This window comes from Caecibacter sp. AF58-12pH5A, from assembly GCF_027681725.1.
In the GTDB taxonomy this organism is placed as follows: domain Bacteria; phylum Bacillota; class Negativicutes; order Veillonellales; family Megasphaeraceae; genus Megasphaera; species Megasphaera hominis.
Genome location: NZ_JAQDBC010000013.1, coordinates 1 through 57,671, shown reverse-complemented (window position 1 = coordinate 57,671; position 57,671 = coordinate 1). Strand labels below are relative to the sequence as shown.

Here is a 57,671-nt window from a genome sequence, read left to right as displayed (position 1 = left end):
GCGCAGGTAATCATACCCTTTAATGCCCGTAAAGGAGAAAAAGACCTTTAAATCTAACGGACCGGGAATCGTATAGACATCCTTTTCTTCGAGCTGCAGTTCTGTCATGAGGAGGCCCCGCACCATGCGGCTTGCTGATTCATGGAGCTCCAGACGGACAGCTGCGCCTTTTCTGCGCTTTTTCAAAGACTTGACTACTTCGGCCAGCAGATCTTCTGCGTCGTCATCGATGTCCAAATCTGCATCACGGGTTACGCGGAAAGGCGTCGTCTCCAGGATCTCGCAGCCCAGGAAAAACCGTTCGGCAAAGGTGCTGAGGATGTCTTCCAAAAAGAGGAAGCGCTTTTCCCGTGTGCCATCCTGCACAGGTACGGCGATGATGCGGTCCAGTACAGGCGACGGCACCGGCAGGATAGCCGTTTTTACGCTGTCATCCCCTTCGCGGCGGCGCAGGAGAACAGCCAGGTTAAGGCTCAGGCTGCTGAGGAAGGGAAAGGGATGACTCGGATCAACGGCCATAGGCGTGACGACAGGGTAAATTTCCCGTTCAAAGTAGCTTTCAAGCCACATAAGCTCTTCTTCATTCAGTTCTTCCGGCGTAACAAAGCGCAGGCCTTCACTGGCCAGACGCTGGCGCAGGCTCTGCAAATATGTATACTGCTGGTGTACCTGTTCATGTACCATCGTTTCGATTGCATCGAACTGTTCCTGCGGCGTCATACCGCCAATATCATGATGATCCAGTTCACTTTCGACGAGGTGTTTAACACCGGCTACGCGGATCATGAAAAATTCATCCAAATTGGAAGCACTGATGGCAATAAAATTCAGCTGTTCCAAAAGCGGATTCGACGGTACCGTCGATTCGCGCAATACGCGTTCGTTAAATTTCACCCACGTGCATTCGCGGTTAAGAAAATTCTGGGGATCTGTATATTCCACGGCTTACACCTGTCCTTTCACAAGCCTCGGTGTCACACCGAAGACTTCTTCAAAATTAACGCTGACCTTAGCAAACATCCATCGTTCCAGGGAAATGTCGAGACGCCGTTCATAATGAACGATCAGTTCTTCCCCCTGCAGTTCTGCCCGGATGGCTGTAATCTTACCTGTATGGCTTTTATCGAGGGCATCGGCCAAGGAGAAAATGGCCTGCAGCTTCGACACGAGAAGTTCGATTTCCGGCTCTAACCGCCGTTCGACAATATCTGCGGAAAGATCTGTCGTAGCACTCATATTGACGTATGCCGCTACACAGGCGACGACTTCCTTTTCTTCATCGGTCAGTCCGAAAAGATCTGTCCGGCGGATCAGTTCATATGAGCAAACGCGGTGCTTGCGCATGTTGATAAACTTTCCCGTTTCGTGCAGAATTGCCGCTAATCGCAGCAGGTATCCTGCCCGTTCGCTCATGCCACCGAGCTTTTGCATCGCTTTAAAAAGAGTGGTCGAATAGCTTTCTACACGGGCTGAATGGGCCGGATCGTAGAGATACCGGCTAGCAATGGTACGCGCCAGGCCGAGGAGCAGGGCGTGCTGGTGCTCTCTATAAGGTGCGTTGGTCTTTTCTGCAATATAGTGCATGGAGTAACCTTCCGTAAAGGTCGTGCGCATGAGGACAATCATATCCACATCGATAGTACGGAATAATTCATAATAAAGCATAATTGTCGGCATGATAACGTTGGCCAGCCCTTCGGACAGACCGCAATTCTGCACCAGCTTGATCGGCGTCAGGCCGTGGAAGGACTGGACGAACTGGATGAAATCGCGAGGTCTGATGAGGGTCACGCCGTTTTGTGGCTCCATATGCATAAGGCGCCCTAAGAGCACTGCCGATTTTCCCGAAAGAACGACGTACTGAATCTGGTGGGCCTGGACATTTGCCCATAACGGAGCCAGGTTGCCGTGAATAAATTCCCGTACAGCTGTAGGAAAGGATAGGTGCTGGCGCTGCTTTTTCGTAAAATTCTCCAAAATCCGCAAGGAGCCCAGGTACACATTTTCCTGAAACAGGAGTTCATCGTTTTGCCAGCACGTAAGCCCCATGCCACCGGACGTGATGTCAATGAGGAGTACGGCCTGGCCGGCAAAATTAAACTTCCCTTTGAGGACGTGATAATAGAGACCGAAGGACTTGTAATAAATTTCTTTGGCCATATGGACCACTTCCACAGTAAAGCCCGTGCGCACGTAGATCTGATCTAATGCGCTAAGCATGTTATCAGCCTCGCGGATCGCCGTTGTCGTAATCACGCGCACGTCGGTCACATCGTAGTCCTTTAGAAGCTGACGGAAACCCGTCAGGATGCGGCAGATTTCATTGAGCGACTGGAAACTGACGTGATGCGTCTTAAAGACCTCTTCGCCATATTCCACTTCCTGGGACACATTTTCTATGACCTCCATATCATCCAGGGACGTGAAGGAGATAATCTTCATGGCCATGTTTACGGTACCGATATGGATGATACCAAAGTAATGCCTGGTATTATTTTCCATAGTAAAACCTCTCTGTTCTCTCAATATTCTCACTTTACTTCATTTCATTATACATGATTTGCGGCGATTATACTTTCTTTTTTAGTATAAATTATGTAAAATTATAGACGAGCCTGGTATATTGCCAGTGTGATATATGTTAAAATCAAGACAGACGTACGACAGTCGTTGCTGTAATAAGCAATTACGAATTGTTTTCAGCACACTGTTTTTTTGTACCGTTTTTCGTTCCATAAGGATAAGCAAAGTGAGGTATACCAATGGAAAAAATAGCCATCATTGATATGGGGTCCAACTCCATCCGTTTCGTCGCCCTGCAAATCGCAGATAACGGCGCCTATTCCTTTCTCTATCAGGAAAAAGAAGCCATCCGTCTCGGCCATGGCCTGAGCGTTTCCGGTGAGCTAAGCGATGCAGGCATGGAACGGGCACTGACCTGTCTTAAGGTCTACAAGCACATGATGGACGTCGGCAACATACACAATTGTCTGGCTGTAGCTACAGCGGCAGTGCGTAACGCCAAAAACGGCGCCGCGTTTCTCCAGCGCATTAACGCTGAAACAGGCATTACCATGGAAGTCATTACCGGTGAACGGGAAGCCTACTTAGGCTACCTGGGCGTCATCAATACGATTAACGCCCAGGATTTCGTCCTCTTCGACTTGGGCGGTGCCAGCGTGGAACTGTCCCTCGTACGGGGCGGTAAGGTCGAAAAAGCAGTCTCCGTTCCCATCGGGGCCGTTACCCTGACGGAACGCTTCAACACCAGCACGGACCCGGGCGAAACAGCCCTGACAGCGTGCCGCGAATACATTCTGGAAGAGCTGGAGGACGTCGCCTACATTGCCGGCACGGGCCTGCCTCTCATTGGGGTTGGTGGTACAGCCCGTACCTTTGCCAAAATGGACCAGCGCGCTACGGGCTATGAGCTGCAAAAGATTCATAACTACATCTTGTCGTACGACAACTTTATGGAGCTGGCCCGTACGCTTGCCAATACGCCGGCAACCGAACGGAAAAAGATCCCCGGCCTTTCTGCCGACCGGGCTGACCTCATTTTAGCCGGCACGGCCGTCATTGAAGCCCTCTTTGAAATGACCGGCAGCAGTGAAATGATTATCAGCGGCTGCGGCCTCCGCGAAGGCCTCTTCTTTGAATATTACGCTGCCCTCAACCAGGCAGACAGCCCGTGCTTTGACGACATTCTCGACGCGAGCATTACGAACTACTTAAAGACCGTACCGGGGATGAATCCGGCCCACATCCGCCAGGTCACGCGTATTTCGGAGCTTCTCTTCGATCTCTTGCAGCCTCTGCACGGGTACGGGCCGAAGGAAAAACGCCTCCTCGTCACAGCTGCCAAAATGCACGACGTAGGCAAGGTCATCAACTATTACGACCACGCCCGCCATTCAGCCTTCATCATCGGCCATGCGCCTCTCTATGGCCTGACCCAGATGGAGCAGATTAATGCTTCTTTCATAGCGGGTTTCCATCACGGCATTAGCCGCCGGACTATGCGGGCGTACCGCTATGGCACTATGCCGTCAGAAGACGATTGGACTATGATCCGGCGCCTGTCAACACTCCTGGCTCTGGCCGAAGCATCGGACCTGACGTACGAACAGCTCGTAGAAAATATAGAAATGACGTACGCCGAAAACGTCGTCGTTCTGGTTATTACGGTTACGCCGGGTGCTACGTACAACGCAGCGGAATACGAAATGAGCCAGCTCCTCAAGCAGTTCAAAAAGGAATTCGGCGCTACGCTTCTCCTCGTCTGGAAATAACATAATAGAAGCTATAAACAGATCCATACATACAAAAAAGACTCCCCATGAGGAGTCTTTTTTGTATGTGCCTTTTCAGAGCGCTTAGCAGTCTTCCAGGAGCGATACGTCCTCGCCGGCGAGGATTTTTTTCATTGTCCGGGCCGGACACATACGACCGCACATGGAGCATGTGCCTTCACATTCCGGCTTGCTCGATTCATAGTAGCGGCGTGCTTTTTCCGGGTCGATTGCCAAAGAAATCATCTTGTCGAAATCTACGTCTACACGGGCCTTACTCATGGCGTCATCCCAGGCCTGGGCGCCGGGGACTCCCTTGGCCAAATCCGCAGCGTGAGCGGCGATGCGGGCGGCAATAATCCCTTCTTTCACATCTTCTACGGTGGGCAGACGGAGGTGTTCCGCCGGCGTAACGTAGCAGAGGAAGTCGGCACCACAGGAACCGGCAATGGCACCGCCTATGGCACTGGTAATGTGGTCATAGCCAGGTGCGATGTCCGTAACGAGTGGTCCGAGAACGTAGAACGGCGCATTGTGGCAGAGCCGTTTTTCCAGCTTCATGTTGGCAGCGATTTCCGTCAGTACCATGTGGCCCGGGCCTTCGATCATGACCTGAATATTGTGTTCCCATGCACGTTTTGTCAGTTCGCCCAAGGTGATCAGCTCTTCGATCTGCGCGGCATCCGTCGCGTCATGCGTACAGCCCGGACGGCAGGCATCACCGAGGCTCAGGGTCACATCGTACTTTTCGCAAATATCCAGCAGACGATCGTAGTATTCGTAGAACGGATTTTCCTGCTTGTTCATTTCCATCCAGGCAAACAAGAGGGAACCGCCACGGGATACGACGTTCGTCAGACGGGGATTGCGTTTAATCCGTTCCGCTGTCTTCTGGTTCATACCACAGTGTATAGTCATGAAGTCTACACCATCTTCTGCATGCTGCTCGACAACGGAGAAGAATTCTTCTACAGAAATGTCCTTCAAGTCCTTATCGAGCATGCCTACGGCGTCGTACATCGGTACGGTGCCGATCATGGCTGTCGACATGCCGACGAGCTTGCGGCGGAATTCCCGTGTCTTGCCAAAGTTCGACAAGTCCATAATGGCTTCTGCCTTCATGTCGATAGCATTCTGGACCTTTTGCAATTCTTCTTCGTGGTTATTGTGTTCCGGTGACACGCCAAGATTGACGTTGATTTTCGTGCGGCAGTTGAGGCCGACCCCTTCCGGGCTCAGCGCCGTGTGCAGCTTGTTTGCCGGAATGGCAACCTTGCCTTCGGCGACGAGAGCCATGAGGGCTTCCACACTCATCTTTTCCTTTTCCGCAACTGTTTTCAGCTGCGGCGTCACAATACCCTTGCGGGCAGCATCCATTTGCGTTGTGTACTCCATGCTAATATCCTCCTAAACATATCCAAAAAAATATACAAAAAAAAGCTCACCCTCATAGGGTAAGCTATTATATCCGGTAACAGCTTCCCTACGTCGGTATTATCCGAATCAGGTTCAAGGGTCAAATAAGAATTTTCTCAGCCTTACGGCTCCCCTAGCTTTTTATCCTTCCCAAAGTATAATACAAGTCGTCCTAAATTACAACCGTTTTTTTTACAAAGTGTATACGCCCATAGGACAGGCAGCGGTCAAAAAAAATTCTCTGATCGTTTTTCTTATATTTCACGGAAATGGAAAGTTCCTCTTTGAAAATCAGAAGTTTACTCAGTCAACTTTTTAAAAATCTACTTTTTAAACTTAATACGACCGCGCCTTGGCCGCACCAGCAGCACACGGACAAGGTGCACGTTTCCCCTGTCCGTGTTATAATAAGGCCAGAAAATACCACTATAAGCTCAATAAGGAGGTCATTTCATGAAAAAGAAATCCTTGAAAACACTGGCTCTGGCAGCCCTTCTGGCTGCATCTGTTTCTGTCGGCATGTCGGCTCCGGCCTTAGCTGCTGAAGCCCCGGCCCCGTCTGTCGTCAACGTGACAGGCTATGCCGAACAGGAAGTTGCCCCGGATACGGCCTACATTACTGTCGGTATGGAAAGTACAGATGCCAACGCCCAGAAAGCCCGGACCGATAACAATACAGTCATGAACAATGTGACTAACGCCGTTAAACTCATGGGCGTCAGCAAAGACGACATGAAGACTACCGGCTTTTCTATGCAGCCGAACTACAATGACAAAGGTAAAATCATTTCCTACACGGTGACGAACAACTTGTCTATCCGCGTTACGGACTTCGATCTTATTCCGCGGATCATCGAAAAAGCCGGTGACGCCGGTGCGAACCGCGTGACGAATATGCGCTTTACAAACGAACACGCTGATACCGTAAAGACGAATCTCATCAAAGAAGCTGTCCACAATGGTCGTCAGGCAGCAGAAGCCGCAGCGATGGCAGCTGGCGGACAGCTCGGCAAAGTAAAGGAAATCAACATTTCCGGCAGTTCCTCGGCATACAGCCACAACTACGCACCGATGGCTCTGCGCGCTGTAAAAATGGCTGATTCCGAAGCGACACCGGTCGAAGCCGGTACGAATACGCTCAGTGAATCCGTGAGCATGACGTTCTACATTTTATAAGTACTCCAGACAAGACCTGTCCTCTTCGGGCAGGTCTTTTTTCTTACCCTGTTATTCTTATTTAGTATTAGTTATTATTCATTGCGTAAAATGATAGAAATGATAGATATATAAATTTTACTATGGTATAATACCCTCATCTGACTCGCATTTCCCTATGACAAGGAGGTCCATTATGACTCACACACACATCACCCCGGCCCTTTTGGCCTGCCTGATCTGCCTGAGCCTGGCCGCCGCGCCTGTTCGAGCGGAAGAAGGCGCCCACGTGTACACGCGGGAACAGCACACGTATACGGCTACGTCAGCGTCTTCATCCCATGAAGTGACGAAAGAAACGACCCACGAGAGAGGCACACATACGAGCACGTCCTTCCATAAAGACCGGGCGGCCATTGCTGCCGGCACAGTTCTTTTCCCGCAGATGGGCGATTACGATGTAAAGAAGCAAAAGGAATCTGCCCATGATAAAGCGCTGCGCCACGCCGGCATTCCCGGTGTCCTGGCTACGGTCCAGGCGGAAAACGGCAAATGGGGCCTGATGGGGCCGTCGGGTAATTTGACCGTAGCACCGCAATATAAGTCCATATCCCCTACGGACCGAGGTATTTTTTCGGTTTCCGGCATAAGCGGGATCACCGCCATTACGCCGACAGGCGATGCCGTTGCACCAAACGATGCACGGCGCCAGCCTGTACCACTCTCGCCGTGGCATGCCTACAAGGATGGCGGTACGTACGGCTTTGCCGATGCTTCAGGCCACACGGTCCTGCCGCCGGTCTATAAAGACGTCTTAGCGGCCTTTAGCGAAGGCATTGCCTTCGTCAAGCTAGAGAACGGCAAGAAGGTCGCCATCGACGAAAAAGGACATATTCTCTTCGATGCGCCGTCTGATGAAATATATCCCTATGAAAACGGCCTGGCTGAATATCGCCGCCACGTGAGCAATCTCAACTGGGGCACTGTTGCCGGTATCTTCATTGGCACGCAGTTTGGCGCTGACTACGATGGCACGGTCCTGGGTGGTTTTGTCCGCGACGGCGTAAAACGAGGCTACATCGATCGTACCGGTCACATCGTCGCCGATAGCAAGAATAGTTTCGTCTATCCTATGAGCGACTGGGGTACATTCATTGAAAACCACGGCCAGACGACCTTCGTCAACCGCCGTGGTGAAACCCTCTTCGGTCCGGGAAATTACGATGCTAGTGCCGGTACCTTCTCAGAAACCTTAGCCATGGCAACACTGAAAAATAAAGATAATGGCAAGTTTGGCGCTCTAGACCTGACTAACAGTACGCTTGTCATTCCCTTTGCTTACGATGGTATCGAATTTTTGGGCAGTGACTGCCTCGTTGTCCGGCAAGGGAAAGAACAGACCTTAGTCAATACGACGGGCCAAATCATAGGGACGGTCCCGAAGGATACAACACTCGTCCCCTATGGTAACGAAAAGGTAACATGGGCCAAAACAGGCAAAACCTACGCCATCGTCGATGATCACTGCCAAGTCCTCACAGCCTTTCCTGCTGGCAGCATCCAAGACGTGACGTCTTTTAGAAATGGACTTTCCGTCGTGAAACAAGAAGGAAAATACGGCATCATGCGTACAGATGGAACGTGGCTTGTCATGCCGCAGTATAAAAAGATAACTCTCGTCTGACCTCAAGATGCGAAACAGCCCTGGCATACGTGAATACGCGTACCAGGGCTGTTCTGTTATCAAACATTACTCCTATTAACCGTTATTAACTCTAATTCACTCTTAATAACTCTTTATCGCTCTTTTTATTTTCTTCTCTATCAACCTCGTCATGCCCGTAAATTACAGCTAACAGAGGTGTCAGTTCTTTCGTATCTGTCGTATACTGCTCTGCCCTAAGGAGACGACCATCGATATGCCGCCAGACCTGGCTTACGCTGACAGCATACGTTTCTTCTTCCTGTTTCAGCTTGTGGACGCTGATTACTTCGGTCAGCAGTTCCGTCTTGCCGGCACGCTTAGCAGCTATAGCCAAGTCGGCAAAGGATAGATTTTCTTCTGTATTTTCAGAAAAGACAGCTCCCCCATGTGTGTGGGACAGACGGTCCGCTACTGCCGCTTTTATGTAATCCGCACTGGATGCCAAATCCGGGTCGATCAGGACGGTAACAGGTGCAATATAGACTGGCGACGTCCCCTTTGACTGTGCCGGTTCATAGAAAGAGTCTCCATTTTGGCCCCACAAAGCGTCGTAATAGTGTCGCACGGCTAAGTCAGCGTAGACGATCATAGAGTGCGGGAAATAGGGCGTATAGCCCGTTTCTTGCCAAACGGTTTCCTCTGGGAACTGGACATAGCCCATGTGGAAAGTCTGCAGGAGTCCCGGCACGGGATCCCCTTTAAGAACGATGCGGTCCAAATGAAACTGGCCGTCATAATCACGGACGAAGTACTTGTTGCCTACGGCCGGAGCGCCGAAGGTGATGGTGCGGATTTGTTCCGGCCCCACGCCTTGGCCGGCCAGCCAGACTGCTGTCAGCGTTGCTGCTGCACCGCCTAAGCTGTGACCGGTCAGGAGCACGCCAGCCGACGCTTTTTCATCAGCGTGGATAAGAGCGGAAGCCAGGGCCGGTGCCTTTGCACTGTCCTCTAAGGGCGTGTTGAGGATGGCCTGTGTATAATCCCAAAAGCCCTGGTGTACACGTGGTGCTTCAGGACCCGTTACAGCCTGGCCTTTAAAAGGCACACCATGCGTACGCAGGTCACTGCGTACGTCAGCCAGGTTCGTCGTGCCGGTCATAGCTAAAATAGCCGGTGCTGCCTGGTCCTGGGGCTTACGCAGGAGTACGTACTGGACGTCTGATTTCTTATCGCGACGATCATAATAGGTATATTGCCAGCCGTCGTTTGTAAATTCCCGTCGTGCCATTTGACCCGCTTTATCGCCATACGATGCCAAAGAGGCCCAGGCCGCTGTATATCGCAACGCAGCCTGGGTCTCTTCCGGCGTCGCCGGCGCTGCCAGGGCAGTGCCAAACGACAAGGCGGCAAGACAAAGGGTTACGCAGGTTGCCGCTAATTTCATGATAGATTCTCCTTGGTATTAAATGGTACTTAAATGTCTCCCCCAGCGTCATCGGTCCCATAGGGCCGGCGACACTACCTCAGCTTGCCGGAAGGTTATGCCTTAGACAGGATAGAGTATACTTCCCGGTTGGGGTGGGTGCTTTCTTCAAAGTATAAGGTACGGGCCAGCTCCCGTTCCAGTCCTTCCCGGCGTTTCTTTTCTTTCAGGATGGCCAGGACGTCGGCGTGCGCACAGATTTCCAGGTCTCCTTTGATGTGTTTGACCTGAACCAAGTGACGCAGACGGCGGATAATCTGAATGGCCACTGTTTCCGGGGCAAAGAGATAGCCTGAGCCGCCGCAAATGTTGCAGGGGCTGAACTGGACCTGATGCAGACTTTGACGGGACTTGCGGCGCGTAATTTCTACCAGATTGAGAGCTGTCATACCTAAGACATGGGTTTTAGAACAATCGGACGCTGTTTCCCTGGCCAGGATGTCGAGGATTTCCTTACGCCGTGCAGGCTGAGCCATATCGATGAAATCGATGAGGATAATGCCGCCAATATCGCGGAGCCGTAACTGCCTGGCAATTTCTACAGCGGCTTCCTTGTTGACATGGAAAATCGTGTCCTGAAGGGTGCTGCTGCCCGTGTACCGGGCACTATTGACGTCGACCACAGTCAGGGCTTCCGTACGGTCGATGATCAGGTTGCCACCCGATGGCAGTGGTACTTCCCTGGCCATGAGGGATTGGACCTGTTCTTCCAGGTGGTACGCATCGAAGATAGGGTCCTGACCCTGATAGAGTTCGATACGGTTGCGCCATTCGTCACCCGGGAAAACCTGGCACATGCGTTCATAGGCGTCCTTGTCGTCAACGATGACCTTCTTGACGTCGCTCGTGCAATGGTCCCGGACAGTGCGCATGACGAGATCGGCTTCCCTGTATAAGAGCTTCGGTTTCTTAGCTAGCTTGTAGCGTCGCTCGACGCTTTCCCACGTATGCAGGAGGTACTGGATGTCCGCCGTCAAATCAGCTTCCTTTACGCCCTTAGCGACAGTACGGATAATGATGCCCATCCCCTTGGGCTTAAGGTCGCCGGCGACCTGGCGCAGACGGTTCCGTTCTTCTTCATCACGAATCTTCTTTGATACGCCGATATAGTCTACCGTTGGCATGAGAACGGCATAACGGCCGGCAATACTGACGTTGGCCGTGACCTTGGCGCCCTTGCTGCCCTGTTCTTCCTTAATGACCTGGACGAGGACGCTCTGCCCGACGGAAATGCGGGTCTGCTGAATTTGTTCCTTCGTTGCTGCCCGTGGGAAGATATCGCTCATGGCGAGAAAGGCATTCTTGCGGCGGCCGATATTCACGAAGGCTGCCTGCATAGCAGGCAGGATGTTCTGGATAGTACCGCGGTAAATATGATTGACAATGTGGTTTTCATCGTCCCGCTCAACGGAAAAGTCCTTGAGGCTGCCGTCTTCGACGACAGCCATGCGCGTTTCTTCAGGCATGATGTTGCCGATAATCAGTTTCATGAAATCACCTCCTGTCGTACAAGCCATGTAGGCCGAATCGTATTATTCAATGGCAAAAAGGGAACGGTTTTCACCGTCTTTCCGTGTATAAATGGCGCGGCGCCGGGCCAACATCAGGTCGGCTACGGCAGGAAGCTCAAAGGAGTTGACCAAAATATCCCAGACCTCTTGGGGCTTAATAGCGCCGTCTGCCGTCTGGTAGATACCGGCACGGATGATAATGCGGTCGTCTTCGATGGTGCCCGTAAGAGGTTCGATGACATGGTCCTTGACGTGGATTTCCCGGGCCTTATGCTTGCCTTTTATAGATACCTTTTCAAAGGTAATATCCGCGTCGTCATTAAAGCGGCGCAAAATAGCATCGAGTCCGGCCTGGTCGAGCGGGGCTGTAGCCGGTCCAAAGAGATCGTATACGGCATAATTGGCCATAGCCATGAGCTTCGGAGCCTTGGCGTCAATATAGTGACCGTCGAGAACGGCAAAGCCATCGGGCGACTGGGCATTCATGCGTTCCATGACCTCCGCCACGGGTATCTTTTCAGAAAGCTCCATGTCGAGATATTCCACATCGGCACAAACGCCAACGCCGAGAGCCGAAGCAAAGCTCAGCTTCATATGGGGATTAAAGCCTTCGGAGTAATTGATAGGTAAATGAGCGCGGACGATAACGTAGCGCACAGCCCGGGCAAAATCGAGATGGGACAGGAATTGAAGGGCCCCGTCTTTTTTAACAGCTAAACGTAGTCTTTCCATGGCTATCCCCTTCCTTGTGATCAACAATAGAAACGCCTAATTCATTGCATACGCCGCAGCCTGTACAGCTCAGGTGGCGGCAGTCGTGGGTCAGTTCACCCTTCAGGGCGCGCTGCCATTCCCGCTGAAGGAAGGCCTTGGAGGCGCCATCGGCGAGGTGATCCCACGGCAAGGGTTCGTTCACGTCGCGGTTGCGGGCGGCGTAGTAATCGGGATCGACACCGGCATTTTTAAAGGCTGTGAGCCACTTGTCGTAGTCGAAGAGCTCCGTCCAGCCGTCAAATTTGCAGCCCAGCTTCCAGGCTTCGTAAAGGACGGCACCGAGACGGCGGTCACCGCGGGCAAAGGCGGCTTCCATATGGCCCGTACGGGCATCGTGATAGTGATAGGAAATGTGCTTATCCCGGATGAGGCTCTTCAGGTACTGCTGCTTCCGTTCAATTTCTGCCACGGGCAGCTGGCCAAACCACTGGAAGAACGTATGCGTCTTCGGCACAAAGCTCGACACGGAGACGGTCACCTTGCCATTGTTTTTATGCGTAATCTGACGGTACAGGTTGAGCACCTTGTAGGCCAAATCAGCAATACCGGCCAAATCTTCGTCCGTTTCCGTAGGCAGGCCCATCATGAAATAGAGCTTTACTGTAGACCAGCCGTTGCGGAAGGCGTTTTCACAGGCCTGCATGAGGTTTTCTTCCGTAACGCCCTTGTTGATGACGTCGCGAAGACGCTGGGTTCCTGCTTCCGGTGCCAGTGTCAGGCCGCTCTTACGGACCTGCTGGACCTTCTTGGCAATATCGATGGAAAAGCTGTCAATACGCAGGGACGGCAGGCTGACGCTGACCTTCTGGTCTTTAAATTCTTCCAGGAGCTGATCGACCAGTTCCGGCAAACACGAATAGTCTGCCGAGCTGAGGCTCATGAGGGAAATTTCATTGTAGCCGGAATTATCGATAATCTGACGGGCGAGCTGCACCAGGTGTTCCGGCGTCTTTTCCCGGACCGGACGATAGAGCATGCCGGCCTGACAGAAACGGCAGCCCCGGCTGCAGCCCCGGAAGAGCTCCAGGACGGCGCGGTTGTGCACGATATCGATATTGGGCACGATGGGCTTCGTTGGGAAAAAGACGTGTTCTTCATCGGCGACGACGCATTTTTCGATCGTTGCCGGTACGCCCGGTTCATTGACTTCCAAGGACTCAAAGTCACCGTCTGCCGTATAATGCGGCGTATAGAATGCCGGTACGTAGTTGCCCTGCTGAGTCGAGAGGGTTTTCAGGAGGCCCTTCTTGCCGCCCGGTTTTCCCTGTTCTTTCCATTCAATGATCGTATCGGCCAGAAGCTGGACAGACTCTTCCGATTCGCCCAGACAAAAGAGGTCGATGTAATCGGCCAGAGGTTCAGCGTTATAGGCACAAGGACCACCGGCGACGACGAGAGGCATATCTTCCCCACGGTCTTTGGAAAACATGGGAATTCCTGCCAGATCGAGCATATTGAGGATATTGCTGAAGCTCATTTCATACTGCAGCGTAAAACCGACGAAATCGAAATCGACGACAGGCGTCTTCGTTTCCAGGGAATACAAGGGATAGCCCTTTTGGCGCATGAGCGCTTCCATATCGGGCCAGGGAGCGTAGACGCGTTCTGCGGCTACGTCGTCCCGTTCGTTGAGGAGTGCATAAAGGATGCGCAGGCCCAAATGACTCATGGCTACTTCATAGACATCGGGGAAACAGTAGGCTACAGTAAGCTTCACATCAGCGTGATTCTTGACGACGCTGTTCCATTCGCCGCCTACATAGCGGGCAGGTTTGCTGACCTTACTCAAAAGGACAGGATCTATAACAACAGTTCGTGACAAAGGAAAACCTCCTATCAGAAATTAAGTATGCATAAGACAGCCCGCAGGGCGGCATGAGGCTGCACTGCGGGACAATTCAGAAAATCATGGTTTGCTGACGCATATAAATACTCATGAGTATCCCCATGGCCATCATATTCGTCGTCAAGGCGCTGACACCGTAGCTCATAAAAGGCAGCGGAATGCCTGTAACCGGCATGATGCCGCAGGTCATACCAACGTTGACCAGGATCTGGAAGGCCCACATGGAGACGATGCCTGTTGCCAGGAGCATACCGAAGGGGTCCTTACATTCCTTAGCCGTAATGAGGCCGCGGTAAATGAGGATAAAATACAGGAACAGGATGAAGAGACAGCCTAAGAAGCCGAGTTCTTCACCGATGACGGAAAAGATAAAGTCCGTATGGTTTTCCGGCAGAAAGTTGAGCTGGCTCTGCGTGCCCTGGAACAGGCCTTTGCCAAACAGCTCCCCTGAGCCGATGGCAATCTTGGACTGGATAATATGATAGCCAGCGCCAAAAGGATCGGCGTTCGGATCGAGGAATACGAGGATACGGGACTTCTGATAGTCCTTCAGGAAGTGCCAGCCAATAGGCGCCAGGATGATACCCACGATAGATGCATTGCGCAAGAGGGACATCTTAATATTGGAAATGAAGAGCATGCCCAAGGCAATGGCCAGGAAGACCAGACTCGTGCCCAAGTCAGGCTGCTTCAAAACGAGCAGGAAGGGAATGCCGACGAACAAGGCAATCGGGAGGAGACTGCGCCACGTATTGAGCTTACCAATACGGTCTGATAAAAGGGCGGCCATACAGATAATCATAATCAGCTTGGAAAATTCTGACGGCTGAATCGTAATCGGCCCAAGTTGAATCCAGCGCTGAGCCCCTAACGCAGACGTGCCGACAAACATAACTGCCAAGAGGACGATGAGGTTAATCCCGTACAGCGGCTTGGCAAACCGTTTCAGCTTCGTATAATCGTAGCGGCTGAAAAACAGGACGATAAGCAAGTTAAAGACAAACGCCACGCCCTGCTTGACGACGAAATCATAATTGATGACGCCTTGGTTAATATGGGTCGCACTGCCAATAATACATAAGCTGCAGCAGACGATCAAGATGGTCACGGCCAGCATGACCTTATCCAAATTTCTCCATTCTCTTTTAAACATTCGCTATAACTCCTAACGGCGGTATGAACGCCAGGCCCGGCTTTGGTCACGGCGCTGCCGCACAGATAAACGCGGTACCAGAGGCAATGCAGCCTGGGGCTCAGCCTGGGCGTTTGCCACTTCTATTTCTGCTGTTGTCTTACTTTCCGGCGACAGAATAGCTGCGGCCTGACGCAGTTCTTCTATAGCTGCAGCAGGCAGCGTCAGAGCCGGTTCGTCTGTTTTTGATACAGATTCGTCTGCATCCATAGCTGCTGTACCGGCAGACGGCAGCAGCGTCATCGCTTCGTCCCAGGCAAACGGTTTTCCTTCTATCAATGCGTCACACATGAGGGACAAGGCCTGGAAGAAGGGATTCACCCCGGAAACGTGCATGATTTCTCCGTCCTGGCCAGCTGCATGGATGAGATCATCGTGGGGCAAGAGGCCAGCCACATGCTCTGCATTTAGCGTAGCTGCTGCATCATCAGGGCTGACGTAGCCCGGCCGGGAGGCGTAGAAATTATTAAAGACCACAGCATAATTAAACTGTTTGTGTTTATTGCAAAACTGCATGACCCGCCCTGTATCGCGTAAGGACGACCACGTCGGTTCTACGACGAAGAATACCATGTCCGCAATGGCTACGGCATCCTTGTAGGCGTTACCCCGGCCAGGCGGGCAGTCGATGAGGATGTAGTCGTACGTACGGCTCAATGTATCGAGCGTATATTGGAAGCCCGGTGCGTCTACTTTTTCCCACGTATGTTTCTGGCTTGCCGCCAGAAAATCGAGATGGGGCGACAAGGGAATGACCGCTTCAGCAGCACTACAACGTCGTTTCATAATATCGACGGCATCATAGAGGACCTCATCCTGGACACCAAAGAGCAAATCCAGGTTGCGCAGGCCCATATCGGCGTCGGCAGCCAGGACCGTGTAGCCGCGGCGGGCCAAGGTAACTGCCAGGGAAGCCGTGACCAGCGTCTTGCCAACGCCGCCCTTACCGGAGGCTATAGCTATGATTTGGGACATGGAACTTCTCCTTTCCTTTTCGTTTATTTTACTTACTGCTGTTTATTTGATGTACTTCCATTTTTGCTGTTGTCTTTCGTATCAGCGTAGGCGCCGACGTGGAAATATTCTTCCAGCATGGTCTTGGCAATAGGACCGGATGCAGTAGCACCGTAGCCGCCCTGTTCCGTCAAAACGGCAATGACGATGCGCGGGTGCTCATACGGCGCATAGGCCACAAACCACGCATGGTCCGCACCGCCATAGTTTTCGGCAGTCCCTGTCTTGCCGGCTACCTGAATGGGGAACCCGGCAAAGAGAGACCCGGCTGTACCGGATTCTTCCGCAACGTTACGCATGCCTTCGCGAACCAGGTCGAGTGTCGACTTGGAAACCGACAGGGTACCTACCTGTTCCGGCGCAAAAATCTTGTACGGTGTGCCATCCAGGTTGTCAATACGGCTGACGAGGAAGGGTTTGTACTGGATACCGCCGTTGGCTACTTCACTGACAATCATGGCAGCCTGCAGCGGCGTTACGAGCTGGAAGCCCTGGCCAATAGCCGAGTTGAACGTATCGCCCAGGTACCAGTCCTGATTAAAGACCTTTTTCTTATACTCTTCACTGGCAACGAGGCCTGCAGCTTCACCGCGCAGGGCGATGCCCGTCTTCTTGCCCATGCCAAACATGCGCGCATATTCGGCCAGTTTATCAATACCTACACGACGGCCCATTTCATAGAAATAGACATTATCGGACTTAGCCAACGCTTCTGTAAAGTTCAGCCAGCCCAACGCTTCGCCACCGGCGTTACGCATATCGACGAGCCAGTGACGGCCACTATCGAAGATCATTTCATCGGCTGTAACCTTTTTGAGTTCCAACGCCGCCGTACCTGTAATCAGCTTAAAGGTCGAGCCTGGCGGATACTCACCTGCAATGACGCGGTTTTCCATAGGATGATTGGGGTTATCGTTGATTTGGGCCCATTCTTTTTCTGTAATGCCCCGCGTAAACCAGTTCGGGTTGTACGCCGGACGGCTGGCCATAGCGAGAACGGCCCCTGTATTCGGATCGATGGCCACGGCAGCAATACCGTGTGTACCGATACCATTGGCGATCTGTTGGTCCATGGCAGCTTCTGTTGCCTTTTGCAGATTGAGATCAATGGTCAAGTGGAAATTATGGCCCGGCACAGGATTTTTCCGTTCCATTTCCTTTACAGGCGTACCGGCTGCGTCGACTTCTACCTGGCGGCCACCATCTTTGCCGCGCAAGAGATCATCGTAATACGCTTCGAGACCGGCCCGGCCGATCTGGGTGATGCTGGAAATACCATCTTGTCCTTCAAGCCGTTTCATATCTTCTTCATCGATCTGGCCGACGTAGCCGAAGACCTGAGCGGCCATGTTATTGTACGGATAGTAGCGGACTGGCTGCACGTCGACAGAAATGCCAGGCAGGTCATTGTGACGTTCTTCTACTTGCGTCACAATATCCTGTGTCAAATCCTGGGCAAGAATCGTCGGTTCGAAGGAATTCTTGCCTTTTTCCATTTTTTCCTTGAGTTTTGCTTCGGGCACCTTGAGGATCTGCGCCAACGTATGCAGCTCATCGTCAGTCAATTTTTTCTTTGTCGGCACGTACGTAACCATAAAGCTGGGTCGTGAGCCAACGAGGATCTGGCCGTTCCGGTCGTACATGACACCGCGCATGGCCGCAATAGGAATAGCCCGCAAGCGGTTGCCATCGGCCAGGCCGTGATAGTAATTGCCTTCAAAGAGCTGCAAATACACGAGCCGGCAAATCAGCGCGGCAAAGATGAATATGACGATCCAATAGAGGTAGCGAAAACGCCCGTCTTGGTTCTTTTTTTTCATTAAAGCTTCAAGCATGTATGATTCTCCTTGTACGCCTTGTCCACAAGCTTAATGGCGAAAATCCATAAAGGTGTAGTACAAATCATGGCGGCTCATTTTCCAAACAAAATGGTTGACCGGCAAGGCCAGGACGCCGTGATAAATGAGCATGGGCAGGCTGAACTCGACGAGGTACGCCACGAGATGGACATACTGGCCGGCCAGGAAGAGGACGCCACAGGTGACGACGAGATAAAAGAGCGTCGCCCCGAGGACCAGGAGCAGCGTCAAGAGCCACTGCTCTTCTTCAATATACCGGCCAATATAGCTGCAAATCGTGGCAATGATCAAATACGGCAAGAGGTGGACGCCAAAGAAATTGCCCAGGACCACGTCTTGCGTAAAGCCGCCTAAGAGGGCCGTAATGATGGCCACCTTTTTGCCATAGTGCAATGACATGAGAACGACAAAAAGGAAAATCAGGTTCGGCTGGGTACTGCCATTAAAGATAAAAGGCAAGACCGTAGCCTGCAAGATGAAGACCACGAAGGCCGTGATCAGACAGACTGATTTCCTCATAATGCAGCAGCTCCTTTGACACCTTCTACCTTATCGCGCTGTGTTTGTGGTACCAGCTTCGGTGCTACGTCAGGTTTGGCGTACGAGCCAGTATCGGCAGACGAAAGAATGACAAAGACTTCTTCCAGCTTCGAGAAATCTACACCGGGACGAATGACAGCGTACTTGACGAAATCATCGTCGTTCTGATGAATCGATACGATTGTGCCGATGAAAAGGCCCTTCGGATAGATAGAGCCAAAGCCCGACGTCACAAGCGTATCTCCTTCGAGAATATCTGCATCCTTGGCAATATTGACAAACTGCGGTTCCGTCGGTACGTTGCCGTTACCGCGGACGACAGAAGCAACACGCGATTCCGGACGCTGCACGATAGCGCCAATACTCGTTCGCGGATCGGTCATGAGCTGAACCCGCGACGAATGGGGATAGGCGTTGCTGATAAAGCCGACTACACCTTTCGGCGTAACGACAGCCATATTTTCCTTAATGCCTTCTTCACTGCCTACGTCGATGACCAGCGTATTAGTCCACGTGCCATAGTCACGGGAAATTACCGATGCAGCACGAACGTTATATTGGCGGTGCGCCGCCTTGAAATCGAGCATTTCCCGATAGCGTTTATTTTCTGCAGCAATTTCATCATAGTCGACACTCTTTTCCTTGAGGGCCGCATTTTCCTTTTCCAGGGATTCCCATTCAATACGGTTCTTGAGGCTTACATCGACGATATGGAAATTGGACGACAGCGTATCAAGGATGCCACTGGCAGCATATTCAAAGGGAGAAACAATCATCTGTAAGGGCCGTGAAATAAACGGCATGGAATCGCGCTGGCGCCAAGCCCAGCCAAAAATGGCTATGAGGATGAATAAGACGAGTACGATTATGAGACTCTTTTTACCGAACGAATACACTGTTAAAATCTCCTTCTGTAAATGCGTTCTACGCCTTCAACTAAGGCGCCCAATTTTTCCCGGTCTTGTAAAGCCCGGCCCGTACCAAGAGCGACGGCCATTTCCGGCTCTGGCGACAAGGCTACAGGAACACCGAGTTCCTGGGAAAAAAGCTGATCCATACCATGGAGCTTCGCGCCACCACCGGTGAGGACAATGCCGTGTTCCATAATATCGGCCGACAATTCCGGCGGTGTCTCACGCAGTACAGCCTGGACGAGGTCGAGGATTTTTACGAGAGGTTTGCCCATGACGCGATAAATTTCACTAGCTTTGACACCTACCTCGCGCTGCAATCCATCGTCAATGCCGCGGCCTGTAAAATAATAGCCCCGGTCTTCTAATGGTAAAACGGCAGACCCGTTGTGAATTTTCATTTCTTCAATCGTTTCATCGTCAGTGACGACAGCATATTCCTGGCGGATATAATCGCGGATAGCCTGGTCAAAATCCTGGCTGCCCAAATGGATCGACCGGGAAATGACGATACCGCCCAAAGAAAGGACAGCGATATTTGTCGTACCGCCACCGATGTCAATGACCATACTGCCAATAGGGTCGTATACGGGCAGACCGGCGCCTAAAGCAGCGGCAGCAGCCGTTTCAATGAGGTAGGCTTCTTTAGCACCTGCCTGGAAAATAGCTTCTACGACAGCCCGCTTTTCGACATTTGAAGCCGCGGCCGGTACACCGACCATAATGCGCAGGCGCTGGACACTGCGCACAGCCTTACTCAAAAGATAACCCAGCATAGTGCGGGTTACATTGTAGTCAGCAATAATCCCGTTTTGCAAGGGCTTATGAATCTTTACCGTTTCCGGTGACTTGGCCAGCATTGTTTCTGCAGCATGGCCGACTGCGACGATCTTACGGTTCCGTTCATCCGTTGCCAAAATGGACGGTTCCGACATTACGATTCCCCGTCCTTCTACATATACTTGGATTGTACTGGTGCCCAGGTCAATCCCGATATTCTTCGTTAATGGTGAAAACATCGAACCCATGTCATATCCTTTCAAGGCAGGTCAGACAAGCCTGCACGTCTAAATTTCAATTCTACAGTCATCCATATATTTTAGCACAAACATACGTCACTAACTAGGGGAAAATGAGTTAAATTCATAGGAGACTGTCATTCCATTACTCACGCTTCTTTTCTCCCTATGGTATACTATGTATATATGTGTGTGCGTACGCCATATATCCTACAGTGCCTATACTCTTTATTTTATACAGAAAGGATGTGTCCCCTATGTGGAAAAAATCTCTCAGCCTGACCTTAGCCGCCCTCTTTGGCTGTGCCGCCCTGGGCCTGGCTGCTACACCGGCGGTTATGCCAGCAACGGCAATAAAGCCCTTGCCGGTGCAAACGAGCCAGACCGTAGATGCCGTGGCCAGTGCCTCTATTCCTGACGAAGAGGTAACGCCTGAAACACCAAAAGACACGCAGAAAACAAAAGAAAAAGACACGACGCTGCCTGCGTCGATCAAACAGTTGGATCTCGTTCTCATTCTCGATAAAAGCGGCTCTATGTACGGCCTTGAAAAGGATACGATCGGCGGCTACAACAGCATGCTGAAAAAAGAACGGGCCCTGGATGTAGATACGCGCGTGACGACGGTCCTCTTCAATAATGAATCGACGGTGCTTACGAACCGCCGTGATATCGATGCTGTCGAAGATATGACGAGCAAGCAATACACGGTCGGTGGCTCTACGGCTCTTCTCGACGCCTTGGGCAATACGATCAACCGTATCAGCCGCATTGACGGCATTGACAACAAAAACCACAAGGTCATTGTCGTCGTCATTACAGATGGTCTGGAAAATGCCAGTCACGAATACAGCCGGGCAACCATCAAAAAGATGATTACAGACAAACAGGAACAAGGCTGGGATTCCCTCTTCCTCGGCGCTAATATGGACGCCGTCACAGAAGCAGGTAAGTTGGGCATTGACAGAGACCATGCCGTCAATTATCAAAACAACGCCCGCGGCGTCCGGGCCAACTTCAACGCCATCGCTGCATACACGCAGAGTACGATGCAGCAAAACGGGGACGACTCGTGGAAGGATGAAGTTAAACAATAGGCCTGTCTTACAGGAAATAAATCAAAACGGTGCTTCGCCACATGAGCGATGCACCGTTTTTTCTCAGTCTTTCTGTACGTCGTCCTTCGTTTCCGCAGGCACTGCTTGTGAAGCTATGTCATCCAGGTAGGTCCAGCCTTCTTCCTGATGGACTTTGCCTTCCTTCATGAGGTGGCCTAAAGCCCGTTTAAAGGCTGCCTTGCTGAGGCCGAACTTGGCCTTAATGACAGCCGGCATAGTCTTATCGCCATAGGGCATCTTGCCGTTGCGGCTCTGGAGGAATGTGAGAAGCTGCTGGCAGTCTGCATCCATAGCCTGCTCCTTCACCGGGCGCAGAGAAATATTGATGCGGCCGTCTTCACGCAGGAACGTCACACGGCCTTTTACCATCTGGCCGATGAGTACCGGTCCATTGAACTCACTGCGATGCAAGAAGGCGATCCACCGTTCCCGCGTCATGAGATAAGCGCCTTGGTCGGTCATGTTGTAAATGGCCCCTTCGACCCAGTCGCCTACCTTGGCTTCTGTCGCCGGTTTCGATGCGCGGCGCATTTCATCTTCTACTTCCATAGAAACGGCCAGGCGGTGGGATTTATCTTCATAGAGCTTGACCCACACGTATTCCCCTTCTTTAGGACGGCCCTTCATTTCCGCAAAGGGCAGGAAAATCCCCCGTTCCGTACCGACGTCGACGAAGGCGCCAAAGCGCGTCGTATTGATAATGGGTACGTAGCCGATCTGGCCGATTTTAATTTTTGGCAAGTGCATGCTCGCCGTCAGACGGCCCTGGGGATCGTGGTATAAGAAGACCGTCACCTTATCGCCTACGGCTACAGGATTGGTCTGCTGATTATGGTGCAGTAAAATATCGTCGTTCGTGTTGCCTGTACCGCCATTAAGGAACGCACCCATTTCGCCGAGACGCAGCACTTCCAGCGTAACGATACTGTTTTCTTGTAAAACCTGATTCATATTATTCCCCTTCGAACGGAATCCGTTCGGCGTCGCTCCATAAGTTTTCCAGTTCGTAGTGGCTCCGGTCCTGTTCGACAAAGACGTGAGCAATCACTTCGCCGGCATCGATGAGAATCCAGCGGCCCGAACGGTAGCCTTCTACGTGGCGTACAGTATAGCCGGCTTTTTCCAATTGTTCTTCAATATTGTCCGCTACGCTCTGGGCCATGCGGTTATTGCGTACGCTGCAGATGACGAAGTAATCGGCCATGATCGAGGCCGGTTCCATGTTGAGGATAACAATATCCCAGGCTTTTTTGTCGTACGCTGCCTGTGCGGCAATTTCGTAGGACGTGCGTTCTTTTGTTTCTTCCGTTTGTTGCTTCATGACTAATGGCATGCTTTTATTTCTCCTTTTGTACAGGCGCCTGTGGCGGCCCGTTAATTACTGTGTGGCAATGGCGTTATTTGTCGTGCCAATGATTTTCTGCACTTCTACAGGATCGTATGTCCAGAGCGTAGTTCCGTTCTTCCCCTTTGCTGCATCAGGCGTCTTTAAGGCTTCGCCAGGCAGCATATAGAAATGGATGTTATCGACAGGCACGTTGCGGAAGGACCAGGCCAAACGGGCCATATCCTTCGCAGAAATATTAGAATCTACCGTATTCCATACGCGGTATACATTAATGGCATTGGTAATGCCGAAGTGATTTTCCAGATTTTCGTAAAAGACCTTGACGAACCGTTCCTGCCGCATAGCCCGGCCTAAGGAACCGTCGCTATCGGTATAGCGCAGATAGCCTGCGGCTTCATTGCCGTCGAGAACCTGATAGCCCTGGGCCAAGGCAATATCGGCCTTACCGTCAGCATCTTCATGATACATATCCTTTTCCACGTACAAGGGCATACCGCCCATCGTATCGATAAAGTGGGCAAAAGACGACGACGTAAAGGAAACATAGTAGGGCACGGGGATCTTAAAAATATCTTCGACAACAGCCCGTGTCAGGCTCAGACCGCCTTCACTATAAATTTCACTCAAGGCCTGGGCGCCCTTTTCCTTACGCCCTTCAATTCTCGTATTATCTGGCAGCATGATGAAATCAATGGTCTTCTTGTCCTTGTTAACAGCTGCCAGACCGACGAAATTCGTCTGTGTCGGGTTTTCCTCGTCTGTACCAATGACCAGTACATACAAGGGCACATCGGGACTCTGCTGGGTGAAATCTTCACTGCTTACCGGTGCCGGATGAAAATGATTCCACGCCAAAACGGCTGTAATAAAGGCCAGTATTACCAAAACGATGACGCCCAGACGGTGCAGGCCACGGCGACGCCGTTCTTCCGGCGTCAGGACGCGGCGCTTTTTCTTCTTCTGCCGTTTGACCTGGTTCTCTGACGGTCCTTGGGGCTTTTCCTGTGTTTCTGCCGTTCTTTTTTCTTCCTCGCCTGGCGTATTAACCGTCACGTGCGTAGGTGGCTTGCGTGTGTCCTTATCCATGCCGGGCCTCCCCCATGCTGAGGATTTGCGCATTCCGGTTTACTACAGTTCCGACAAAAATGGTCTTGTCCTGCTCTAACAGATGTGTAATAGTCGAATCGTAACCGGCCAGGACGGTCTTGTCCAAATCTTCTTTGGACAGAGCCCGCAAGCGGTCTACACCGTCGAAATCACGGCCGGCCTCAATGTAGTCGGCAACAAAAATGATTTTTTCCAGCTGGCTCATGTGCGGTGCCCCCGTCGTATGGTGGGCAATGGCAGCCAGTACGTCAGCATCGTCAATACCGTACTGCTCCTTGGCTACCGTCACAGCGGCATAACCATGGAGGAGGCTGCCGGTCTGCATGATGACTGGGTCAAGGCTGTCGCCAAAGGCCCGTATCGCCAAAGCCTGCATCTCTTCCAGGCGTTTTTGTTTAGCTGCATCGTGGAGGAGCCCTGCCATTTCGGCTTTATCGGCATCACTGCCATAGCGTACAGCCAGCTGCCGCGCCGCTGCGGCTACGCCTAAGACGTGTGTATAGCGGTGACCTGTCAGGCTCTGCTGCAAATCCCCTTTAATTTTTTCTTTCAATTCTGTACTGTACATTGATATATCCCATTCTTCCTGATGTAATCTAAGACAGGCGGCGGTATCATATACCGTACGGAACGGCCCGTCTGCAGACGGCGCCGCAGTTCCGTTGAAGAAATGTCCATCGTCGGTACAGGTAAACGCAGGATATGCTTGCCCAGATCGCCAAAGCTTTCGATGACCGGGTCAATGCCTGCCGTACCGTCCGGCCGGGTAGCACCAATGACGTGGCACAGACGCAGGATTTCTTCCGGCTGATTCCAGTTGTGTAAGTCCTGAATCGTATCCGTACCGGAAATAAAATAGAAGCTGTAACGGTCGCCGTAATGATCCCGCAAATAATGAATCGTATCGACTGTATACGACGGACCCTGGCGATGCATTTCCAAGTCGCTGACAGTAAAATACGGGTTATCTGCCGTGGCCAGGCGCGTCATTTCCAAACGCTGCTGCGCCGTTGCTCCATGGACCTCCTTGTTCGGTGTCATGTAGGAAGGAATAAAGAGAACCTGCTCCAGATCAAAGACCTGGCGTGCTTCTTCTGCAATCATCAAATGGCCCAGGTGAATAGGGTTAAACGTACCGCCCATGATTCCCAGTCTAACGCGTTCCATGATAGAGATAGATCCCTCCCCAAATTACCGCTGCTGTCAGTATATATAATACCAGAAAAACAGCATAATGTTTATACTCATAACGGGTTTTAGGCGACCGGGCGTACTGCCCAAAGGTCCGCAGGTACCCGCGTACTACACGTGACACCTGTTTCATTCGCGAATCTGCCCCTGGCCGTGAATGATGTATTTATAGCTTACGAGCTCTGCCAGGCCCATAGGACCACGGGCGTGCAGCTTTTGCGTGCTGATGCCGATTTCAGCGCCGAAGCCAAACTGGAACCCATCTGTAAAGCGCGTCGATGCATTGACATAAACGGCAGCCGAATCGACTTCTTTCAGGAAGCGTTCAGCCGTTGCTTTATTTTCCGTGATGATCGTTTCTGAATGGTGCGTGCTGTAGCGGCGAATGTGATTCATAGCTTCGTCTACAGAGGCTACCGTTTTAATCGACATGATCAGTGCGTTGTATTCCGTCTTCCAGTCCTCTTCCGTAGCGGCAATGGCGTCGCTGCCGGCAGCCGCCTGGGCCTTCGCATCAGCCCGCAATTCTACCCGGTCCGTTTTCATGACCGGCACGAGGCGGTCTAAAAGAGGCTGCAAAACGGCTTCATGAACAAGAAGCGTTTCCATGGAGTTACACGTCGAAGGACGCTGAACCTTCGAATTTTCAATAATCGGCACGGCTTTATCGAGGTCTGCGTCCTTATCGACGTAGACGTGGCAAACGCCGCTGCCCGTTTCGATGACTGGCACGCGGGCCGTATCGACGACCATGCGGATCAGGCCGGCACCGCCGCGGGGAATGGCCAGGTCGATAAACTCGCGCAGCGTCAGAAGTTCCCGTACGAGGGCACGGTCCGTATTTTCCAGGAGGCCTACGACGTCCGGATTGATACCGGCTTTTGCCAGGCCGGCATGAATCACCTTGGCCAGAGCCAGATTGGAAGAAATAGATTCACTGCCACCGCGCAAGACTGTCGCGTTGCCTGATTTCAGGCACAGTGCCGCTGCGTCGACTGTAACGTTAGGCCGCGATTCGTAAATAATGGCGATGACGCCTAAGGGCACGCTGACCTTGCTGATAGCCAGCCCGTTAGGACGCGTCCACGATGCCAGCGTTTTTCCCACAGGGTCAGGCAATTCGCTGACCTGGCGTACGCCTTCGGCCATGGAAACAATCCGTTCCGGCGTCAGCTTCAGGCGGTCCAGCATGGCCGGCGCCATGCCCTTTTCCCGGGCCCGCGCCAAGTCTTCTGCGTTGGCTGCGAGAATAGCATCTGTCTGGTTGATGAGTTCTTCAGCAATATATAAAAGAGCCTTGTTCTTGACGTCCGTTGCCGTCGTGGCTAAGACGTAGGCAGCATCATGGGCTGCCTTTGCTTTGCTGTATACTTCTGATTCCATAGGATTTCCCTCCCTGCTAGTACAGAGCCACCAGGTTATCACGGTGAATGACTTCTTCATAGATGCCGTCCGGGCCGAGGACGCCGGGAATTGCCGACGACTGCAGTCCCTTAATGGCATTGATGTGAACACTACCGTAGTTGGTAATGCCTTTGGCAATAATCAGGCCATCGTATTCCACATTGACGATGTCCCCTTCATGGAACATACCGGACACACTCTTAATGCCTACGGCCAAGAGGCTCGAGCCATGGGCTAAGATGGCATTACGGCAGCCTTCATCGACGTGTAGTGTACCCGTAGCCTTACTGCCTGACACAAGCCAGCGTTTCTTCGAATGAAGTGGCGCTTCTTTGGCCTTAAAGAGCGTGCCTACAGGCTCGCCGGCAACGATGCGGCTGATAATACCGTCTTCACTGCCTGAGGCAATGACCATATCCACATCGGCTGCCGTAGCAATGGAAGCCGCCTGGATTTTCGTATGCATACCACCCGTCCCCATGGCACTGCCAGCATCACCGGCAATTTCGTAAATGTGTTTGTCGATTGTTTCTACGACGGGAATAATCGTCGCTTCCGGATGGGTCTTCGGGTTATCCGTGTAGAGACCGTCAATATCCGACAAGAGGATCAGGAGATCTGCGTCGACGAGGCCGCTTACCATAGCCGATAAGGTATCGTTGTCGCCTATCTTGTATTCGTCGACGGCGACGACGTCGTTTTCGTTAATAATAGGAATAATGCCCATGTCCAGCATCGTGAGGAGCGTATTACGAGAGTTCATGAACTTACTGCGGTCCTGCGAATCCATGCGCGTCAGGAGTACCTGGCCGACGATCTGGCCGTATTCGCTGAAGAAGCGTTCGTACGTATGCATGAGGACGCCCTGGCCGACAGCAGCAATAGCTTGCTTTTCCCGGATATTGCGCGGCCGGTGATCCAGGTGTAACGGCGCCAGGCCGGCGTTCGTCGCACCAGAGGTGACAAGGAGCATTTCCTTGCCCATGTTTTGCAGATTCGCCAATTCGCGAACGAGATGTTCAATGCGCTGGTAATTCAACTTGCCCGTGCTATGGGAAATCGTACTGGAACCGACCTTGACGACGATTCGTTTCTTATCCCCAAAGCCCTTGCGTATGCTGTCCATGAGATCACTTCCTAGGCTTTAATAAATTCGTAATGGGATTTTTCTTTCTTCTTCTTGAAAAGTACACCGTAATGGCCAATAACCTGCACCAGTTCGGCACCGAGCATATCGGCCAGGTCTTCCATGGTTTCCTGTGTATCCAGGTTAGCATTGTTGAGGACGTGGGCCTTCACCAGTTCCCGTGCCGTAATGGCTGCACGGGCGCTGTCGATGACGGGATTGCTCAGGCCTTCCTTGCCGATCTGGATGACCGACGGCATTTGCGAAGCCAAGGCTTTAAGTGTACGTTTATCTTTGCTTGTCACAATAGGTAATTCCTTTCTATAAAAGCAATGCTTTACTGATGATATTCAAATTCCATGCCGTAAATACGGACCGTATTGCCTTCTTCAATGCCGTTCTTGCGCAGGAGCTTATCCAGTTCCATATAGCGCCAAATACGCTGGAAACGACGCAAGGACATGTCGTCGTTAAAGTTGGTCATGGCTACGAGGCGTTCAATACGCGGGCCGGTAATGACGAAGGCGCCGTCGTCATCGCGGGACACTTCGAAGTCCGGTTTTTCTTCCATCTTGTAGACTACCTCTTCCGTATTCTGTTCCGGTTCCTCTACGTACGTATCAAGGACCTGCCAAACGTATTCCATGAGCTCCGGCAACCCTTCGCCTGTAGCGGCACAAACCGGGTAGACTTCAATATGGCGTTCATCCATATATTTCTGGAGACGCTGCATAGGTTCATCCGATTCGAGGAGGTCGATCTTGTTAGCAGCTACGATCTGAAGCTTCTTCGACAGCTTTTCGCTGTACTGGGACAGTTCCTTGTTGATTTTTTCAAAATCTTCGATAGGATCGCGTTCTTCACTCCCCGAAACGTCGAGAACGTGAATGAGGATCTTCGTCCGTTCAATATGACGGAGGAAGTCGTGACCCAGGCCAACACCATCTGCAGCTCCTTCGATGAGGCCCGGAATATCGGCCATGACGAAGCTGCGCATTTCCGAAAGGGTAACGACGCCCAGAATCGGATTTAAGGTCGTGAAATGATACGCCGCTACTTCCGGTTCGGCTGCCGAAACGGAGCGCAAAATGCTCGACTTGCCGACGCTTGGATAACCGATGAGGCCGACATCAGCGAGAACCTTCAATTCCAGCTTCAGCCAGCGTTCTTCCCCAGGTTCGCCTTTTTCAGCAAAGGTCGGAGCCCGGTTGGCACTGGTACGGAAGTGGTAGTTGCCGCGGCCGCCACGGCCGCCTTTGGCAACGATAGCCGTCTGTCCATCTTCGTGGAGGTCCGCCATGAGGGCGCCCGTCGTTTCTTCGCGTACGAGCGTACCTACCGGTACGGGAATGATCAAATCATCGGCATCGCGGCCGAATTTATTGCTCCCCTGGCCTTTGCCACCGGGCTTAGCCTTGAAGAGCCGGCGGTAGCGGAAGTCGACGAGGGTATTGACGTTGCGGTCGGCTACGAGGACGACATTGCCGCCCTGGCCGCCGTCACCGCCGTTCGGTCCCCCCTTGGGTACGAACTTTTCGTGGCGGAAGCTGCTCATGCCGTCGCCACCGCTGCCGGATTGTACAAATATTCTTGCTCTGTCTATAAACATGGTTCACCTCATGATAAAAAACGAAACCAACGATCCCTGGGACGTTCTTTCAAAAAAAGAAACACAAAAAAGGGACGCGGTAATATAAGTATACCACGTCCCTCGTCTATCTGTCCCGATATGATCTAGTATACTTTTTCAGTATCCTAATTATTTTACCTGTTTTCCCTGACTTTGGCAAGGGCATTTATTTATTTTCCAAGATTTCCAAGGCTTTTTGATACTGCAAATCTGTCGTATCGTTCGGTTCCAAATTGACTTCTACGTCGGGCACGATGCCTACACCGTCAATTTCCCTGCCGTTGGTCGTCTTGTATTTGGCCACGGTCAGTTTCAAGGCACCGGCCTTATCGAGGGGATACACACCCTGAACAGTGCCCTTGCCGTAGCTCTTTGTGCCAACAATGGTACCGAGCTTCAAGTCCTGAATACAGCCGGCCACGATTTCCGAGGCACTGGCCGAGTTGCCATTGATGAGGACAACCATAGGAATCCGTTCGTCTGTCCCGTCAGCTTTATATTCCGATTCTTCGCCAGAACGGGACGTAAAGGAAACGATGACGCTGTCAGGCGGTACGAAATTGTTGCACACGGCAACGGCCTGATCGACGAGTCCCCCTGGGTTATTGCGCAGGTCCAGGATCATCTTTTGCATGCCTTCGCCCTTGAGGCGCTGAAATTCCTTCGTAAATTCTTCGCCAGTATTTTCGCTAAAGACAGCGACGCGGATATAGCCAATGTTCGTGCCTTCTACCATATGACCGGCTACGGTCTGAATTTTTATCTTCTTCCGTTCGATTGTATAGTCCTGCGTCGTACCATCGCGGCCAATCGTCAAGGTGACGCTCGTTCCTTCAGGGCCGCGGACGGCCTTCGATACATCTTCTAAGGGCATGCCTTGTGTCGGCTTGCCATCGACGGCAAGGATCAAATCGCCGCGCTGCAAGCCTGCTGCCTGGGCGGGACTATCGTCCATGACGCCGGCTACGAGGACACCGTCATCACTAGTGCCAATATAGACACCGCCGCCGGCATAGGAACCTGACGTTTCGTCAGAAAAGGCCTGGAAATCATCGCCGTCGAGATAAATGCTGTGCTTGTCGCCGAGCTTACTGACGATGCCTTCAAGAGCACCGTTAAGAAGTTCCTGTTTATCCACTGCACCGGGATAATTCGTTTCTACCAGGTGGAGCGTACGGAAAAATTTGATAAACCCCGTCGGCGAACCTGTGTAGTAGGCAAAGAGGCCTGCGAGCAGGAGAAAACTGCACGCCACCGTGAGCAACGCCCAGGAAATGGCTTCAGTCAGTTTTTTTATCCAGCTCTTTCGTTTTTCATTTAGTGTACTCATAAAGGCCTCCTTCTGGTCTTATAAATAGCCCATGGGGTCAACCGGTTCGCCATTGGAGCGCACTTCAAAGTGAACGTGCGGCCCTGTCGAGTTCCCCGTAGAACCGGCGTAGGCAATAACCTGGCCTTTGGAAATACTCTGCCCTGCCGATACAGCCAAGGATTCATTATGACCGTAGAGTGTCGACAGGCCGTTGCCATGGTCAATGACGACGGCATAGCCATAGCCACTGATCCAGTCGGCTTCAACGACGACACCAGAATCGGCCGCGTGGACCGGCGTGCCATAGTCGACACCGATATCGATGCCCGAATGAAGAATCTGGCGGCCAAAGATCGGATGGTTCCGATAACCAAAGGGGGACGTAATAACGCCGTTTACAGGCCACATAAGAGCCCCTGTGCCGCTGACGGGCTGGTAAGCATCACTACTGCTGTCGACGCTGCCACCGCCACCGGAGCTGGAGCTATCAGCCTGGGCCTGAGCCGCCGCAGCAGCTGCTGCCGCGGCTGCTGCCTGACGGGCTGCAGCACGGTCACGCAAGGTCTGGGCAATCTGGTTAGACGATGCTTCCAATTCCTTGTACGCTTCTTCAGCCGTAGCCTTATCGCTTTCAGCCTTTGCCAGGATGGCCTGCTGTTCAGCCTTATGCTTTTCAATTTCTGCCTGTTTGGCCGCCGCTTCATCCTTCAGCTTCGCCTGTTGGGCCCGCTGGTCTTCCAGCGCTGCTTTGGCTGAAGCAATCTGAGCCTGTTCTTCCCGGATGGAAGTAATGAGCTCTAAATCGGAATTGACAATGCGCCGCAAGAGTTCGATGCGATTGGCAAAATCGTCAAAATCCTTAGCGCCTACGACGACATCGAGGTAATTCAGCTGACCGTGCATATAAATATCACGAATACGCCGGCTCAGAACCTGTTCGCGGCTGGCCAAATGGGTCTGGGCTTTTTCCAGTTCCCCCTGGGTCTTGACAATCTGCTTATCTGTTTCTGCCAGCTGATCAGAAATATTCTTATATTCTGCCCGGGCTGCATCCAGGCTTTCCTGGATAACCCGCAGCTTTTCAAAGACGTTGCCAATAACGGCTTCGGCTTCGTTCTTCTTTTGTGCCTGTTCGTTCATCTGGCTCTGCACCGTCGAGAGCTGATTCTGCAGATCTTCATCTTCTGCGAGAACCGCCCAGGCCGGATTCATCAGGCAAAGTGCTGCCACGATGGCCAACAGGGATCTCTTGTAGCTTACAGTCTGCATGACATCACACCTTCATATAACGTTTCAAAGAAATGGTACTGCCAATAGCCCCGATGATCATGCTGATAACGAGGATAATGGCGCTGGCCTGATACATGAATGGGTACGGACTGACCAAAGGTAAAAAGGCCAGGGTCCGGTGAATCGTTGCCACCGTAAATTCATAGAACTGGACCAGGGCTAAATCGGCAATGAGGCCGCCAATAAAACCAAGGAGCAAGCCTTCCAAGAGGAACGGCCAGCGGATAAACCAGTTCGTCGCACCGACGTATTTCATAATACCGATTTCCCGACGCCGGGCAAATACAGTCAGGCGGATCGTATTAGAAATAATAAATAAGGTTGCAAAGGTGAGGAAAATAATGAGCGCAATGCCGCCCCAGCGGATGATCGTAGCCACCTGGAAGAGCTGCTCAATGATTTCCTGACCGTAGTGGGTACTTTCTACTTCTTTGTACTCGCCTACGACTTCTGCTGTCTTACGTACCTGTTCCGGATTATTCAGGGTCAGCGTATACGATGTAGGCAAGGGGTTTTTGCCATCGAGAGCATCCAGGATCCCCGGCTGATCTTTCATCCGTTCCTTCAGCTTGTCCATGGCCTGATCCTTATTGGTAAATTCGATGGACTTCACGTCCGGCAGTTCTTTCAACCGCTTGCCAACGCTCATGACCTGATCTGTCGTCAGGCCGTCCTTCAAATAAACGCTGATCTGTACCTGGTTTTCCAGATTATCAGCGAAATAGTCCAAATTCGCTACCATAATCAGAAAAAGTCCCAGGACGAAGAAAGAAACAGCCACCGTCGCAATAGACGCAATAGACATGAAACTGTTACGCCAAAAGGACGTGAACGCTTCAGAGAGGTAGTAGCGCATAGTTCTAATCTTCATAGTCGTAACCTCCCTGCTGTACATCGCGGACAATCTTACCATCGACAATTTCAATAACGCGCTTATTCATCATGTCGACCAGTGTCTGATCGTGCGTTACCATGACAACCGTTGTGCCCATGTGGTTGATTTTAGTGAAAATTTCCATAATCCCCTTGGATGTTTCCGGATCAAGGTTCCCCGTCGGTTCATCTGCAATGAGAAGGAGCGGCCGGTTGACGATAGCCCGGGCAATAGCGACACGTTGCTGTTCGCCGCCGCTCAGGTTCTTCGGCAGGGCATCGGCTTTGCCTACGAGGCCGACCAGATCAAGTACGTTGCGCACCCGTTCTTTAATGAGCCGCCGTGGCGCTTCAATAACTTCCATGGCAAAGGCTACGTTTTCTTCAGCCGTCTTATTGGGCAGGAGACGGAAATCCTGGAAGACAATTCCCATACGGCGCCGCAAATAGGGCACGCGTCCCTTGCGCAGCTTGGTCACATCAATGCCATCGACGATAACCGTGCCTTCCGTCGGCAGCTCTTCATGGTCCAGGAGCTTGATAAACGTCGATTTGCCGGCACCACTGGCACCGACGACGAAGACGAACTCGCCTTTTTTAATATGCACATTGGCGTGATCCAAGGCAACGGAACCGTTGTCATAGACCTTCGATACATTCTTGAAATAAATCATGGTTTCTGTGATTCCTCTTTTCCTCGACCCAGCCAACTACAGGGTCCGAGATTTTTTCAGACATCTACTATTATATACGAAAAACAGCGGCCTGCAAATCGCTGTTTCTCAAACTCGCCCAGCGCTTCAGGACCGCTTGTTTTCTTTTTCTATTACTTGTAAGGCCAGCGTAGCATTGCGCATAGACTGACGGCGCAAATGATTGAGCTGCCCTTTTACGGCAGCCGAGATGCCGTGCTGATTCAGTTTTTGCAAAACATCGTCTACAAGTCCTTGAGCCGTCACCGTTTCCATCGTACCACAGATGTGCTCCCCAATGGCATCAATAAAGCTGTCGATTTTCGGATCGTAAGAAATCGACGTGACCGGCACGCCCATAATGGACGCAAAAACCAGGGCGTGAAGACGGTTAGCAATGACCGCGTCCATACAGCCCATGAGAGCCATGAACTCGACTGTATTGTAGCTCGCCTTAAGGACCGTTGCCGGCTCGTGCATGCGCGCCGCAATATCGGCACCGGCTTCAACGTCAGCCGGATACTGCATAGGGATAAAAATGATACGGACTCCCGTTTCTTGTACGAGCACATCAGCTGCCTTGGCAATTTCATCCTTAAACCTGGTCAGGTTTTGCCAGTTGCGGACAGCAATACCGATACGGCCGCCGACGCCATCGATGCCGGCCTGTTTCAAGAGGTAATAGCCTACCTTCGTATCGGCCGGGTGAATGGAAAGCACTGCATCGGCCGTTACATGGATCGGCGGTTTTGTAACACCCATGCGTTCGAGCTCACCTTTTGAATCCTTATCACGGACGCTGATCATCTGTACACGCTGCAACACCTTGCGCACAGCTGCCCGCGCCTTAGGCTGCCGCACAGGACCAATACCCTGGGCATACAGCATGACCGGTACGTGAAAAAAGAGGGCCATACGCATAATAAAAAGATAATAATAGAGGCTGCGCGTACTGGTTACATCCTGCAGCAGGCTGCCGCCACCACTGATGAGCAGGTCCGACCGGCTCAGGGCGGCAGCAATCCCCGGTACATTCAGACGATGAACAGTCCGCACATGATGGTTTTCCCGGGTCAGCTGGGAATTGCCCGTAATGACTGTGATTTCTGCCTGCGGCATGAGGTCTTTCAGGGAGCCGATTAAGGCTGCCAGCATAGCTTCGTCACCAGCGTTGGCAAACCCGTAATAACCGGAAATGACAATCTTAGTCACGCGTGTCCACCCGCTTTCCGAGCCAGGTCGTTACATACTGGAAAATGGCAATGGCACAAATGAGGAGTATCCCCAAGACCGTGCCTACTGCCCAGCCGTCGAGGCCGCGGATAAAGGACATGAGGAAAGGCGTACGTATATGGGCAAAGGTTTCTACCATAGAGCCGACGCCGATAACCGAGGCAATGACTAAGAAGAAATGCAACAGCTGCGGCCATTTACGGTAAATGGCTGCGACGAGGAGGAAAAAGGCCGGATGACCGACAAGGAATTCCTTTTCCCGTGGCCGGGCATACATAGCATTTTCCAGGAAACGGCGCATAACCACTTCAAAGCCCGGTACAGGCACGCCCGACGTGTGGCCACTGCGGCCGACGAAAATAATCGCCACCAGTCCCAGGAAGCCCACGAGGATGAGTGTTCCCATACGGATAGGAATATTGAGGAATTTCCGTACAAAATCCGTAAAATCTGCCGGCGTTGCCAACTGCCGTCCCATAACAGGAAAGCGGCGTACATAGCCAATGGCTACGATAATGAGCGGCAAGAGGAAGGTCAGCTTCACACCACGGTAGTAATCGAATTCCATGAAGAAGCGGATGTTGCCCAGCATGGCTGCAATGAAAAGACCGCCAATCATGGACATACCCACAGCTGCGGCGAGGCCCAGCGTGCCATCGCGGATAACCCGGCCGTAGCCGAGCTTCTGCGTAATGTGCTGGCTCTTCCAATAGTCAAGGAGAATGAGGATTGCCGCCGACGGTGCCGTAACAGCACAGCCTACAGCCATCATCTGCAGGAAGAGGGCGCCCTTGGCAATCATGGTGCCACCGGCACCAAAGAGGACGGCCAAGACGAGAAGGCCATAGTTGATGCGGTTCGAAAGAGGCAGTAAAAGGTTCAGGAGCAAGACGAAGCCACAGGCTGCAGCCGCTGCCGTAATAGCCAGGAGCAGCTTATTCGGGTAATACAGAGGCATCACCGATGCCTTGCCCAGGTGATAGCCCCGTTCGCTCAGCTTCGTCGACACGTTGTGAATGTAGTTGAGGTTCGTATCGGTCAAAGACTGGCCATGAAGCGGCTTCTTATAAAGTGGATAGAGATTAGCCCGCACGTTACGTTCCAAATCGCTGATATAGAAACGCATCGTCGCTTCTTCCGGCGTAATCTTATCCAGTTCTTCTTTCGACATAGCATAGACGCGGACCGTATCATAATGCATGAGACCGGCCAGGTCATACATGCCATCCTGCTTGTCATACTGCAGCTGGTCGGCTGCTTCGATCATGTAGAAAGGCATCTGACGGGCCAGCATGCGGTCTGCTGTAAGCTGTAAGAGGCCTTTCCGTTCGCCTGCGTCCGGGCTGTAGCCCAAGACTTCCTTACCGACAAACATGACGCCCGAGACGTGCTTAATCTTGTCGGCACGACGGAAGAAGGCTTCCACTTTATCTGGCGTAGGATCGCTGTAGTTCGTCGGTCGCAAAATGACGTGGAAACCGGCTTTGGCGATCTTGTTGGCATCAGCCGACATAATGCCCAGGTTCAATTCGCCCAGGGCCGGCATGACACCGTGAATACCCAAGATGCGGTACTGGGGATTGTCGATGACTACGGCGTTTTTGGCGCCCAAACGGGTCTGTAAATCTTCCGTCAGTTCATCAAAATAGGGATCATTCTGATTCTTCGGCTTACCGATGAGGTAATATTCGTAGTTTTCATTGCGCAGGCCAAACTGGGGATAATAGACCTCGCTGGCCATTTTCGTAATGAGTGAGCATTCACCGCGCTGGGTCATCTTGTTCAGCGTCGTGTCATAAATGGTGAAACTCGTAATACCGGCATCGCGGCATTTTTGCAGAATCGTATCCAGATCATAGCCATCATTCAACCCCATGACGACGACAGCATCGTAATCGAGGGCTTGCTCAATAGACATGGTGTCTGTTTCCACCTGATTCCGTTCCATACAGAGATATATACTGCACAGGAGGCCAATAAAAATGGCAACTACCATGAGCCAGATACTCCGTTTGTTCTTTTTGTTCATCTAATCACCTTATCTGCGGCTAACTAACCTGCCCGTGCAGCGTCAGGGAATCTCCCTGCATGGTTATGCTGTCCGGTACGATACCAAGCGGAAAATCCGCAAAGTCATACACTTCCAGGCGGGCCAGCTGGAAACCGCTGTATTTCGCGCCCAGCGCCGACACCGTCACATTAGACGGTAAGAACATGAGCTTGGTTCCTTCCATGCCAAAATGCCCGCTAATATCGGCATCAGCATTGACCAGGCCGCCTACGCGGATCTTGCCCTGCAAATGCACCTGGTCGCCACTAAAGGTAACCTTCAGGTCATTCGCACCTTTTACGGCCTGTTTCAAATAGGCCTGCAAATCTTCACTCGTAATGCGCGCATTTAGCTCACCACTCTGGGCCGACGTGACGACGAGCTTGTGCTGCGTCACGCTGTCAATGGGGTTGAACTGTACGCCGTGAAGGTTGCAATCCATATGCTGGACGCGCAGCTTGCCAATGCGTATTTCATCACCGCTGGCCTGAACATCATCGATGTGCCCGGTCAGTATTTCAATACCTGGCGAGCTGGTGATGCTCACATCCTGCGGCTGAATTTCCATGTGCTCTGCCAGACCCTGGTAAATACCAGCCTGGGCCAGCTTCGGTGCGCCCAGATCGAGCCCTGCAAGCAAGGCTGCGACGACCACACCTGTAATGATCCATTTCTTATTCATCATTTATATGCTCTGCTTTGCCAGCCGCTTTTCTTTCTGCTGCTGCAAGAAGCCTTCAATAAACATATCCAGATTTCCATCCATGACGGCCTGAATATTCCCTGTTTCCACATTCGTACGGTGATCCTTGACCAGCGTGTACGGGTGGAATACGTACGAGCGGATCTGACTGCCCCATTCGATGGCTTGGTGTTCGCCGCCGATTTCGGCTTTCAGCTGGGCTTGCTTTTCCTGTTCCAGTTCAAACAAACGGGCGCGCAAGTACTTCATACACATTTCCCGGTTTTGTACCTGAGACCGTTCATTCTGGCACTGCACAACGATGCCCGTCGGGATATGGGTCATACGTACAGCGGAGCTCGTCTTATTGACGTGCTGGCCGCCGGCACCGGACGCACGGAAATAGTCAACGCGGACATCATCCATATTGATTTCAATATCCACATCGTCCGGCAGTTCCGGCATGACATCGACAGCCGTAAAGGATGTATGACGACGTGCTGCAGCATCGAAGGGTGAAATACGGACCAAACGGTGCACGCCCTTTTCTGACTTCAAGTAGCCGTAAGCATATTCCCCTTCAATGGTAAAGGCAGCACTCTTAATGCCGGCTTCATCACCAGGCTGCATATCCATAACATTGATCTTAAAGCCGTGCTGTTCAGCCCAGCGTGTATACATGCGCACGAGCATTTGCGTCCAGTCCTGGGCTTCCGTTCCGCCGGCACCGGCGTGGAAGGTCAGGATGGCGTTACACGTATCGTATTCACCGGAAAGGAGCAGCAATACTTCGCGCCGTTCGATTTCCTTCAAGAGAGCGTTGTACTGTTCTTCAATTTCACCGGCCAGATCCGATTCCTTTTCTTCCATGGCAATTTCCAGGTAGTCCAGGAGGTCTGCTGCTTTCGTTGCCAGTTCTTCGTGGCCTTCGACTTCCGTCTTCAGGAGTGTCGCTTCCTGCGAAATCTTACGGGCCTTGTCCGGGTCGTTCCAAAAATCAGGATCGCTCATTTGCATATCCAGATCCATAATGCGGTCTTTCTTTTTAGCGAGGTTAAAGTGAATCCCCGATTTCCTGTATTCTCTTCTTTAAATCTTCCAAAGGCTTACGCATTTCTTCCAATAACACAAGAATCACCATCTTTCAAATGATAAAAATACAATAGGACAGGCGCCGCCCCTGATGAGAGAGGCAAACGCCTGTATAAGTTCCCGCTAGCTTACTTCGAATTACTCTTTCTTACCGTTTTCCAAATCTTCCTCTTCGCCTAATTCAGGGATTTCGTCGTGTACTTCCTTGGCGCCCTGCAGGTGATCTTCTACCTTAGGTACGTCCGGCTGCTTACTGTACGTAATCTGAATGTGATAGAGGAAGGTAACAGTCGTCTTCTTGATGGAGTCGACCATTTCTTCAAACATTTCATAGGCTTCAAATTTATATTCGACAAGGGGGTTCTTCTGGCCATAGGCACGCAGGTTGATGCCTTCCTTGAGGGCATCCATAGCGTCCAAATGGTCCATCCACTTGCTGTCGACAACGCGGAGCATAATGGCCCGTTCCAATTCACGCATCGTTTCGGAGCCCACTTCTTCTTCGCGGGCAGCGTAGAGATCGCTGGCGATCTGATAGAGCTTTTCTTTGACTTCCACACGGCTCATGTTTTCCAGCTCTTCGCTCGTAACGGCATCCTTCGGAATGAAGTACTGCTGCATTTGCGTCAAGAGGCCGGCGAAATCCCATTCTTCCGGATAGAGCTTTTCATCAGCGTATTTAGCCAGACCATCATCGATGATGTCGCTGACCATACCGAGAATGGTATCCTTCAGGGAATCGGCTGTAAGTACCTGGCGGCGCTGGCCATAGAGGACTTCACGCTGCTGGTTCATGACATCGTCATATTCAAGGACGTATTTACGAATTTCGAAGTTATGGCCTTCGACCTTCTTCTGCGCCTTTTCAATGGACTTGGTAATCATGCTGGCCGTAATCGGTTCATCTTCGTCGAGACCGAGCTTATCCATAAACTTGGAAATATTATCAGAGCCGAAAATACGCATGAGGTCATCTTCAAGGGACAGATAGAACTGTGTCGTACCGGGGTCGCCCTGACGGCCTGCACGACCGCGGAGCTGGTTATCAATACGACGGCTTTCGTGCCGTTCTGTACCGATAATCATGAGGCCACCCAATTCAGGCACACCTTTGCCCAGTTTAATATCTGTACCACGGCCAGCCATGTTGGTTGCAATGGTAACCATATCCTTCTGGCCGGCATCTTTGATAATTTCAGCTTCCTTTTCATGGAACTTGGCGTTCAGCACGTTGTGAACGATGTGTTCCTGATCAAGGAGACGGCTCAGGATTTCCGACTGGCTGATGCTCGTCGTACCGACCAGGATCGGCTGGCCGGTCTGATGACGTTTGACAACTTCCCGTACGACGGCACGGTACTTCGCGTTCTTCGTCTTATAAATGACATCCGGTAAATCCTTACGGATAGCCGGGCGGTTCGTCGGAATGACGTACACGTCGAGTTTATAAATCTTATTAAATTCATCTTCTTCCGTCTTGGCCGTACCGGTCATGCCGGCAAGCTTTTCGTACATACGGAAGTAGTTCTGGAAGGTGATTGTAGCCAAGGTCTTGCTTTCGCCCTGAACCTTGACATTTTCCTTCGCTTCAATGGACTGATGGAGACCATCGCTGTAACGGCGGCCAAACATGAGACGGCCCGTAAATTCATCGACAATGACGATTTCGCCATTCTTGACGACGTAATCCTTATCGCGGTGCATCATGAATTTGGCGCGCAGTGCCTGAATGACGAGATGGTTCAACTCCAGGTGTTCGCTATCGAACATGTTGCTAATGCCGAGCATCTTTTCGACTTTAGCTACGCCGGAATCGGTCGGCGCAATGGTCTTCTGCTTTTCATCCATGATGTAATCGTCAGCCGTAAAATGCTTAACGATCCCTGCCAGAGTATAGTACAGATCGGTAGACTTTTCGCCAGGACCGGAAATGATCAGTGGTGTACGGGCTTCATCGATGAGGATACTGTCCACTTCATCGACGATACAGTAATTCAGAGGCCGTTGTACCATCTGGTCCTTACTGATAACCATATTATCACGCAGGTAGTCGAAGCCAAATTCATTGTTCGTACCGTACGTAATATCTGAATTATAAGCACGGCGGCGCTGTTCATACGTCAAATCATGGACAATCAGACCGACGGACAAGCCGAGGAACTTATAAATCTGGCCCATTTCTTCACTGTCACGCGTAGCCAAGTAATCATTTACCGTAACGACGTGGGCGCCTTTTCCAGTAAGGGCGTTCAAATAGACCGGCAAGGTTGCAACCAGGGTTTTCCCTTCGCCGGTTCTCATTTCGGCAATATCGCCACGGTGTAAGACAATACCGCCCAGAAGCTGCACATCGAAATGACGCATGCCCAAGACACGGCGTGACGCTTCACGAACCACGGCAAAGGCTTCCGGCAGGATCTGGTCCAGCGTTTCACCCTTACTCAGGCGTTCCTTGAATTCAAAGGTCTTAGCCTGGAGCGACGAATCACTAAGAGCTGTCACCTGCGGCTCCAGATCATTAATGTGACGCACAATAGGCCACATTTTTTTCAATTCCCGGTCCGTGTTATTGCCGAGAAGATGTTGTATGAATTTATCAAACACGAAAAGACCTCCATTACGAACGTATTGATGAGCTACTGACACTAACTAACACTAATATCAATTCAACATTTTACAACAAAAAGCCCACTTTTTGCAATAGGCCCATGTAAAACCTCTGTATTTAAGCGTCTTCTTAACGTAAAGCGGATTGACAGACAGCGTGAACCTGAACGGCACAAAATCATTTTCTAAAAATAATTTTCCATTACTCTATCTTTTTCAAGTAATAGATGATAGAATGAATTGTTACCATAAAGGAGGAACTATGTTAGAAAAATTTCAAGAATTAAATATCAGTGAAGAGATCATCCGTGCATTGAATGACATGGGTTTTGAAGAACCAACCCCTATCCAGGCAGAATCTATTCCGGTTGCACTGGCCGGCAAAGACATGATTGGCCAGGCTCAGACCGGTACCGGCAAGACGGCTGCATACGGCATCCCCGTATTGGAAAAAATTATGGCCGCTCCGGCAACCAAAGACATTCAGACGGTCATTCTCTCGCCGACGCGTGAACTGGCAGTACAGGTCGCTGAAGAAATCAACCACCTTGCCCAGCATACGTCGATCCAGGCCCTGCCGATTTACGGTGGCCAGGATATGGAACGGCAGCTGCGCCGCCTGCGCAAATGCCCGCAGATCATTGTGGCCACACCAGGCCGCCTCATTGATCATATGAAACGCGGAACGATCCAGCTCAGCCACATCTCCACTATCGTCCTCGACGAAGCAGATGAAATGCTGAATATGGGCTTTATAGATGATATTAAATTAATTATGGGTGCTACGCCGGAAACACGGCAGACGCTTCTCTTCTCGGCTACGATGCCTAAGCCGATCCAGGAACTGGCAGAAAACTTCCTGCACGATCCTCAGATCATCCGCATGAAAGCTAAAGAAGTAACCATGGAACTGATCGAACAGTCTTACATCGAAGTACCAGACCGTCAGAAGTTCGATATCCTCTGCCGCCTCCTCGATCTGCAGGAACCAGACCTGGCAATCATCTTCGTACGCACAAAACGCCGCGTTGACGAAGTCTCCGAAGCCCTGAAAAAACGCGGGTATTCTGCCGAAGGCATTCACGGCGACCTGACCCAGGCCAAACGTGATACAGTCATTCGCCAGTTCCGCGAACGCACTATCGATATCCTCGTCGCTACTGACGTAGCTGCCCGTGGCCTCGACATCAGCGGTGTCACCCACGTCTTCAACTACGACCTGCCGCAGGATCCTGAAAGCTACGTACACCGTGTAGGCCGTACAGGCCGTGCCGGTCAGACAGGTGAAGCTACGACTTTCGTCATTCCCCGCGAAATGGAACACCTGCGCACAATCGAACGCCTCATTAAGCGCTCCATCAAACGCCGCAAAGCTCCTACCCTTTCGGAAGCCCTCGAAGGCGCCCAGCAGGCAGCAATCCGCAACCTCATTGTTACGACGGAAGAAGCAGATTTCGCCATGTACAAATCGAACGCTGAAGAACTGCTCTCCAACTTTGATTCCGTCTCCCTTGTCGCCGCAGCCATTAAGCTCCTGACGAAGGAACCGGATACGACTCCGGTTAAGATTACGGAAGAAGCACCGCTCCGCGTGAGCCGCAGCCGTCGCCGTGAAGGTGGCCGCAAAGACCATCGCAATGGTGACCGACGTGAAGGCGGCCGTCGAGAATTCCGCCCGCGCCGTAAAGACCATGAAGGCGATTCCCGCCGCAGCCAGCGTAACGAAGGCAGCCGCGACCGTCGTCATGAAAACGGCGATAAAAACCGCAAAAAGGTCCATAAAGAACCGAACCGCTCCGTATTCAAGCCTTACTTCAAGGATTAATATACACGGTTTAGAAGCCTTTCTCTAAGAACAAGGCAGAGCGCTATTCCCGCGCAGGGACAAGCGCTCTTTTTTTATGTTCTTCTGTCCATTAGAGAAAAATTTCTGTCTTTTTCAGGCGTATTTTGTGTTTTCCCTTTACAGGTCTAACTCATTGTGATACATTTAAAGGCATAGCATAAAGGTTAGGTATATATGCTATGCCAGTTGTCTATAGAAACTGGCACAGTACTTGAGGGAGGCGTTTTAAATGATAGAAAAAAGAATTATCGGGGTTGCAGGTTTAGGTCACGTAGGTGCGCATGTCGCGTTTTGTCTCGGCATGATGGGGGTCGCCGACGAAGTACTCCTGTGTGACGCCAACGAAAAGAAAGTCATCAGTGAATGCAATGACTTGAACGATGCATTCATGTTCATGCCCAACCATACGACATACCGCGTCGTCGATTATGCAGGCCTTGCTAAAGCCCACATTATCGTCAATGCCGTAGGTGATATCCGTATTTGCCAGTCTTTAAACCGTGACGACGAACTTGCCAACAGCGTCCGTCAGGTATCGGATTATGTGCCCAAAGTCATGGCTGCCGGCTTTAACGGCTACTTTGTCAATATTACCAATCCCTGCGACGTCATTACGCGCCTCATTCAGAAATTAACGGGTCTGCCCAAGAACCACGTTCTCGGCACTGGCACAATGCTCGACTCGTCCCGACTGGTACATGCCATCTGCGATGCTACCAACCTCGACAGCCGTGGCTTCTTTGCCTTCATGATGGGCGAACACGGCAACTCCCAGTTTGCGCCCTGGTCCCAGGTTAATTTCTACGGCCAGACTCTCGACCAGATCGAATCCCAGCTCGGCGTTAAGCTCGACCGCGCTGCTATTCAGGAAAAAGCTATCCAAGGCGGCTGGCTCACCCTTTCCGGCAAAGGCTGCACAGAATACGGTATCGCATCGGCTGCAGCAACCTTGGTCCGTACGATTCTCCACGACGAAAAACGTATTATCTCCTGCTCTGTCGAACTCGACGGCCAGTATGGTGAACACGACATTTACATTGGCGTACCGGCCATTATCGGCGCCAACGGCGTAGAAAAAGTTCTGGACTACGAATTGAGCGAAGACGAAAAAGCAACCTTCAAAACGTGCATCGCAAAAGTACGCTCGAATATTGAAAAAGCCAACGCTATTTTGGCTGAAAAATAAGCACCATAAAAAATGCCACCCGGCCTTAGCCAGGTGGCATTTCTTTTATCCTTCTTTACGAATATCTTCTACTGTTTCCGTATACACGTCCGCCACAGTATGACGGGCCAGCTCGGCCTCAAAAGCTTGCTGGATTGCATCGAGCTCGATAGTCAGGCTTTCATGAATATGACGTCCTACAGGACACTGTGGATTGGGGTGGCTATGGAAGCGGAACAAGTCTTCATGACTGGTCTTTTCCACAGCGTCATAAACCTGCAAAAACGTAATCTCACTTAAGGGCTTAGCCAGCGTAATACCACCAGGACCACGCCGTGTCTCCAAAAGCCCGGCGCCTTTTAGTTGACCCACAAGATTACGGATAATGACGGGATTACAGCCTACGCTCCCAGCGAGAAAATCACTCGTTACTTTATAGTCCTGGGAAAAATAGGCCGTCGCCGTCAAAATATGGATAGCTATAGAAAATTTAGTTGATATTTGCATAAAATCGTACCTCGTTTTCTTTCTTAACAAATAAACCACTATTATTATACCAAGAAAACGCCAAATCGGCAAAAAAAAGACACTCTTATGACCGCTATAAACGAGCATAAGAGTGTTTATTCTTTTAGCTTAAATGTTTCCCTGGAGAATCAGCCGCTTCTTCTTTCATGACGGCCAAAAACTGAATGGCATTCTTATACCCCAGGTCTGCCGATATTTGCATCCAGTGCTGGCCCAGTTCCTGGTTCTGGTGCACGCCGTCACCTAAGAAATACATGGAGCTTAACTGGAACATAGCTTCCGCATTGCCATGGTTGGCGGCGCGCTGCATCCACTTGTACGATTGTACATCGTCCAGGGGCACAGTCATCCCGGCAAATGAACCTTCCATATAGAGATAGCCCAAGGTCAGACAGGCCGAAGGATGACCGCCCGCTGCAGCCTGGCGTATCCAATGCAGTCCCTTTTCGACGCCGCTGCCGCTTAGGTAATGCACGGCTAACCGTTCCATCGCTGATAAATGACCGGCTTCGGACGCACGTTGATACATGGACACAGCCTGGGTGACATCTTTATTCGTATAAATGCCCAGATCATACATGAGACCTGCTTCATAGAGAGCATTCCGTTCGCCCTGCTCGGCAGCCTTACGCATGTAAACAAAGGCATCCTTTTCATCTGTCGCCCCTTGCGTATTAATATCGGACGCGCAGAGCTTAGCCAGGAGATAATTATCCCGGGCCGAACCGTTTGCCTTCAGCTTCGCCACTGCCGCAGGCCGGCGATAAGGCATGAGATCCGGTTCATTATAATAAAAGAACGGGTCATACAGGAACATGCGTCCCCGTTCATTCCCCGTAGTAGCCGCTTTAACGGCCCAATGCAAGAATTTATTGAGACTCCGCTGCTGTCCCCGGCCATAGCGATAGAGATCGCACAAATGGATCATGGCATCGTCATTGCCGTGAGAACTGGCATCACTATACCACGTAAAGGCATCGTCGTAGTGCGGCGGATCCATGCCGTATTCATAGAGCTCACCCAAAAACAGCATGGCCCATTCATCACCGGCATTGATGCCCTGCTTATACCAGCGTATGGCCTGCTGCAGGTTCTGATCCACCCCAGGCCCGCCCTGGCTATAGAGATTGCCGATTTCCGTGCACGCTGCGTCTACGCCTAAATGAGCTGCCTGAATAAAATACGTCAAGGCTTCGCTGTAGTTACAAGGTACAACTTCACCAATGCGGTAATTCATAGCCAGCTGGAAGGCTGCCGTACCGTTTCCGGCCTGCGCCGATTTGCGATACCACATGTGAGCAATTTTAATATTTTCCCGTATTCCTTCACCTTGAAAATAAAGATCACCCATACGGCGCATGGCTTCACTATTGCCGAGGTCAGCCGCGGCCTTGTACCAGCGCCGGGCTAGGCGATACTTTTCATCCATATACGAATCTTCGCCCAGGAGGAGCATGGCATCCGAATTGCCAGCGTCACTAGCTGCGAGGAGCCACTTTTTCCCGCTCTTTTCATCGTAATGATCACCACGGGTAAGATAATATTTCCCTAATTGCACCATAGCATGAATATCGCCCTGTGTCGCCTGATCGATGACCGTATGGAGTTCACATTCCTGCAGAGTACTGCTAATATGCGATGTATATTTCAAACCTTCAGTACGATACATACAACTCCCTCCCCTCCATAATGATTTGTTATTATTTCATATACGAAGCAGCATCACACGCTCTAAAACTAATTTTTTTTCTCGTATGTATCCCTTATCCTGCCTGTATGCCTATCCTCGTCCGTCTCTGATACGCCCGTTGCAAGATAAAATAAGCCGTTCGTCACGGAGAAAAATCTGCTCTTCCCAGCAGACTGGCCCTGCGTCGAGATGATTCTGCGCTTCCTTTCTAAGGGGCCGCATCAGCCATAGTTACAACTGATATCTCCGTCTTCTCCTTCTATTATGAGTAAACATTTTGTTTTCGTCAGGGAAAATACAACATATTTTACTTTTTCGTCATAAATCGCTATGTTATTTTAGCATAACACTCCATAACGGATAAACAGCCCCTACGGCATTATACCGTAAGGGCTGTTCTTCTATTACCACTCATACGTCCTGGCAAAGTTCATCTGGAATGGCTTTCACAAAGGGGCTTACGGCCAGGGCATGGTCGCCTTCGCCTGTGTGCCAGCTCAGATAAAGGCGCTTCTTCGCCCGCGTCATGGCCACGTAAAAGAGACGTTCTTCTTCCGACAAGTCGCCGCGACGCACGGCCTGGTACGTAGGAAAATGTTCATTCTCAAGACACGCTAAGAAGACATAGTCATACTCCAGGCCCTTAGCCTGATGAATCGTCAGGATGGGGATCTGTACCTTTTTTGCGAGCATTGTATCGAGTTCGCTATTCGACAGGGACGTAACCTTGAGAAATTCCGTCAAGGCGTCACGGCTGTTCTGTGCCGCATCATCCCCTTCAGCAGCAATCCGATAGAGACGGCGTATGGTTTCTACACGATCCATAGGATATTCAGCCGCTGCGTTATCGAAAGGCTTATGCTGTTCGTAGTACGCCTTAACGCCGCCATCATTCATGACCGTCGCCACCAGGTCCTGAGGCCGTGCCGTATAGGACAGACAGCGGAGACGTTCTATAAAAGTGGCAAAGTCCGTAAATGCTGGCGCATACCGCGCCATGGCCTGACGCCGCGCCTCGGTTTGGGGCGCAATATACTGGCTCAGGGCATAGCGCAAAATCGCTGCTGTAGCCATGATATCATCGAAGGCATCGTGACTGGGCTGGTCCTTCGTACCAATAAACTCACTGATCGTAGCGAGTTTGTGATTGACCAAATTGGGCTCAAAGCGGCGATATATATCGAGAGTGTCATAGTAAGGCCACGTGACTGGTCCGCCTATATGAAGGCGTTGCCGTTCACTATAGAGAATAGACAGGTCATATGTAACATTGTGGCCGACGATGACGGCATCCTTAGCAAATTCCATAAATTTCTCTATGGCTTCGCGCGGCTCCTTTCCTTCACGCTGCAGCTGTTCGTCGCTTATGTGATGAACGTAATAGGAAAGGCCAACGCTTTTTGTCGGCTTTACATAGGTCATGAATTTTTCCTGCACATAGCCGCTCTCATTGAGGCGGATAGCTGCAATCTGGATGATATCATCTGTCGTCGTATCGGTGCCCGTGCTTTCTACGTCAAAGACGACAATCCGCCCGGCCTGCAAGGCTTCCTGCAAAAGGCCGTAAGGATCGCCATAGCGCAGGCTTTGACTGTCGGCAAAATCGGCCAGTGTCAGACCCAGTTGCCGGTATTCCTTACTTTCTATCGTCTTTAGGGACTGCTCACCTACAGTGCGAACAAAGCGATTAGCAATGCGGTGTACGCTCAGGCTATCGTGCCGGTTAAGGCAGAGGCGCAAATAGGCAACGACATCCTTGCTTTCCTGCCTCTTAAAAAGCTGGAACTGGTCTACCGTCGTAAAAGGCAGCCGCCCTGCAGGCGGTACATTTTCATTGTGCGCACGCACGCAGTTCCAGATCATTTTGGCATCCTTATTAGCGCGCACGAGGATACAAATGCGCTGCCACGTATCCTTGGGGAGCTTGCCGATTTCAGCAAAAATCCAGCGCCCTTCATCCATAAATGTAGACGCCTCATGCCGATAGATGGGTTCACCCGGATCAGCTTGATCAGCCTCGCTGTGGATATGGCTGACGTCCTTAAAAAAGGTCTCTAAATAGGCTTCACTGGCCTGCAGCAAAAGCGGTGTAGCCCTGTAATTCGTCGTAAAGGTAATTTCCCGTGGCCCATACCCGGCCCGGAACCGCTTGAGGATGTAATCAGGCGACGAACCGCGCCATTCGTAAATCGTCTGATACCAGTCACCGCAGAGCAGCACTACCCGGCCGGGAAATAAGCGCTCTAAAAGAGTATACTCAATTTCGCTCGTATCCTGTACTTCGTCGACTGCTATATATTTATATCGCTCGCGCCAGCGCTGACAACAAGCTTCATCTTGTAACAGCTCGTAAGCAATCGTAATGAGGTCTGAATAATCGGCACCATGATTAGCCGCCAGGCGCCGCTCATATGCCTGGGCAAAGGCCTTACCGTGTTCCTCCAGCCAGATTTGCACAGCCTCGTCAGACGCTTTGGGTAAAACCAGGTCAGGCAATATACGGTGTTTCTTCTCGTTTTCCAAAAAAGACTGTAAGGCCCGCACGCGCAAAGGTGCTCCCATGTCTCGGGCCAAATCCTTCACGATCTGCTGGCAGTCTTCGTCATCCAAGATCAGGAAATCACTGTACACGCTTTCACTCGCCTTGGCTTCTTCCCGCACCAGATTGTAACAAAAGCTGTGAATCGTCCGTACCTCCACAGACAAGCCGTCCTCTTTAGCCTCTGAGAAAATCCGCGTTTTTAGCTCCTTACAAGCACGGTTCGTAAAGGTCAGGCACAAGACCTCCGGTCCGGTTGCCAGGCCGGCCGCCAAAATATGGGCCACCCGCTGCGCCAGGACACTCGTTTTGCCCGTCCCGGCCGGTGCCCGCAACAGTATAGGATCCGTCACATCGTATACGACGTCACGCTGCGCTGCATTAAGCTCCATGGTTTCACATCCTATCTATGATATATTTCTTATGGTTACCAATATTATACTACAGACACGCTCAATGCCAAAAACAGCGGTACCATACTCCCGTTCCCATGCTAAAAGCCCATCTCAGCCATAAGGACTTAAGATGAGCTTTTAGAAAATCAGACCTACATATGCTCGCCACCGTCATCATTCCGTGCCACAACGGAGAAGATATCGATGTTCCCTGGCAGGGAAAGCTTATTCAGGTACAGTGTATGGGCTGCGTAGTAATTTGTTACAGCTTCATTATTTCGTTTTTCATTGACAATGACGATATTATTTTTTTGAGGCAGTACGTCTTCGATGGCCATAAAAGGCATGACGTTTTTAGCATTCCAGCTGATCTTCCCTGGTTCCATGCCGGCAATTTTATCGGCTGGCTCACCCCGGTAGATTGTCTTGCCGCTATAAAAGACGGCACCTGTACTATAATCCTTGTAATAACAAATGATGGCATTGTCCGTGTCCATCTGCTTTAGCTCCAGGCCGATTTCCTTGCCTGAATGCTGTAGCATCAACGGCGGTGCTATTATGACAGCAATGAGCATATAGGCCATACCTGCAGGCCAGGCAATTTTTCTCCATCCTATGTGCCAGTCGCGGAACATGAGAGCTGTCAAGATGGACAGGGAAAAGACCATGGGATAGGTATAAGTCGTATATTTCGTCGCTACGATATTGAAAAAGACAAAGACCACTGCCGCATATATAGTAAGGAGAACAGCGCACGTATCCTGCCGTGTTACAGGCCACGTATGGCTCTTCTTGTACTTCCACAGAGCGTAAGGCCACGTAAAGCTCCACGGCGCAAAGCCGGCAAAGAACATAGCAATGTAGAAATACCATACATCCTGTGCCGGATGTTCCGGTACTGTGGCGCGAAGGAAATTATGAACGCCAAAGAAATTAAGCAGGAAGTCATTACCGTGCAGCTCATACATAGCCGCATACCAGGAACCGGCGAGAACAAGGAACAAGACCATACCGCCCAGGAGATGGACGTGAACCAGTTCTTTCCAGTCCCGCTTCACTGCCAGGAAGAGGAGAGCAGCCAATCCTGGCAAGGCAAGGCCGACAGGCCCCTTCGTGAGTACTGCCAAAGCAGCAAAGACATAGCAGAGCCAGTACCAGCGCCGGTTTTCCGTATACCCCAAGTAAAAGAAGGCTACAACTGTACTTTGAAACAGAAACAGCGTCGCATCCGTAATGACGGCCTTAGACATAACCCAGCCTTCGACACTGGTCATGTAAATGACGGCTGCAGCCATAGCGATTTTCCTGTCATAGACGCGCGCTGTAAACCAATACGTAAAGAGTACCGTTACCGTCCCTGTAAGGGCCGCCGGCAAACGGGCAGCAAACTCGTTGAAGCCAAAGACTGCAAAAGACGCCGCCAATTCCCAGTAATAAAAAATAGGCTTATCATACCAATAATGACCATAAATCTGCGGCGAAACCCAATTCCCCGACAAAACCATTTCTTTTGCCGTCAAGGCATAATTCGACTCAGCTGAATCGGTAATGGCCAGAAAATTATTGGCCACCAGGAACAACGTCAAAGCGCATACGGTGAGCAACACATAGGGATGCCGTTTCAAATACTCCAAAGCTTGCATGAGGGATACCTTCCTTCCAAGTTGTTACGCTTAGTATAGCAGTCGGTTTTTACTGGAAATGTAAGGTCTCCTAAAGAAAAGATAAAGAAAGATTACAAAAATTTGAACAATCCATATACCTTGACTTCACTTTCACATCATACCTCGTGGCAACACAAAAATGCCCTGCCACCAAAAAGGCAACAGAGCAAAATAAGCCATAATACGAAAGTAATTTTTTCTATATAGTACTCTGTCCCCCATCGGCAGGAATAACAACGGAGTAAATATCTATATCGTCCGGCAAAGACACATCATCTGGAACAAGGGCATGGGCCGCGTAGTAATCCGTCACTGCCGTATTATCCCGCTTATCATCAACAATGACGATATGATCCATTTGCGACAGTGCGTCTTCAATAGCAATCATCGGCATGACGTTTTTAGCATTCCAGTTCAGCTGCCCCGGTTCCATACTGGCCAGCTCATCCTTGGGCACGGCCATATAAATAGTCTTGCCACTATAAAATACGGCACTAGTCCGATAGTCATCGTAGTAGCAAATAATAGCCCGGTCCGTAGGAAGGTGCTCCAGCTCCCGGGCAATTTCCTTGCCTGAATGTTGCAGCATAATAGGAGGCACAACAAAGAGATCCAAGAGTGAATACACTACTCCGGCCGCCCTCGTAAACGATATATGCCAATGGCGGTACATAAGAGCCGTCAAGATGGACAAGGAAAAAACCATGGGATACGTATAGGTCGTATATTTCGTCGCTACTAGAGAGAAAAACAGAAAGACCACAGTCCCATATACAGCCAGGAAAAGGACACAGCTATCGCCCTTCGTTACAGACCACGTACGGCTCTGCCGATACTTCCACAGGGCATAGGGCCAAGTAAAACTCCACGGCGCAAAGCCTACGAAGAAAATGAGGATATAATAATACCACACATTTTGAGCCGGATGCTCTGACACAGTGGCCCGCAGAAAATTGTGGACGCCAAAGAAATTAAGCAGGAAATCACGACCGTGCAGTACATACATAGTGCCATACCAGGAACCGGCCAACAGCAGGAAGAGCCCCAGTCCCGCCAGCAAATGAACATGGAAAAGCTCTTTCCAGTCCCGTTTTAGTGCCAGAAATAGGAGAGCTGCCAGACCGGGCAAGGCAAGACCGACAGGTCCTTTCGTAAGGACGGCTAAAGCAGCAAAGACATAGCAGAACCAGTACCAGCGCCGGTTTTCTGTATAACCTAAATAGAAAAAGGCTACGACCGCACTTTGGAATAAAAACAAGGTACCATCCGTAATGACCGCCTTAGACAAGAACCAGCCTTCAAATGAGGTCATATAGATCACAGCCGCCGCCATACCGATATGCCGGTCATAGACCCGCCGGGCAAACCAATACGTGAGCAACACGCTCAGTGTCCCCATGACAGCGGAAGGAAAACGGGCAGCAAACTCATTAAAGCCAAAGACAGCAAAAGACGCTGCTAATTCCCAATAATAAAAAACAGGTTTATCGTACCAGAAATGACCATAAATCTGTGGCGAAACCCAATTCCCAGACAGGACCATCTCCTTTGCCGTCAAAGCATAGTTCGACTCAGACGTATCCGTAATGGCCAGGAGCTGATTTGCCATCAAAAACAGAACCATAGCACATACCGTCAAAAACCAATACGGATGCTGTCTCACAAATGTAACTATACGCATACAAACCTCTTCTTTCTCACAGTCTACAAGTAAAATATACTCACCGATTGTACGAGAAAAGCAGAGAAAAGTCAACTAACAAAAGACCTGTAAATTAGAAGTACCTCCTGCAAATAAAAAACACACATTCCCGGGCCGCAAAGGTAAGCAAGTATGAGTTTCCTCCGTTGCACGATTTACAAGCAGTCACCGAAAATGTGTGTTTTTCTGATTTCATCATATACTATAAAGGCATTTTGCCTTTTAGGTTCACGTCAAGGGTTCCTCTTTTTCCTTTAATTCGGCCGGCCGTATTATTCTGCCAGTTCTCCTGCATCGATGACTGCTGCTGTAAGCCATTGGATGCGTTCAAACAGGGAGTCTACGACGGCAAATTCATCTGTCGTGTGATGCCGGTCACCTCGGATACCACACGAGCAAAGAACGGGAATGCCTGCTTTTTGGATAAAGGCCGCGTCGGAGCAGCCACCTACTTGGGCAGGCTGCGTTCGGGCATAGCCATAGGTTTCTGCCGTTTTTTCCAGAAAATGGAAGAGCTTCATTTCCTTTTCACCGGTTACAAAGGGCGGGAACACGTGTTGTTCTCTATACGAGCACGTGGCGCCTGTGACATGACTTGTGGCACAAATGACTTCAATAGCCTTACGTACGCGTTCCAGTTCATCCAGCGTCGTAAAGCGGACGTCGAGCTCACACGTGCAGACATCAGGTACGGCGTTAGGCACCGTGCCACCTTTAATGACGCCTGTATTAACGGTAGTGCCCTTTCCGGCATCCGTCAAAGCCTGAAAGGCTACGATTTTATGGGCCATTTCTTCAATAGCATTGACACCTTCAAAAAAGGCCTGGCCAGCGTGGGCCGCTTTGCCCGTCACTTCCACGTCAATGCCTATGCCACCTTTACGGCCGACTGTAAGGGAGTTGTCCATAAGGCCTGTTTCCATGTTGAAGGCAAAGAAACAGCCTGCCGCTTCTTCCGTCAAGTAGCCGGCAACGTTTGTAAATTGGTGGGACCCTTCTTCATCCGGAACGAAGAGAATTTTCAAGGGCCGTTCGTCATAGCCTACGGCATTCAATGCTTTCGCTACGTATAAAGCAATGATCAGACCGCCCTTCATATCGACTACGCCAGGACCATAGGCTTTACCTTCTTCGATGCGGAATGGCTGTTCTGCGTAGAGTTCCGAAGCTAAGGCCGTATCCATGTGGCCGCTGAATAGGATGGGCTTACCGGGACGGTCAGCACCTAAGGTGCCGACGAGGGCATTGCCTGCTTCCGGTGTAAAACTCACGAGGCTGCAATCAAAACCAGCGTTAGTGAATTCCTTTTTCAACCATTCCCCAACGTCGTCTACGGCTCTGGCGTCACGCCAAAAGTCCTTCAAATTGACGAGTTCCTCGTATTTAGCGAGGATTTCTTCCCTATGCTCTCTTACATAGGCTTCTACTTCTTTTACTACTGTTGTATGCATAATGATTCCCCCTTACTTCCCACGCGGGCTACGCGTGTCGCTTCCTATTGTACTACCATTGGACAAATATGAAAAGAAAAAGGAAATTCCCTATTTAGTTTCCATCGCAATTGCACGTTCTATGGATACGGGAATTTCCTTTATTTTTATACTACGTATATTATAGGAAAGCCTTCTTTATTTGCCGTAAATTTCTTTAGCACCACGATACGACAGATAGCACGACAGGAAACAAATAACGACGCCTGCCATGATTGTATAGAAGCCGGAGTTCCAGCCCCAATGGTCGACGACAAAGCCAAAGAGCGTCGTTCCCAAAGAGCTGCCTACAAGGTAGCTCATAAAACCGCGCAGGCCTACAGCCGAACCGAGGGCAAAACTGGGAATAACTTCCATAGCCTGTACGGCAACCATGGACTGGGGAATGTAGATGAGGCAGCCTGTAATGGTCGCAAAAAGCGTAATGGCCACGACAGAATTAGACGTCATGTAACCGAAGACGCACAAGAGGACGACGACCAAACACGACATAGGCAGGAGCATGACACGGCCTTTGAAGTACTTATCGACGATAATCCCGGCCAGAATTGTCGAAGGAATAGCCGCCCATTCAAAAAGCATGAAGGAAAATCCCATTTCCCCACGAGTCAGGCCCTTTTCTGTCAAGAGGTACAAGGGAATCCACGTAATCATGCCGAACCGGACCATGTATGTAAAAATATCAACAAAGACGAGATACCACGAGTTTTTGTTCTTGAAAACGTATTCCCAGAAAATCTTAAATGGCGACATGTCCTTCGGCGCTTCTGCCGTGTGTTCCAGCACCTTTGTCGTGACTGATTCTTCGTGATACATCTCTTCTACTGGCGGCAGCCCTTCTTCAACAGGACGGCGTTTGACCAGATACAGGACGAAGACAATGACAATAACTGCCACACCGGCCGGCACAAGATACGCTGCTGTACGCCAATGTTCTGTGCCGACATAGGCCATAGCTCCGCCAACGAGCGGTGAAACGAGGCCGCCGCCGAGATTGTGAGATACGTTCCAAATCGTGCTGGCCCGGGCGCGCTGGGAACGGGGAAACCAATGGCCAACCGTGATGATAGACGGCCCGACGCCCATGCCCTGGCACAAGCCTAAGAGCACGACAAGTCCCGTGAAGAGATAAAAGCTCGTGCTAAAACCCATAGCAATGTTGACGAGGACGCACAGGAAAAGGCCTGTAGCCATGAAGTAGCGGGGATTGGCCTTATCAGCCAGCATGCTCATAAAGCCTTTGGACAACCCGTACGTAATGAGCATGCAGCTCGTAAGCAGGCCGATTTCCGTAGCGCTCAAATTGAGTTCCTGCTTCAAGTAGGGCGTAGAAAAAATGAAGTTGTTGCGAACGATATAGTACGCTGCATAACCGATAAAGACGCCCAAAAGCGATTCGTACTTAAATTTGTTGAATTTCGCTTGCAAGGCTGCTTCTTGCTTTTGATCCATAGAATGACCTCTCTTTCGTTAAGTATAAGTAATTTTTATTATCATATAATATACGTTTTCTACACGTATCATATAGAATTGTAAAGTTTGTGTCAAGATTCTGTAAATAAAATGGCTTTTCCATGCAAGATTCGCATAATACAAAAATCCCCTTCTCTGCTTCGCGGACAGGAGTACGCGTGCAAAGAAAGGGATTTTTCAACAATTGTAGTACTAAGAGAACGAGTTCCCGGTCTTAGATTTTAGCTAAAGCCTGTTCCAAATCGGCAATGATGTCGTCGGCTTTTTCCAGGCCAATGGAGAAGCGGATCATGCCGGCTGAGATGCCTTCTTTCTTGAGGGCTTCCGGCGGATAGGCACGATGGCTCGTCTTGACCGGATAGGACAAGGTCGTTTCGAAGCTGGCCAGGCTGGGAACAAATTTAATGTACTGGCACGCAGCAATGAAAGCTTCCGCTGCGGCTGCGCCGCCTTTGATATCGGCACTGAGCATACCGCCGCACATGCCATCAGTGAACTGTTTGACGGCCAGGTCATGATGCGGTGCACTGGCCAAGCCTGCATAGTACACCTTTTCAATCTTCGGATGATTTTCCAAATATTCAGCTACCTTTTGTGCATTTTCACTGTGCTGGCGAACGCGCAATTCCAGCGTCCGCAGGCTGCGCGTCAAGAGGAACGAATCAAAGGGACTCAAGAGGCCGCCATACAAGGTTGCATAACGCTGCATGGCCTTGATATTTTCTGCATCCGATGCAATGACACCGGCTGTAATATCACTGTGGCCACCGAGGAACTTCGTCGCACTATAGACGACAATATCAGCACCGAGTTCACACGGTTTGCAAACCACCGGCGTAGCAAAGGTATTGTCGATAATCAGCTTGCAACCATGTTTATGAGCAATTTCTGCCGTCTTGGCAATATCAATCACGTCCATAGATGGATTGGTAATCGTTTCCGTATAAATGACTTTCGTATTCGGCTTAATATAGGCTTCAATATCTTCCTTATCGAAATCGACAAAATCGACCGTAACACCCCAGCGCGGTAATTCATTAGCGAAATAATCATATACACCGCCGTAGAGGACAGGCGAAGAAATGATATGGTCACCAGAGCTGACATTTGACATGATAGCCATGGTAATCGCCGTCATGCCCGACGAAAAGACAATAGCCCCATCGGTCCCCTCAGCAGCACTCAACACCTCTTCCACTGCGTCCAAGCTCGGATTGGCCATACGGCTATACACATAGCCATCCGCACTGCCGTCATAGACACTATCCAGCGTTGGTACATCATCAAAACTAAAGACGCTCGACGTAAAAATAGGAATAACCTTCGGCACGGAAACAGAAGACTGGATCTTCTTAGCCAGTTCATGGCCGCCAGCATGACAAATGCGAGTCGTTAAATCTGAAGTACTCATATGTAAACTCCCCCTCTTACAATAAAAACCTATTACCTGTTTCAAAAAAACAATAAAAAAATTGTGCTTACAAATATAATACTATATAATAAACCAGAAGAATAATAGTTTTTCACAATAAAGTAATAGGTTTTTCCTAAGTATCACTTGCGTAAGATAACTGTCCGCAGGGCGATAAAGGAAAAGTAAGCAGCCAACATGTTGCTGCATGACAGTATGAGCAGCATGTTCCGTACCACACACGGCTCCTATGCAACACGAAAAGGCCTGCAGTCCCAACTCTGCAAGCCCTTTTGCGGGGAGTGTAAAATGAAGTGTGTAAGTTACCGGTAACCAATTTACTAACTTACGCACTT

46 protein-coding genes and 1 riboswitch (1 of these 47 running past the window's edge) are annotated in these 57,671 nt (G+C 50.9%); of the genes, 6 read left to right on the top strand and 40 right to left on the bottom strand.

The genetic code is table 11. The features are described from left to right. Nucleotides 1-942, bottom strand: the start of a protein-coding gene (gene ppk1 / locus PGX44_RS07510) for a polyphosphate kinase 1 (protein WP_498854880.1). 1,170 nt of this gene lie to the left of the window's left edge; 942 of the gene's 2,112 nt are visible here — the first part of the coding sequence; its start codon is at nucleotides 940-942; the stop codon falls past the left edge of the window. A gap of 3 nt (nucleotides 943-945) precedes the next feature. After that, a complete protein-coding gene (locus PGX44_RS07505) occupies nucleotides 946-2,502 on the bottom strand; it encodes a Ppx/GppA phosphatase family protein (protein WP_498854879.1) in 1,557 nt (518 codons plus the stop codon). Nucleotides 2,503-2,762: 260 nt separating this feature from the next. On the opposite strand from PGX44_RS07505, the gene PGX44_RS07500 reads away from it, so the two are divergent. Then, complete coding sequence (locus tag PGX44_RS07500) at nucleotides 2,763-4,292, top strand: Ppx/GppA phosphatase family protein (RefSeq protein ID WP_498854878.1); 1,530 nt, start codon at nucleotides 2,763-2,765, stop codon at nucleotides 4,290-4,292. Nucleotides 4,293-4,376: 84 nt separating this feature from the next. Here the strand turns inward: PGX44_RS07500 and thiC are convergent, their stop codons facing one another. Next, nucleotides 4,377-5,687, bottom strand: a complete 1,311-nt coding sequence (gene thiC / locus PGX44_RS07495; protein WP_498854877.1) for a phosphomethylpyrimidine synthase ThiC — start codon at nucleotides 5,685-5,687, stop codon at nucleotides 4,377-4,379. 68 nt (nucleotides 5,688-5,755) lie between these two features. Continuing rightward, a riboswitch (TPP riboswitch) is annotated at nucleotides 5,756-5,853 on the bottom strand. A 308-nt stretch (nucleotides 5,854-6,161) separates the two neighbouring features. Between thiC and PGX44_RS07490 the strand changes: the two genes are divergently transcribed. Both PGX44_RS07490 and PGX44_RS07485 read left to right on the top strand, forming a co-directional pair. After that, the gene (locus PGX44_RS07490) at nucleotides 6,162-6,884 is read left to right on the top strand and encodes an SIMPL domain-containing protein (protein ID WP_498854876.1); all 723 of its coding nucleotides are present in this window, start codon (nucleotides 6,162-6,164) and stop codon (nucleotides 6,882-6,884) included. A 175-nt stretch (nucleotides 6,885-7,059) separates the two neighbouring features. Next, on the top strand, nucleotides 7,060-8,547 hold the full coding sequence (locus tag PGX44_RS07485) for a WG repeat-containing protein (protein WP_498854875.1): 1,488 nt from the start codon (nucleotides 7,060-7,062) through the stop codon (nucleotides 8,545-8,547). A gap of 91 nt (nucleotides 8,548-8,638) precedes the next feature. Here PGX44_RS07485 and PGX44_RS07480 read toward each other — a convergent pair whose 3' ends face one another. From PGX44_RS07480 to PGX44_RS07435, 10 genes are all read right to left on the bottom strand, one after another. Beyond that, a complete protein-coding gene (locus PGX44_RS07480; protein ID WP_498854874.1) occupies nucleotides 8,639-9,952 on the bottom strand; it encodes a lipase family protein in 1,314 nt (437 codons plus the stop codon). Between the two features lie 95 nt (nucleotides 9,953-10,047). Further along, nucleotides 10,048-11,481, bottom strand: a complete 1,434-nt coding sequence (locus tag PGX44_RS07475) for an Rne/Rng family ribonuclease (protein WP_498854873.1) — start codon at nucleotides 11,479-11,481, stop codon at nucleotides 10,048-10,050. Nucleotides 11,482-11,523: 42 nt separating this feature from the next. Beyond that, nucleotides 11,524-12,234: a TIGR03936 family radical SAM-associated protein gene (locus tag PGX44_RS07470; protein WP_498854872.1), complete on the bottom strand. Its 711-nt coding sequence runs from the start codon at nucleotides 12,232-12,234 to the stop codon at nucleotides 11,524-11,526. After that, complete coding sequence (locus tag PGX44_RS07465; protein ID WP_498854871.1) at nucleotides 12,209-14,098, bottom strand: TIGR03960 family B12-binding radical SAM protein; 1,890 nt, start codon at nucleotides 14,096-14,098, stop codon at nucleotides 12,209-12,211. Before PGX44_RS07465 ends, PGX44_RS07470 begins: the two co-directional genes overlap by 26 nt. 76 nt (nucleotides 14,099-14,174) lie before the next feature. After that, nucleotides 14,175-15,275 carry a rod shape-determining protein RodA gene (rodA, locus tag PGX44_RS07460; protein ID WP_498854870.1) on the bottom strand — a complete coding sequence of 367 codons (1,101 nt, stop codon included), beginning with the start codon at nucleotides 15,273-15,275 and terminating at the stop codon, nucleotides 14,175-14,177. A gap of 12 nt (nucleotides 15,276-15,287) precedes the next feature. Beyond that, entirely contained in the window at nucleotides 15,288-16,289 is a 1,002-nt protein-coding gene (locus tag PGX44_RS07455; protein WP_498854869.1) for an AAA family ATPase, read from the bottom strand. 32 nt (nucleotides 16,290-16,321) lie between these two features. Beyond that, the gene (mrdA, locus tag PGX44_RS07450; RefSeq protein ID WP_498854868.1) at nucleotides 16,322-18,163 is read right to left on the bottom strand and encodes a penicillin-binding protein 2; all 1,842 of its coding nucleotides are present in this window, start codon (nucleotides 18,161-18,163) and stop codon (nucleotides 16,322-16,324) included. 33 nt (nucleotides 18,164-18,196) lie between these two features. Beyond that, complete coding sequence (gene mreD / locus PGX44_RS07445; RefSeq protein ID WP_289002083.1) at nucleotides 18,197-18,706, bottom strand: rod shape-determining protein MreD; 510 nt, start codon at nucleotides 18,704-18,706, stop codon at nucleotides 18,197-18,199. Beyond that, nucleotides 18,703-19,623 carry a rod shape-determining protein MreC gene (gene mreC / locus PGX44_RS07440; protein ID WP_498854867.1) on the bottom strand — a complete coding sequence of 307 codons (921 nt, stop codon included), beginning with the start codon at nucleotides 19,621-19,623 and terminating at the stop codon, nucleotides 18,703-18,705. Before mreC ends, mreD begins: the two co-directional genes overlap by 4 nt. Before the next feature lie 2 nt (nucleotides 19,624-19,625). After that, a complete protein-coding gene (locus PGX44_RS07435; protein ID WP_498854866.1) occupies nucleotides 19,626-20,666 on the bottom strand; it encodes a rod shape-determining protein in 1,041 nt (346 codons plus the stop codon). Between the two features lie 248 nt (nucleotides 20,667-20,914). Between PGX44_RS07435 and PGX44_RS07430 the strand changes: the two genes are divergently transcribed. Then, on the top strand, nucleotides 20,915-21,754 hold the full coding sequence (locus PGX44_RS07430) for a vWA domain-containing protein (RefSeq protein ID WP_498854865.1): 840 nt from the start codon (nucleotides 20,915-20,917) through the stop codon (nucleotides 21,752-21,754). A 63-nt stretch (nucleotides 21,755-21,817) separates the two neighbouring features. On the opposite strand, the gene PGX44_RS07425 is transcribed toward PGX44_RS07430, so the two are convergent. The 18 genes from PGX44_RS07425 to secA form a co-directional block, all read right to left on the bottom strand. Continuing rightward, a complete protein-coding gene (locus tag PGX44_RS07425) occupies nucleotides 21,818-22,726 on the bottom strand; it encodes a CvfB family protein (protein WP_498854864.1) in 909 nt (302 codons plus the stop codon). A gap of 1 nt (nucleotide 22,727) precedes the next feature. Then, on the bottom strand, nucleotides 22,728-23,096 hold the full coding sequence (rsfS, locus tag PGX44_RS07420) for a ribosome silencing factor (RefSeq protein WP_498854863.1): 369 nt from the start codon (nucleotides 23,094-23,096) through the stop codon (nucleotides 22,728-22,730). Between the two features lie 57 nt (nucleotides 23,097-23,153). Then, the gene (locus PGX44_RS07415; protein WP_498854862.1) at nucleotides 23,154-24,209 is read right to left on the bottom strand and encodes an LCP family protein; all 1,056 of its coding nucleotides are present in this window, start codon (nucleotides 24,207-24,209) and stop codon (nucleotides 23,154-23,156) included. Beyond that, nucleotides 24,202-24,783, bottom strand: a complete 582-nt coding sequence (gene yqeK / locus PGX44_RS07410; RefSeq protein WP_498854861.1) for a bis(5'-nucleosyl)-tetraphosphatase (symmetrical) YqeK — start codon at nucleotides 24,781-24,783, stop codon at nucleotides 24,202-24,204. Before yqeK ends, PGX44_RS07415 begins: the two co-directional genes overlap by 8 nt. Next, on the bottom strand, nucleotides 24,780-25,397 hold the full coding sequence (gene nadD / locus PGX44_RS07405; protein WP_498854860.1) for a nicotinate-nucleotide adenylyltransferase: 618 nt from the start codon (nucleotides 25,395-25,397) through the stop codon (nucleotides 24,780-24,782). Before nadD ends, yqeK begins: the two co-directional genes overlap by 4 nt. A gap of 153 nt (nucleotides 25,398-25,550) precedes the next feature. Next, nucleotides 25,551-26,804: a glutamate-5-semialdehyde dehydrogenase gene (locus PGX44_RS07400; RefSeq protein ID WP_498854859.1), complete on the bottom strand. Its 1,254-nt coding sequence runs from the start codon at nucleotides 26,802-26,804 to the stop codon at nucleotides 25,551-25,553. 16 nt (nucleotides 26,805-26,820) lie between these two features. After that, a complete protein-coding gene (gene proB / locus PGX44_RS07395) occupies nucleotides 26,821-27,951 on the bottom strand; it encodes a glutamate 5-kinase (RefSeq protein ID WP_498854858.1) in 1,131 nt (376 codons plus the stop codon). An 11-nt stretch (nucleotides 27,952-27,962) separates the two neighbouring features. Beyond that, nucleotides 27,963-28,256 (bottom strand): YhbY family RNA-binding protein, encoded by a 294-nt coding sequence (locus tag PGX44_RS07390; protein WP_498854857.1) that lies wholly within the window; start codon nucleotides 28,254-28,256, stop codon nucleotides 27,963-27,965. A 32-nt stretch (nucleotides 28,257-28,288) separates the two neighbouring features. Then, a complete protein-coding gene (obgE, locus tag PGX44_RS07385) occupies nucleotides 28,289-29,560 on the bottom strand; it encodes a GTPase ObgE (RefSeq protein WP_289002185.1) in 1,272 nt (423 codons plus the stop codon). Between the two features lie 187 nt (nucleotides 29,561-29,747). Continuing rightward, complete coding sequence (locus PGX44_RS07380; protein WP_498854856.1) at nucleotides 29,748-30,911, bottom strand: S41 family peptidase; 1,164 nt, start codon at nucleotides 30,909-30,911, stop codon at nucleotides 29,748-29,750. A gap of 18 nt (nucleotides 30,912-30,929) precedes the next feature. Next, entirely contained in the window at nucleotides 30,930-32,162 is a 1,233-nt protein-coding gene (locus PGX44_RS07375; protein ID WP_498854855.1) for a murein hydrolase activator EnvC family protein, read from the bottom strand. 4 nt (nucleotides 32,163-32,166) lie between these two features. After that, nucleotides 32,167-33,054: a permease-like cell division protein FtsX gene (ftsX, locus tag PGX44_RS07370; protein WP_186502633.1), complete on the bottom strand. Its 888-nt coding sequence runs from the start codon at nucleotides 33,052-33,054 to the stop codon at nucleotides 32,167-32,169. Then, nucleotides 33,044-33,730: a cell division ATP-binding protein FtsE gene (gene ftsE / locus PGX44_RS07365; protein WP_186502632.1), complete on the bottom strand. Its 687-nt coding sequence runs from the start codon at nucleotides 33,728-33,730 to the stop codon at nucleotides 33,044-33,046. Before ftsE ends, ftsX begins: the two co-directional genes overlap by 11 nt. A gap of 126 nt (nucleotides 33,731-33,856) precedes the next feature. Then, nucleotides 33,857-34,960, bottom strand: coding sequence for a polysaccharide pyruvyl transferase CsaB (gene csaB, locus PGX44_RS07360; RefSeq protein ID WP_498854854.1), 1,104 nt, complete (start codon nucleotides 34,958-34,960; stop codon nucleotides 33,857-33,859). Continuing rightward, entirely contained in the window at nucleotides 34,953-37,010 is a 2,058-nt protein-coding gene (locus PGX44_RS07355; RefSeq protein WP_498854853.1) for a DUF5693 family protein, read from the bottom strand. The genes csaB and PGX44_RS07355 overlap by 8 nt, the downstream gene beginning before the upstream one ends. Before the next feature lie 19 nt (nucleotides 37,011-37,029). After that, a complete protein-coding gene (locus PGX44_RS07350; RefSeq protein WP_498854852.1) occupies nucleotides 37,030-37,716 on the bottom strand; it encodes an LmeA family phospholipid-binding protein in 687 nt (228 codons plus the stop codon). Continuing rightward, nucleotides 37,717-38,854, bottom strand: a protein-coding gene (gene prfB, locus PGX44_RS07345; RefSeq protein ID WP_246415261.1) for a peptide chain release factor 2 whose coding sequence is annotated in 2 segments (ribosomal slippage) — nucleotides 37,717-38,781 and nucleotides 38,783-38,854 — 1,137 coding nt in all. Because the reading frame shifts where the segments join, the coding sequence is not laid out codon by codon here. 89 nt (nucleotides 38,855-38,943) lie between these two features. Continuing rightward, nucleotides 38,944-41,409, bottom strand: coding sequence for a preprotein translocase subunit SecA (secA, locus tag PGX44_RS07340; protein WP_186502627.1), 2,466 nt, complete (start codon nucleotides 41,407-41,409; stop codon nucleotides 38,944-38,946). Nucleotides 41,410-41,674: 265 nt separating this feature from the next. Here secA and cshA point away from each other — a divergent pair, with 265 nt between their 5' ends. Together cshA and PGX44_RS07330 are read left to right on the top strand one after the other, a co-directional pair. Then, on the top strand, nucleotides 41,675-43,237 hold the full coding sequence (gene cshA, locus PGX44_RS07335; protein ID WP_498854851.1) for a degradosome RNA helicase CshA: 1,563 nt from the start codon (nucleotides 41,675-41,677) through the stop codon (nucleotides 43,235-43,237). A gap of 250 nt (nucleotides 43,238-43,487) precedes the next feature. Beyond that, on the top strand, nucleotides 43,488-44,444 hold the full coding sequence (locus tag PGX44_RS07330; protein ID WP_498854850.1) for a lactate/malate family dehydrogenase: 957 nt from the start codon (nucleotides 43,488-43,490) through the stop codon (nucleotides 44,442-44,444). Between the two features lie 45 nt (nucleotides 44,445-44,489). On the opposite strand, the gene PGX44_RS07325 is transcribed toward PGX44_RS07330, so the two are convergent. The 9 genes from PGX44_RS07325 to PGX44_RS07285 form a co-directional block, all read right to left on the bottom strand. Continuing rightward, the gene (locus PGX44_RS07325; RefSeq protein ID WP_498854849.1) at nucleotides 44,490-44,930 is read right to left on the bottom strand and encodes an Rrf2 family transcriptional regulator; all 441 of its coding nucleotides are present in this window, start codon (nucleotides 44,928-44,930) and stop codon (nucleotides 44,490-44,492) included. Between the two features lie 124 nt (nucleotides 44,931-45,054). Next, nucleotides 45,055-46,620, bottom strand: a complete 1,566-nt coding sequence (locus tag PGX44_RS07320) for a tetratricopeptide repeat protein (protein WP_498854848.1) — start codon at nucleotides 46,618-46,620, stop codon at nucleotides 45,055-45,057. 432 nt (nucleotides 46,621-47,052) lie between these two features. Continuing rightward, nucleotides 47,053-49,572, bottom strand: a complete 2,520-nt coding sequence (locus PGX44_RS07315) for a 3'-5' exonuclease (RefSeq protein WP_498854847.1) — start codon at nucleotides 49,570-49,572, stop codon at nucleotides 47,053-47,055. Between the two features lie 155 nt (nucleotides 49,573-49,727). After that, on the bottom strand, nucleotides 49,728-51,218 hold the full coding sequence (locus PGX44_RS07310) for an ArnT family glycosyltransferase (protein WP_498854846.1): 1,491 nt from the start codon (nucleotides 51,216-51,218) through the stop codon (nucleotides 49,728-49,730). Between the two features lie 220 nt (nucleotides 51,219-51,438). Next, nucleotides 51,439-52,863 (bottom strand): ArnT family glycosyltransferase, encoded by a 1,425-nt coding sequence (locus PGX44_RS07305; protein ID WP_498854845.1) that lies wholly within the window; start codon nucleotides 52,861-52,863, stop codon nucleotides 51,439-51,441. Nucleotides 52,864-53,213: 350 nt separating this feature from the next. Continuing rightward, nucleotides 53,214-54,392, bottom strand: a complete 1,179-nt coding sequence (locus PGX44_RS07300; RefSeq protein ID WP_498854844.1) for a M20 family metallopeptidase — start codon at nucleotides 54,390-54,392, stop codon at nucleotides 53,214-53,216. A gap of 177 nt (nucleotides 54,393-54,569) precedes the next feature. Beyond that, nucleotides 54,570-55,883 (bottom strand): MFS transporter, encoded by a 1,314-nt coding sequence (locus PGX44_RS07295; RefSeq protein ID WP_498854843.1) that lies wholly within the window; start codon nucleotides 55,881-55,883, stop codon nucleotides 54,570-54,572. A 235-nt stretch (nucleotides 55,884-56,118) separates the two neighbouring features. Next, the gene (locus tag PGX44_RS07290) at nucleotides 56,119-57,315 is read right to left on the bottom strand and encodes a trans-sulfuration enzyme family protein (protein WP_498854842.1); all 1,197 of its coding nucleotides are present in this window, start codon (nucleotides 57,313-57,315) and stop codon (nucleotides 56,119-56,121) included. An 81-nt stretch (nucleotides 57,316-57,396) separates the two neighbouring features. Next, a partial coding sequence (locus tag PGX44_RS07285; RefSeq protein ID WP_498854841.1) for a hypothetical protein occupies nucleotides 57,397-57,671 on the bottom strand: 275 nt, incomplete at its 5' end.

What these genes read in the sequence shown, in the direction of transcription:
- PGX44_RS07505 (WP_498854879.1), bottom strand. Translation starts at nt 2,502, where the DNA reads ATGGAAAATAATACCAGGCATTACTTTGGTATCATCCATATCGGTACC.
- PGX44_RS07500 (WP_498854878.1), top strand. Translation starts at nt 2,763, where the DNA reads ATGGAAAAAATAGCCATCATTGATATGGGGTCCAACTCCATCCGTTTC.
- thiC (WP_498854877.1), bottom strand. Translation starts at nt 5,687, where the DNA reads ATGGAGTACACAACGCAAATGGATGCTGCCCGCAAGGGTATTGTGACG.
- PGX44_RS07490 (WP_498854876.1), top strand. Translation starts at nt 6,162, where the DNA reads ATGAAAAAGAAATCCTTGAAAACACTGGCTCTGGCAGCCCTTCTGGCT.
- PGX44_RS07485 (WP_498854875.1), top strand. Translation starts at nt 7,060, where the DNA reads ATGACTCACACACACATCACCCCGGCCCTTTTGGCCTGCCTGATCTGC.
- PGX44_RS07480 (WP_498854874.1), bottom strand. Translation starts at nt 9,952, where the DNA reads ATGAAATTAGCGGCAACCTGCGTAACCCTTTGTCTTGCCGCCTTGTCG.
- PGX44_RS07475 (WP_498854873.1), bottom strand. Translation starts at nt 11,481, where the DNA reads ATGAAACTGATTATCGGCAACATCATGCCTGAAGAAACGCGCATGGCT.
- PGX44_RS07470 (WP_498854872.1), bottom strand. Translation starts at nt 12,234, where the DNA reads ATGGAAAGACTACGTTTAGCTGTTAAAAAAGACGGGGCCCTTCAATTC.
- rodA (WP_498854870.1), bottom strand. Translation starts at nt 15,275, where the DNA reads ATGTTTAAAAGAGAATGGAGAAATTTGGATAAGGTCATGCTGGCCGTG.
- PGX44_RS07455 (WP_498854869.1), bottom strand. Translation starts at nt 16,289, where the DNA reads ATGTCCCAAATCATAGCTATAGCCTCCGGTAAGGGCGGCGTTGGCAAG.
- mrdA (WP_498854868.1), bottom strand. Translation starts at nt 18,163, where the DNA reads ATGCTTGAAGCTTTAATGAAAAAAAAGAACCAAGACGGGCGTTTTCGC.
- mreD (WP_289002083.1), bottom strand. Translation starts at nt 18,706, where the DNA reads ATGAGGAAATCAGTCTGTCTGATCACGGCCTTCGTGGTCTTCATCTTG.
- PGX44_RS07435 (WP_498854866.1), bottom strand. Translation starts at nt 20,666, where the DNA reads ATGGGTTCGATGTTTTCACCATTAACGAAGAATATCGGGATTGACCTG.
- PGX44_RS07430 (WP_498854865.1), top strand. Translation starts at nt 20,915, where the DNA reads ATGTGGAAAAAATCTCTCAGCCTGACCTTAGCCGCCCTCTTTGGCTGT.
- PGX44_RS07425 (WP_498854864.1), bottom strand. Translation starts at nt 22,726, where the DNA reads ATGAATCAGGTTTTACAAGAAAACAGTATCGTTACGCTGGAAGTGCTG.
- rsfS (WP_498854863.1), bottom strand. Translation starts at nt 23,096, where the DNA reads ATGAAGCAACAAACGGAAGAAACAAAAGAACGCACGTCCTACGAAATT.
- PGX44_RS07415 (WP_498854862.1), bottom strand. Translation starts at nt 24,209, where the DNA reads ATGGATAAGGACACACGCAAGCCACCTACGCACGTGACGGTTAATACG.
- nadD (WP_498854860.1), bottom strand. Translation starts at nt 25,397, where the DNA reads ATGGAACGCGTTAGACTGGGAATCATGGGCGGTACGTTTAACCCTATT.
- PGX44_RS07400 (WP_498854859.1), bottom strand. Translation starts at nt 26,804, where the DNA reads ATGGAATCAGAAGTATACAGCAAAGCAAAGGCAGCCCATGATGCTGCC.
- proB (WP_498854858.1), bottom strand. Translation starts at nt 27,951, where the DNA reads ATGGACAGCATACGCAAGGGCTTTGGGGATAAGAAACGAATCGTCGTC.
- obgE (WP_289002185.1), bottom strand. Translation starts at nt 29,560, where the DNA reads ATGTTTATAGACAGAGCAAGAATATTTGTACAATCCGGCAGCGGTGGC.
- PGX44_RS07380 (WP_498854856.1), bottom strand. Translation starts at nt 30,911, where the DNA reads ATGAGTACACTAAATGAAAAACGAAAGAGCTGGATAAAAAAACTGACT.
- PGX44_RS07375 (WP_498854855.1), bottom strand. Translation starts at nt 32,162, where the DNA reads ATGCAGACTGTAAGCTACAAGAGATCCCTGTTGGCCATCGTGGCAGCA.
- ftsX (WP_186502633.1), bottom strand. Translation starts at nt 33,054, where the DNA reads ATGAAGATTAGAACTATGCGCTACTACCTCTCTGAAGCGTTCACGTCC.
- ftsE (WP_186502632.1), bottom strand. Translation starts at nt 33,730, where the DNA reads ATGATTTATTTCAAGAATGTATCGAAGGTCTATGACAACGGTTCCGTT.
- PGX44_RS07355 (WP_498854853.1), bottom strand. Translation starts at nt 37,010, where the DNA reads ATGAACAAAAAGAACAAACGGAGTATCTGGCTCATGGTAGTTGCCATT.
- PGX44_RS07350 (WP_498854852.1), bottom strand. Translation starts at nt 37,716, where the DNA reads ATGATGAATAAGAAATGGATCATTACAGGTGTGGTCGTCGCAGCCTTG.
- cshA (WP_498854851.1), top strand. Translation starts at nt 41,675, where the DNA reads ATGTTAGAAAAATTTCAAGAATTAAATATCAGTGAAGAGATCATCCGT.
- PGX44_RS07330 (WP_498854850.1), top strand. Translation starts at nt 43,488, where the DNA reads ATGATAGAAAAAAGAATTATCGGGGTTGCAGGTTTAGGTCACGTAGGT.
- PGX44_RS07325 (WP_498854849.1), bottom strand. Translation starts at nt 44,930, where the DNA reads ATGCAAATATCAACTAAATTTTCTATAGCTATCCATATTTTGACGGCG.
- PGX44_RS07320 (WP_498854848.1), bottom strand. Translation starts at nt 46,620, where the DNA reads ATGTATCGTACTGAAGGTTTGAAATATACATCGCATATTAGCAGTACT.
- PGX44_RS07315 (WP_498854847.1), bottom strand. Translation starts at nt 49,572, where the DNA reads ATGGAGCTTAATGCAGCGCAGCGTGACGTCGTATACGATGTGACGGAT.
- PGX44_RS07310 (WP_498854846.1), bottom strand. Translation starts at nt 51,218, where the DNA reads ATGCAAGCTTTGGAGTATTTGAAACGGCATCCCTATGTGTTGCTCACC.
- PGX44_RS07305 (WP_498854845.1), bottom strand. Translation starts at nt 52,863, where the DNA reads ATGGTTCTGTTTTTGATGGCAAATCAGCTCCTGGCCATTACGGATACG.
- PGX44_RS07300 (WP_498854844.1), bottom strand. Translation starts at nt 54,392, where the DNA reads ATGCATACAACAGTAGTAAAAGAAGTAGAAGCCTATGTAAGAGAGCAT.
- PGX44_RS07295 (WP_498854843.1), bottom strand. Translation starts at nt 55,883, where the DNA reads ATGGATCAAAAGCAAGAAGCAGCCTTGCAAGCGAAATTCAACAAATTT.
- PGX44_RS07290 (WP_498854842.1), bottom strand. Translation starts at nt 57,315, where the DNA reads ATGAGTACTTCAGATTTAACGACTCGCATTTGTCATGCTGGCGGCCAT.